Source organism: Terrabacter aeriphilus (genome assembly GCF_039542985.1).
Taxonomy (GTDB): Bacteria; Actinomycetota; Actinomycetes; order Actinomycetales; family Dermatophilaceae; genus Terrabacter; species Terrabacter aeriphilus.
In genome coordinates this window covers 55,027-109,094 of sequence record NZ_BAABIW010000004.1, presented here as the reverse complement: position 1 = coordinate 109,094, position 54,068 = coordinate 55,027, and the positions used below count along the sequence as shown (strand labels likewise).

The window sequence follows — 54,068 nt, the reverse complement described above, 5'->3', positions numbered from 1 at the left end:
ACACACTCGCGACAAGAGCAACCACGACGGTCGAGACGACCCCGACCCGACGCTTCCTGGCGGCGGTACTCATGCGTTCCCCTGTTCGACGACGACCCGCGGGTCGTCGTCCCTCTGCTCTGCGGTGGTGTCGGTCCGTTCACCCGGGGCTGCCGGGGCGTCGAGCAGGACGAGGTCGTCCTCCGAGACGAGCTGCGTCGAGAGTGCGTGCTCGACGAGCCGGGCCTTGCGGTTGGTCGCGAGCTTTCCGACGCCACCGTGCAGGCCACGCGTTCCCGCGTCGGCGAGCTTCTGGCAGACGTTGTCGAGCTTGCGGTTGAAACGGGTCAGGGTCCAGCCGAGTCTCTCGGCGGCCGCGGCGGAGGAGGGTATCTGGCTCGTACCCGCTTCCCGCCTCCGCAGGAACGGCTCGCACAGCGCGACGACGAGCAGCTTCTGGTCCGGCGTGAACGACACTCGCCCCACCGTGGCGGCACCGACCTCGTCGTCACCCGGCTCGGGCGCGTCGGAGGTGACGGACTTGAACGCCGGGCTCGCCACGTGGATCTCGAAGTCGTAGGTCGTCGGGCCGGCCGTGAACCAGACGACGAGCTTTTTCATGGCGAGCGGGATCTTCGCGCCGGGGTTGAGCCAGGCCTGGAAGAGGCCCTGCTCGTCGGCGACCGTCGCCGTGAGCGTCGAGCCGGTGTTGGAGAGCCACCAGAACCCGTTCTCGAAGGAGACGACGAGGAAGGTGCGGTGCAGGTAGGGGTTGTCGTCCACCTCGACGTCGCCGCTGCGGCCGATCGTCAGGCCGGACTCGGGTGACACGGAGTGCTCCTCGCCGCAGAACACGACGGTCACCTTGCTGTGGATCACGATCAGGTCCCCTTATCCCTGTCGACACACCGGCCGGCACCCGGGTCAACGAGTGCCGCTGGTGTTTTGTTACGTAAGTCTGTGGTGGTTTGGTGCGTATGTCACGAGATTGCCTCGATGTGCGGGCATCGTCGACCGCACGCGTACTCAGGCCGGCCACCTGGTCGTGCGCTCGGTCAGGCCGCGCCCCTGCGTGCTGGCCCGCTCATCGGGCCGTCTCGCACTGCGGGTCCGCGCCCGGCGAGCCCTGGCCGGCGCGCACGACGACGACCGACGCGCACACCTGCCGGCCCTTCTGGGCCTTGACCGTGAACGAGCGGGCCGTGACCATCACGGTGCGGGAGCGGTCGCGATTGCCCACGTCGCCCGCCTTCGCCGCGTAGGACACCCGGAAGGTGTCCTTCTTCGAGGCGTTGGGGTAGCTCCAGCTGAAGGACACCCGCCCGGCGGCGGACGTCGCCTCGATGGTCGGCTTGTCGAAGACGCCGTCGCCGATCGCGCTGTCGTCGCCCGGCATCGACACGGTGGCGCTCGGTCGGGGCGGGTCCGCCGTGACCGGCGACACGGGCTCTGGGCGCAGCACGAGGAAGAGGACGAGCGCCGCGAGCACGGCGACGCTGCCGATGAGGCTCCAGAGCACCGCGGGCCGGCCGAGCACCGAGCCCGACGACGCCGGCTGCGCGACCGGGGCCTCCGGGGCGGCGCCGGCCGCCCGGCGCACGGTGGCCTCGTCGACCCCGTCGGAGTGCAGCGGCGCCGTGAGGCTCGTGACGGGGTCCGTGGCTGCCGAGGAGCGCACCGGCGCGGAGGCACCGGCGGCTGCTCCCGCCACGGCCGCCGCGCCGCCGCGGGGCCCGGCGACGGGCATCGGGGCGGGCGACCAGCGTCCGGCCGTCGCGTCCGAGCGGCGCCGCGTCGCCTCGTCGAGCGCAGCGGCGCCGACCGGCCCGGCCGCGGTCGCCGCGGGCGGGGCCGGCTGCGCGACGACGGTCTGCGGTGCCTTGATCCGGGTGCGGTCGTCGTCGTCGGCGCCCGATCCGGTCGGCGAGCCCGACGTCTGGCTGACGAGCGTCGTGTGACCCTGCTCGTCGAGCACGAGGATGGGGGTGCGCGCGAGGCGCTGCTGCTGCTCGACGGCCTGCAGGGCCCGGGCCAGCTCGAGCGCCGACGACGGCCGGTGGGTCGGGTCCTTCGCCATCGCCTGCGCGAGCAGGCGCTCGAGGCCGGTGGGCACGTCGGGCCGCCCCGTCGCCGGCGGCGGGGTGCTGCGGATGCGCGGCATGAGGGCGTATGCCGAGTTGTCGCCTCCCGGGACCTCGAACGGCGAGCGCCCCACGAGCAGCTGCCACAGGGTGGCCGCGAGGGAGTAGACGTCGGCCCGCTCGTCGCCGTTGCTCTGCCCGTAGAGCACCTCCGGGGCCGCCCACGGCACCGAGACACCGACGCCGTCGGTGCTCTCGACCTCGGCGTCGCCGTCGCGCGCGCCGCGGCCGGCGATGCCGAAGTCGGTGAGGCCCGGGGCGCCGTAGGCGCTGACGAGGACGTTGGCCGGCTTGATGTCGCGGTGCGTGATGTGCGCCCGGTGCGCCGTCTCGACCGCACTCGCGAGCTGGATGCCGGTGCGCAGCACGTCCTCGACGGAGAAGCGCTCGGCCCGGGCCCGCATCGCGAGGTTGGGCGGCGGGTAGTACTTCATGACGAGGTAGGGGCGGCCGTCGTCGGACGTGCCGGCGCGGAAGACCTGCACGATGTAGGGGTGGTCGCCGAGGGCGGCCATCGTGTCGGCCTCCTCGACGAACTGCGCGCGCAGCGCGCCGGTGAGGCCCTCGGACTTGAGCACCTTGACGGCCACCGGCATCCGGGGGCTCTGCTGCTCGTAGAGGAAGACGTCGGCGTAGCCGCCCGAGCCGAGCGGCTGGACGAACACGAGGCCCGGGATCGAGGGAGGTGCGCCCTTCTTCACGAGCGGCTCCCGTTCGTCGGTGCGCAGACGGCCATCACGGTGCGGCCTCGAAGGTGAAGGTGATCTCGTCGGCCATCGAGACGAGCGAGCCGGGCTCGAGCACCTGCTGGTCGTTGGCCCGCAGGCGCAGCGGCGCCTCCCCCGGCAGCGCGACCGTCGTGCCGTTCGTCGTGCCGAGGTCGCGCACGAGCACGTGCCAGCCCTCGAGGATGACCTCGAGGTGGTTGCGCGAGACGTCGCGCTCCGGGCTCGGCACCTTGACGACGTGCGGCCGTTCGTGCGCAGCCAGGTTCTCGCCCGGGCGCGGCGAGCGCCCGAGCAGCACGCTGCGGTCGAGCGTGACGACGTCGCCCGTCGAGAGGCGCAGCACGCCGAGCGGCGGGCGCGGCATCGTGAACGGCTCCTGCGGCGGGATGCCCGCACCGCAGACCCGGCACCGGTCGCTGTGCGGCTGCGTGGGGTGGCCGGCCGAGCACAGCACGGCGAGCACGCTCGGCCCCGAGAACGCCAGCTGCTGCGCGGCGTTCTGGGCCTCGAGCAGCGCGCTCCGGTCGACGGTGAGCTCTGCGTCGTCCTCGTCGGGCTCGGTGCCGGTGTCGATCTCGACGCCGCCGGCGGCCGGGCTCGCGGCCGGGCTAGCCGTCGGCGCCGGGGTCGTCGGTGCTGGGACCGGGGCCGCCGTCGGGGTCGTCGTCGGGGTCGTCGTCGGGGTCGCGGCAGGGGCGACGAGCGGGACGTCGAAGCTCGGCTCGCTCACCGGGGGCGGGGTCGTCGCGGGCGGCGTAGTGGCGGGCGGCGGGGGGCCGGTCGAGATGAGCGGCGTGGCCTCGGGCGCGCGCACACCCGGCGGCGGGGTGAGCGTCGGCGGCAGCAGGCTCGGCGCGGGCGGGGGCGTGTGCCGGCCCGAGAAGGTGGGCACCTCCGGCTCGGGGGCCGGGGCCGGCTCGGGCGCTGCAGGGGTGGAGGCCGGGCGCGCCCAGGGCACCGACGAGATGAGGCCGCCCTCGGGCAGCGCCGGCGCGGGGGCCGGGCCGCCGGCGGCCGACTGCCCCGGCCCGGGCACCGTCGGGGCCGCCGCAGCCGGGTCCGCGGGTGCGTTCGTCACCGGCGCCTGCGCGGTGTCGGCGACGGCCGGGATCGAGGCAGGTGCGGCGCCGGCGTGCTCGGTCTCGCCGTCAGCGCCGGCGTCGTCGTCCTGCGGCTGCGTCAGCTGGGCGAGCACGCGTCGGTGCTCGTCGGCCGCCGTGGTGTGCCCGAAGAGGTAGTCGTAGCTCGGGGCGGCCGCAGGCAGGTCGTCCGCTCCCGCCGGCTCGGGTGCAGGCCCACGTGCAGGCCCACGTGCGGGCTCGCGCGCCGGCTCGGGCGCGGGCCCACGGCCGGGCTCGGCCGCCGGGGCCGCCTGCGGGAGCGGCTCCGGGTCGACGACGGGGCGCACCGCCCACGTCGACTCGACGTCCTGGGGCGCCGGGACACGCGCGGGTCCGGGCTCCGGCGTCGGCTCCGGCATCGACTCGGGAGCAGTCACGGGCTGCGGGGCGGGCTCGGCGGCAGGCTCGGGCGTCGGGGCAGGCTCGGGCGTCGGGGCAGGCGCCGGCTCGGGCCGCGAGACCGGGTCGGGCTGCGGAGCCGCACTGGGTGCGGGGTCCGGGGCCGGGGACGGCTCGGGTGGCAGAGGCGCACTCGGCGCCGGGGTCGGCGCGGGGGCGGCCGCGGTGGGGCGCGCGACGTCGGGGACGTGGCGCGCCCAGCTGCCGTCCCAGCTCGAGCTACGGGCGCCCGTCGCCCCGGCGGCCACGTCGCCGGCCTCGCCGACCACGGCGGCGAAGGTGGGCGGGGCCGCGGGCAGCGGGTCGGCATCGCCGGCGGAGTCGGGGCTTCGGGTGCCGCCGGGGCCGCCGGGGCCGACGGCGGTGCTCGCACTCTCGGCACCGCTGACGCTTCCGGCGTCGTTCGTTCCGGCGTCGTTCGTTCCGGCGTCGTTCGTTCCGGCGTCGTTCGTTCCGGCGTCGTTCGTTCCGGCGTCGTTCGTTCCGGCGTCGTTCGTTCCGGCGTCGTTCGTTCCGGCGTCGTTCGTTGCAGTGGCGTCGCTGCTGGTGGCGTCGGTGCTGGGATCGTCCGCACCGGCATCCGACCGCGGGTCCTCCGCGCCGTCCGCGCCGTCCGCGCCGTCCCCGCCGCTCGCGCGGGTCGACCCGACCGCCACCACGGCACCACCGGCGCCGAGCGTCTGGGGCGGCACGGGCGCGTCCCGCTCGGCCTCGTCGAGCACCCGGAGCACGACCCGCTCGGGGTGCTCGGGCAGCTCGAGGTCGGTCCACACGCGGCTGCTCGTCGCGCGCACCTCGTGCTCCGTGCCGTCGGCGAGGGTGACCACCGCCGCCACCGGGCCGAAGGCGACGATGCGGGTGCGCGGCTGCCAGTGCGCGCCGACGAAGTGGTGCGCCTTGCGCATGCCCCCCGTCGTCAGCACCTCGACGACGTCGTCGAGGTCACCGCCGTCGGCGGCATCGCTCGCGCTGAGCGTGCGCTCGTCGTCCTCGTCGAGGGCGATGAGCAGGTGCATGCCGGGGCCCCCGATGTGCGTCCACCCGTCGGGGGCCCGTTCGACAACGACAGACGGGCCACTCACGTCTACGACCTGCTCTCCCCTGATGAGCCGTTCACGTTCTGGCGGGGGGTGGTGTCCTCGTCCACGTCGGAGTCGGAGTCCTGCCCCTGCACCGCGACGACGATAGCAGTGACGTTGTCGTGCCCCCCTGCCTCGACCGCCCGGCGCACCAGCGCCTCCGCGGCGGCCTCGGCGTCGGGGTGCTCGAGGAGCACGGCCTCGATCTGCTCGTGCGTCAGCTCGTTCGAGAGCCCGTCGGAGCAGATGACGAAGACCTCGCCGGGGTAGGGCGGGAAGACCCAGGTGTCGACGACGCCCATCGGGTCGCGGCCGAGCGAGCGGGTGACGACGTTGCGACCGGGGTGCACCCGAGCCTGCTCGGGGGTCAGCAGGCCGCGCTCGACGAGCTCCCACACCTCGGAGTGGTCGGCCGTGACCTGGGTCAGGTCGCCGTCGAGCAGCCGGTAGACGCGTGAGTCGCCGATGTTGAAGACGGCCCAGTGCCGTGACCCGCCCACCGAGACGAGGGCGAGACCCGCCACGGTCGTGCCCATCCCGGTCTGCTCCGGGTGGCGGGCGGCCGAGGCGAGGATGCGCCGGTTGGCCTCGGCGACCTGGGCCACGAGGTCGCGCACCTGGATGGCCGGGCGGTCGGCCAGCTCGACGACCGTCTCGCTCGCGATGCGGCTCGCCACCTCGCCGGCGGCGTGGCCGCCCATCCCGTCGGCCACGACGAAGACGGTGCCGCGGGTGAGGGCGGCGTCCTCGTTGTGGGCCCGGACCCGCCCCACGTCGGTCACGACGCCGACGGAGAGCACGGGGTGCGCGGGGCTCATGCGTCGCCGCCGGTCCACGGCGTGACGCGCGCGGTCGTCAGCACCGCACGGATGAGCTCGTAGTCCTGCTCGGCGGTCGGGCCGCCGACGGCGCCGGTCAGCTGGACGAGGTGCGCGCCGGCCGCGCCGGCCGCGCTCCCCACCTCGGCCGCCCCGGCCTTCGGGGTCACGACGTGGAAGAGGTTGGCCTGCAGCACCGTCTCGACGTCCTCGTCGGGCCAGCTCGCGTCGCACCCGACGAAGCGTGCGTCACCGAGCTCGGCGGCATACGGCTGCGACACGCCACCACCCCGCGAGGCGGCGCGGGCGCGCACGAGCTCGAGGGAGTCCTCGAGCTGGTGGTCCGGGGCGCAGGGCTCGACGGTGACGACGACGTTCGGGGCGAAGGCGTCCGACCGGGGCAGGCGCGCCGCCATGGTGGTGCCCGGGGCGTGCGCCGGCTCCCAACCATCCGGCACCTCGAGCGCCACCGCGGGAGGTCCCGGGAAGTCGGCGCTCGGGTAGGCGAGGGTGGTCATGGGTGCTTCCTTTCGGTCGTTCCCGCGGGGGCCGGGGACGGCGCGGTCAGTCAACCACTCGAGCGAAGCGGTGTCAGATCGCTCGAGCCTAGGGTGCCCGGCGCGGTCCGGCGATGGGGAGCACTCCCCACCGGCAGGGCGTGCGTCCCTCGTACCCGCACCGGCCTCAGCGCTCCGACTCGCGCGCCGCCCACCAGGCGAGCAGCTTCTCGCGGGCGGCGTCCGGCCCGATGGGCCCGTCGTCGAGGCGCACGGAGAGCAGGTAGTCGTACGCCTTCCCGAGCACCGGGCCGGGGCGGATGCCGAGGGCGGCCGCGATCTCGTTGCCGTCGAGCTCGGGGCGGATGCGGGCCAGCTCCTCCTGCTCGGCCAGCCGGCCGATGCGCTGCTCGAGGTCGTCGTAGGCGCGCGCGAGCCGCTGCGCCTTGCGCACGTTGCGGGTCGTGCAGTCCGACCGGGTCAGCCGGTGCAGGCGGGTCAGGAGCGGGCCGGCGTCGGTGACGTAGCGGCGCACGGCCGAGTCGGTCCACTGCCCGTCGCCGTAGCCGTGGAAGCGCAGGTGCAGCTCGACGAGCCGGGCGACGGCCTTGGTGGTCTCCTTGTCGAAGCGCATCGCCTTGAGCCGCTTGCCCACGAGCTTGGCGCCGACGAGCTCGTGGTGGTGGAAGGAGACGCCGCCGCCGTCCTCGAACCGGCGCGTGGCCGGCTTGCCGATGTCGTGCAGGAGCGCCGCGAGTCGCAGCACGAGGTCGGGCCCCGGCACGGACTCCTCCGGGCCGTCCGCCGGGCCCTCGAGGTCGATGGCCTGCTCGAGCACGATGAGCGAGTGCTCGTAGACGTCCTTGTGCCGGTGGTGCTCGTCGAGCTCGAGGCGCAGCGCGGGCAGCTCGGGCAGGAAGACGTCGGCGAGCCCGGTGTCGACGAGCAGGCGCAGCCCGAGCCGGGGCCGCTGCGAGAGCAGCAGCTTGGTGAACTCGTCGCGCACCCGCTCGGCCGAGATCATCGAGAGCGTGCCGGCCCGCTCGGTCATCGCGGCCGCGACCTCCGGTGCCACCTCGAAGCCGAGCTGCGCGGCGAACCGCGCGGCCCGCATCATCCGCAGCGGGTCGTCGGCGAAGGACTCCTCGGGGGCGGCGGGGGTCGTCAGCCGCTGCCGCACGAGGTCGGGCAGGCCGCCGTGGACGTCGACGAACTCGAGGCTCGGCAGCCGGATGGCCATGGCGTTGGCGGTGAAGTCGCGCCGCACGAGGTCGCCCTCGAGGCTCTCACCGAACATCACCTCGGGCTTGCGCGAGGTGCGGTCGTAGGTGTCGGCCCGGTAGGTCGTCACCTCGATGACGTGCGAGCCCTTGCGCAGGCCGATGGTGCCGAAGTCGCGCCCGATGTCCCAGTGCGCGTCGGCCCACCCCGCCGCCACAGCGAGGATCTCGTCGGGCCGGGCGTCGGTCGTGAGGTCGAGGTCGGGCGAGACGCGACCCAGGAAGGCGTCGCGCACCGGTCCGCCCACGAGGGCCAGCTCGTGCCCCGCCGCGGCGAAGCGGTCGCCGAGCTCGCCCAGCATCGGCAGGACGGGGGCGAGGCGGGCGACGGCGGCCCGCAGGAGCGGGAGACCGGCGTCGGTGGGGTCGGCGTCGGGCGTGTCGGGACGGTCTGGCACGCCCCCAGCCTAGTGAGCCACCGGGCCCTGCCTTGACCTGCCGTTATGGTGGCGATGTGAGTGCACAGCCCGCCCCCAGCCACGTGCCGGGGCGGCGCTTGCCCGCCGTCGAGGAGCGCTCCGCGGGGGGCATCGTCGTCGACGTGCAGGAGGGGCTCGCGCTCATCGCGATCATCGCGCGGCGCAACCGCGCCGGACGGGTCGAGTGGTGCCTGCCCAAGGGCCACGTCGAGCCCGGCGAGACGCTCGTCGAGACCGCGGCCCGCGAGGTCGCGGAGGAGACGGGCATCGTCGGGCGCGTGCTCATCGAGCTCGGCACCATCGACTACTGGTTCGCCACGTCGGACCGCCGCGTGCACAAGTTCGTCCACCACTACCTGCTCGAGGCCACGGGCGGGGAGCTCTCGATCGAGAACGACCCCGACCACGAGGCCATCGACGTCGCCTGGATGCGGCTCGACGAGGTGCACCGGAGGCTGACCTTCCCCAACGAGCGCCGCATCGCCCAGGCGGCGTGGAACCGGCTGGCGGGGACGACGTGAGCGCCCGGGGTGTGCGGCGCCCGGGCACGAGGGGGCGCCGCGGCCCCCGCGTCGCACGAGCCCTGTCGGCGGCCGGGGTCGCCGCCCTCGCCGTCCTCGCAGGTATGCCGTCGGGTGCGAGCGTGCCCGTGGAGCTGTCCGCGACCCTGGCCATGACCCACCCCACGAGCCGGGCGGCCGCCGTCCCACCCCCGCAGGCCGCCCGGTCGTCGGCGCGCCCCGCGGTGACCCCGGCCACCGACGTCGCCGTCATCGTGCTCGGCGCGATGACGCCCACGGTCGTGCGGGCGGGCACCGACGTCACCGTCTCCGGCACGGTCACGGCCCCGCTCACCGGCCCGCTCTCGGGGCCGACGCTGCGCGTCGTGCGAGGGGACGTGGCGGTCGACCAGCGCCAGGCCCTCGACGACTGGGCCGCCGGCCGCACCCGGGCCGACGGCCCCACCGTCGCCACGACGGCGCTGCCGACCGTGGGCGCCGGGCAGACGCGGTCGTTCACGACGACCATCCCGTGGGAGGGCCTCTCGAGCGCCAAACCCTTCGCGGCCGTGCCGATCGCCGTCGAGGTCGTGCAGGAGGGCGCCAAGGCCCCGACCGGGGCGGTGCGCACCTTCGTGGCGTGGAACAGCCGCAAGGAGTACGTGCCCCTCCAGGTCGCCACGGTGCTGCCGGTCACCCTCGACCCCGACGTCGACCTCTTCTCGCGCGACGACCCGACGCGTCAGCAGGCCTGGCAGCAGGCCATCGGCGCCGGGTCCCGGGTGAACCGCCTGCTCACCGGCACGTCCGGCGCCGACGTGACCCTCGCCGTCGACCCCTCGGTGCTCGGCCCCACGCCGGCGGCCTCCGCCGACGGCCAGGGCACGCCCACCTCCTCGGGCTCCCCGACGTCGGAGACCGGCGGCGGGAGCACCCCGACCGGTGCTCCCGCAGCCGGCACCAGCGCCCCCGGATCCGGTGCCGGCGCCCCGTCGAGCGGCACCCCGACGCCGGGCGCGACCTCGCCCCCGGGAGCTGCGACGCCGACCGCGCCGACCACCACCGCCACCGCGCCGTCCGAGGCCGCGGTGGCCATCGCGCGGCTCGGAGACGACGTGGTGCGCCAGCTGCAGGGCCGCAGCGTCTGGGCGCTGCCCTACGCGGACGCCGACGTGGCCGCGACGGTCGGCACCGACCCGGCCAACGTGCTGGTGCGCGACCTCGTCACCCGGGCCACCACCCTGACCGGACGGCTCGGCGAGCCGGCCCGGGCCGATGTCGTCTGGCCGGTCGACGGCCTCCTGCCCGCCGGTCGCGAGCTCGGCATCCGCACCCTGCTCTCCGGCACCGCGGTCAAGAAGCCCGCCGGCATCGTCGTCGACGCAGCCGCCGTCACCCGGGCGACCGCATACACCCCCACGGCCCGACGCGTCGGCACCGGTGGCACGCGGCTGCTCGCCTCCGACACCCGCCTGTCGGCCCTGCTGCCGAAGCGTGGTGCGGCGAGCCCGGTGCTCTCGGTGCAGCGCTACCTCGCCGAGTCGCTCGTGCTGCTCGGCGAGCGCGCCGGCACCCCGCGCTCGGTGCTCGTCACGGCGCGGCGCGACTACGACCCCGACGCCGCCGACCTGTCCGCCTTCCTCTCGGCGACCGCCTCCGCCCCGTGGCTCCAGACCGTCGACGCGGCCCAGCTGCTGACCGACTCCGGCGACGACAAGGCCGTCGCCGCCACGAAGCCCGCCGGCGCCGTGCCGTCGGCGGCCCCCCGACCGGTGCTCAACGCCCGCCGCCTCGCCCAGATGGCCGAGCAGCGCGACACGCTGCTCAGCGTCTCGTCGGTGCTGCGCGACGGCGAGGCCTTCGCCGCCACGTACCGCGAGGTCCTCGACGAGCTCGCGAGCGCCCGGTGGCGCTACGAGCGGGGGTCGTGGATGACGCTGTCGAGCTCGGTGGCGTCGGACGTGCGGGCGGCCACGAGCGCGATCAAGGTCGTCTCGCGCAACGTCAACCTGCTCGCCGAGTCCGGCACCCTGCAGGTGACGATCGAGAACGGCCTCGACTACGCCATCGAGGACCTCCGGCTCCGCCTGGCGCCGAACAACCCCCGCATCCAGGTCGTCGAGCAGCCCGGGCCCATCGCCATCGGGCCGGCCTCGCGCACCAACGTCCCCGTGCCGGTCACGGCCGTCGCGGCCGGCAGCGCGCAGCTGCGGGCCTACCTCACCACGGCCGACGGCACGGTCATCGGCTCGCCCGCCGTCATCGAGGTATCGGCCAACCCGCTCGACGGCACGATCTACTGGGTCGGCGGCACCCTCGTGGGCCTCGTCCTGCTCGTCGGCGTCGCCCGCGCCGTGCTCCGCGGCACCTCCCGGGTCGACGAGATCGCCGACATCGAGGCGGTCACCGCAGCCCACCAGGGTGTCGGCGACCGAGGCGGCGGGGATCGCCCGTGACTCCGCCTAGGATGTCTCCCGAGCCACGCATCCACGCACGACCTGACGAGGGAGGGTGACGCACGTGCAGGGAGTCGGACCGGGGTCGGTCCTGGGCGGCCGCTATGCCGTGACGAGCCGCACCTCAGCGGGGGCGCACCACGAGCGGTGGCGCGCCGACGACCACACCCTCGAGCGCGAGGTCGTGCTCGTCTGCTTCCCCGCCGCGTCGTCCGTGGCCGCCGCCGCGCTCGATGCCGCCCGACGCGCCGCCGGTATCGAGGACCCGCGACTCGTGCGCGTGCTCGACGTCGGCACCGACTCCGGCGTCGGCTTCATCGTCGAGGAGCCGCTCACCGGCGCCCAGCCCCTCTCGCACCTGCTGCAGGGCGGTGGCCTGCCCGCCGACGAGGTGCGCCGGCTCACCGGTGAGGCGGCGACGGCGCTCGACAAGGCGAGCCACCGCGGCCTGCACCACCTGGCCCTGACGCCGAGCTCGGTCCTGCGCATGCCCGACGGCGGGGTCAAGGTGCGCGGCCTCGCCACCGAGGCCGCCCTGACCGACGCCGACAGCCTCTCCGACGAGCGCGCCTCGCGCGCCGACGCCGTGGGCCTCGTCAAGATCGCGTATGCCGGCCTCACCGGACGCTGGCCGCTCGTCGCCGTCGACGGCGGGCTCATCCCCGCCGGCGGCCCGGTCGGCCTCGAGACCGCGCCGACCATCGTGGGCGGCGTCGCCGCACCCTCCGAGATCGCCGTCGGCGTGCCCAACGACCTCGACCTCATCTGCCGCATGACGCTGGGCAGCGGCGAGCGCGGGCCCGTGTCGCCGGGCGACCTCGCCCTGCAGATCGCCCCCTGGCCCGCCGAGGCCCCGACCTCCGACGGCGGCGGCGGCATCCGCCAGCGCGGTCGCGACGAGCACGAGCCCACCCGGGTGCTGCCGGCGGTCGGGGAGGTCACGGCCGCCCTCGAGACGGCCCGGCCTGACGACGCGGGCCCGGGCGCGCCCCACGACCGGACCCGCGAGGACGCTGCACCCACCGGAGCCGCAGGCGCCGGGGCCACGGGTGCCGGCGCCGCCGCGAGCGGCCCGAGCCCGATCTCCGCGGCCGGTGCGGCTGCGGCCGGCGTGGCCGCCATCGGCGACCGGGTCGGCTCGTTCGCCCGGGCCGCCGCCGACAAGGCTGCCGCACGCGCGGCCGAGCGGCGGGCGGCTCACGACGACTTCGAGGGTGAGGACATCGACCTCGACGACGCCCTCGACGAGGCGCCCCCGAGCCGCCTCGAGCCCCCCCTGCCGGTCTTCGGTCGCGAGGTGCCGGAGGCGCCCAGCGGGGCCCAGTCGCGCCTCGCGCTCGCCCTCGTCGGCGTGCTCGTCATCGTGGCGCTCGTCATCGGCATCAACAACGTCGCCAAGATCGGCGAGCACGACGGCGCCGCCGCGCCGGTCATCACGGTCACCCGCACACGCACGCCGAGCGCCACCCCGACGCCGAGCAGCACGACGCCGGCACCGACCACGACGACGCAGGCGCCCCCCGCTGCGCCGGTCTCGATCACGGGCGGCACCGGCTTCGACCCGCAGGACGGCACCGAGTCCGACCGCAGCGCCGCGAAGGCCTTCGACGGCGACACCGGCACCGAGTGGCGCTCGCGCTGGTACGGCACGGCCGACTACAACGGCGGCAAGGACGGTCTCGGCCTGCTGCTCGACCTCAGCGCGCCCACCGTCGTCAAGGAGGTCGTGCTCGACCTCCCGGCCGCCCAGGACGTCACCGTCTACGCCACCGACTCCGGCTCGACGACGTCGCTCGACGGCGCGCAGGAGGTCGGCTCGGCCTCTGACGCGTCGGGCACGGTCACGATCAAGGCCACGGGCACGCTGAAGCCGGCGAGCAAGATCATCGTCCTGATCACCAAGGCCGCCCCGGCGGAGGCCCCGAACCACTACCGCGCCCAGGTGAACGAAGTGACGGTGCGCTGACCGTGACCTCGGGGGTTGCCGCCCCGGTCGCCGAGCTGAGCGACCGGGAGCTGCTCGCACGGCACGTCGCCGGGGACGACCGTGCCTTCGGGGAGCTCTTCCGGCGGCACAAGGACCGGATGTGGGCCGTCGCCCTGCGCACCGTGCGCGACCCCGAGCTGGCCGCCGACTGCGTGCAGGACGGCTTCATCGCGGCCTTCCGCCGCGCCGACTCCTACCGCGGCGAGGCCGCCGTGACGACGTGGCTGCACCGGATCGTCGTCAACGCCTGCCTCGACCGGCTGCGCCGCCGCAAGCCGACCGCGCCGCTGCCCGAGTACGAGCTGGCCGACCGGCACGACGACCACGGCTCGACCGAGGTGCGCCTCGACATCCAGGAGGCGCTCGCGTCGCTGCCCGAGGGCCAGCGCGCCGCCCTCGTGCTCGTCGACATGCACGCCGTACCGGTGGCCGAGGCCGCCGTCATCCTCGGGGTCGCCGAGGGCACCATCAAGTCCCGGTGCGCCCGTGGGCGGGCCGCCCTCGCCGCGCACCTCGGCCTGACGCCCGGCCGTCGGCCCGCTGCCGAACCCTGAGCAGACCTCTCTCGGGGACTCTGCTTGAATCCGGTGGGAACCCGACGGCCACAGGGGGCCGTCGAACCCACGGCGTCCGGCATACCCCTGCCTGCCCGCACGACCACCACACGCCTGCCATGAAGGACCGCACCCGTGGACGACTCCGCGCGCACCCCTGACGACCCTGACGAACCCGCCCTGCCGGGTGAGGCCGACGCACCCGACCTCGATGCCGGCACGAGCGAGCGGGTGCGTGCCCTCCTCGCCGATGCGGGCGACCCGGGACCGATGCCGGCCGAGGTCGCCGACCGCATCGAGGCGGCCCTCGCGCACGAGGCGCTCCTGCGGGTCGATCCCGGTCCGCTCGCGACGGGTGGCGGCGGCACGGTCGTTCCCCTGCCGCCCCGCGCCGACCGACCCGGGCGCCCGAAGCCGGTCTACCTCGTCGCCGCCGTCGCGGCCGCGGCGGTCGTCGTGGCGGCGGGTGCCTCGGCCCTGCACCTGACGAAGCGCCCCAACGGCGCGGCCGTCGTCGGCGGCTCCTCCTACAGCGCGTCCCCGACCATCAGGCCGACCACGACGGCCGGCGCCCCGCACATCCAGCTGAGCACGACGGACTACCGCTCCGGCGACCTCGGCACCCGGGCGCGCGACCTGATCGACCGGCCCGGCCTGCCGATCACCACGACGGCGGCGGAGTCGCCGACCGTCGGCCCGATCGCGACCCCGACGGGGCTCGCCGGCTGCCTCGAGGCGCTCGGCGCCGTCGGAGGAGCCGCCTCGGGCACCGGGGCCGACGCGGTGTCGGCCGACGTCGCCACCTTCGAGGGCACCCCCGCGGTCGTCGTCGTCGTCACCCGCGACGGCACCAGCACCGCGTGGGCCGCGCGCCGCAGCTGTGCCCCCGGCGCTCCCGGCATCCTCGCCGGGCCCACCCCGGTCCCGTGAGCGAGCGGCTCCGGCGAGGACGTCGGCGGGAACAACGACCGCCTAGGATCGGTTGAGGCCAGTGCGGCCCGCGGGTCCCGCGGCACCGGCGCCAGGAGGCGACGGCCCGGCCACACCTGCCCGCCCGCCCGCGACACCAGAGCACTCGAGGAGCAACCCATGTCCGACGTCACGTCCGACGTCCGCAACGTCATCATCATCGGCTCGGGCCCGGCCGGCTACACGGCCGCCGTCTACGCCGCGCGCGCGAACCTTGCGCCCCTCGTCTTCGAGGGCGCCGTGACCGCCGGGGGCGCGCTGATGAACACGACCGAGGTCGAGAACTTCCCGGGCTTCAAGGACGGCATCATGGGGCCCGACCTCATGGACGGCATGCGCGCGCAGGCCGAGCGCTTCGGCGCCGAGCTCGTCACCGACGACGTCACCGCCGTCGACCTGACGGGCGAGGTCAAGACCGTCACCGACGGCGAGGGCCGCGTGCACCGCGCCAAGGCCGTCATCCTCTCGATGGGCTCGGCCTACCGCGAGCTGGGCCTGCCCCGCGAGAAGGAGCTCTCGGGCCACGGCGTCTCGTGGTGCGCGACGTGCGACGGCTTCTTCTTCCGCGACCAGGACATCGCGGTCGTCGGTGGTGGCGACTCGGCCATCGAGGAGGCGACCTTCCTCACGAAGTTCGCCCGCACCGTGACGATCATCCACCGGCGCGGGGAGCTGCGCGCCAGCAAGATCATGGCCGACCGCGCGTTCGCCAACGACAAGATCCGTTTCGCGTGGAACTCCGAGGTCGCGCAGATCCACGGCGAGGGCAAGCTCTCGGGCGTCACCCTGCGCGACACGACGACGGGCGAGACGCGCGAGCTGCCCATCACCGGCCTGTTCGTCGCCATCGGCCACGACCCGCGCAACGAGCTCGTCCAGGGCGTCGTCGACACCGACGAGGCGGGCTACGTGCTCGTCGACGGTCGGTCGACGCGCACCAACCTGCCCGGTGTCTTCGCGGCCGGCGACCTCGTCGACCACACCTACCGGCAGGCGATCACCGCGGCCGGCTCCGGCTGTGCCGCGGCCCTCGACGCCGAGCACTTCCTCGCCGCGCTCGAGGACACCGCCACGGCCACCGAGGCCGCAGCCGAGGCCGCCCTCATCGACGAGACCGACGCGGGAGAGATCCCCGACCCCCGCGTCACCGTCGGCGCCGACGCCTAGCCTCGACCCACCCGCCGCAGCCACGCCAACCACGAGAAGGAACCCCTACATGGCACTGAAGAACACGACGGACGCCACCTTCGCCGACGACGTCCTCATGAGCGACAAGCCCGTGCTCGTCGACTTCTGGGCGACGTGGTGCGGCCCGTGCCGCAAGGTCGCCCCGATCCTCGAGGAGATCAGCGAGCAGTACGGCGACAAGATCGAGATCGTCAAGCTCGACACCGACGCGAACGTCGACACGGCCGCCCGCTACGGCGTCGTCTCGATCCCGACGCTGAACGTCTACGTCAAGGGCGAGGTCGTCAAGTCGATCGTCGGCGCGCACCCGAAGCCGAAGCTGCTGCGCGAGCTCGAGGAGTTCATCGCCTGACGGCGAGCAGCACGAGGGGGCGGTCACCAGCCGGTGCCGCCCCTTCCGCGCGTACTACGCTGCTCTCGGCACCGCCCGCTCCGGACCGCCGACCGCCCACCGCGTCACCCCGCCCGGAGCCTCCCCAGGAAGGAGCCGGAATGACCCCCCAGCACTCCGTCGTGCTCCGCCGCGGCGACTCCGGCGCCGCCGTGGCGGCCGTGCGCGAGCGCCTCGTCCTGTCGGGCGACCTGCCGGCCGCCGACCTCGGGCCGGCTCGCGACGACCACGCCGTCTTCGACCACGAGGTCGAGGAGGCCGTCAAGTCCTTCCAGCAGCGCCGCGGCCTCATCGTCGACGGCATCGTCGGCCGATCCACGTATGCCGTCCTCGACGGTTCGCGGTGGGGGCTCGGTGACCGGGTGCTGCGCTACGTGCCCGAGTACTTCATCGAGGGCGACGACGTCGTGGCGCTGCAGGGGCGCCTCGCCGAGCTCGGTTTCACGCCGGGCAAGGTCGACGGCATCCACGGCCCGAACACCGACTCCGCGCTGCGCGCGTTCCAGGCCGCCGTGGGGCTGACGCCCGACGGCACCGCGGGGCCCGAGACGATGCGCGCCTTCGCCGGCCTGCGCCGGTCGGTCAGCGGCGGCTCCGCCAACGCCCTGCGCGAGCGCGAGCACCTGCGCCGCAGCGGCTACAGCCTGAGCGGCCGCACCATCGTGCTCGACCCCGGGCACGGCGGCACCGACGCCGGCGCGGACGGCCACCACGGCCTCGTCGAGTCGTCGCTGGCCCTCGACCTCGCCCGACGCGTCGAGGGTCGCCTGTCGGCGCACGGCGTCAGCGTCGTCTTCACCCGCACCGAGGCGACCGACGGCGGCACCGACGAGGAGCGCGCGGCCTTCGCGAACTCCTGCGACGCCGACCTCGTGCTCTCGCTGCACACCGACCACTCCGACTCCGGCCTCGCGCACGGGGCGGCCACGTACTTCTACGGCCACCCCGACCACGCGCGCCGCGGCGACTGGTCGGTCATCGGCGAGAGCTTCGCCGACCTGCTCCTGCGCGAGGTCGTCGCGCGCACCGGCCTCACCGACTGCCGCTCGCACGCCCGGACGTGGCCGCTGCTGCGGCGCACCCGGATGCCGGCCGTCCGGCTCGACTTCGGCTACCTCAGCCACGACGGCGACGCCGCCGCCCTCGCCGACGCGCACACCCTCGACCGGGTGGCCGAGGCCGTCGTCGTCGCGCTCCAGCGCGTCTACCTCGGTGAGGCCGACACCTCGCGCACGGGCGTGCTGCGCCTCGACGACCTGCGCCGTCACCTCGAGACGATGCGCGCCCAGCAGGTCGCCGGGGGCCACGGCGCGCCCGGCAGCGGCGCAGCGGGCCGCGACCGGACCCAGCGGGCCGACCGCACCGTCGGCTAGGACCTGCCGCTCACGCGGGCGTGGCTCGAGCCGTTGGGGTGCGTCTCCGGAACGGCGCGCCCGCCCGGCACCCAGGCCATGGCCTTGGCGAAGGCGGCGGCGGCCTCGTCGCGCAGGGTGACGACGGTGCGCAGGTCGATCCGCAGGCGCGGGTAGGTCGGGTGGTCACGCTCGACCCGGAAGCCGACCTTCTCGAGGAAGCCGACGTCGAGCACGCAGGTGTGCCGGCCCACGGCGAGGGGCCGGGCGGCCACGGCGTCGAGCGAACGCATCCGGTGGCGCAGCGCGTCCTTCGCTGCGGCCTGGACGAGCGCCTTGCGCAGGCCCCTACCGGCCTGCTCCGGCACGACGACGGCCGCGACGAGCACCAGCGTGGACGGGTCGGCAGGCGCGGTGGGGAAGGCGGCGAGCCGGGGCACGTGGTGGGCGGGTGCGACGACGACGTGCCCGGCGGGCCGACCGTCGACGTAGGCGACCCGCCCCGGTGGCCCCCAGTCGTCGGTGACGCCGGCCACCCACTCGGCGAGCAGCTCGAGCGGCTCCCGGACGTCGTGCTGGCCGTTGCGCGGCACGGTCTGCCAGTAGGTGCACGGCGCGCACGCACCCACGAGGTCGCCCACGCGGTCGGGAGTGAGGGGGGCCAGCTCACGCATCGCGCCACCGCGTCGGGCTCATGGGGCCATTCTGTCCCTCGCCCCGTCCTCCGGCGACACGGCGTCGCGAACTAGGGTGAGCCCATGAGCGAAGCGGGCACCTACGTCGAGTCGAGCTTCAAGCGCGACACCAACTACATCACGACCCGTATCACCGCGGACGGGCGCGACGGCTTCCCCGTCGAGGCGGGTCGCTACCGGCTCGTCGTGGCACGGGCCTGCCCGTGGGCGAACCGCGCGATCATCGTGCGGCGCCTGCTCGGGCTCGAGGACGCCCTCTCCATGGGCATCTGCGGACCGACGCACGACAAGAACAGCTGGACCTTCGACCTCGACCCCGGCGGTGTCGACCCCGTCCTGCAGATCCCCCGCATCCAGGACGCCTACTTCAAGCGCGACCCCGAGTACCCCCGTGGCATCACGGTTCCCGCGATCGTCGACATCCCGACGGGTGCCGTCGTCACGAACGACTTCAAGCAGATCACCGTCGACCTCGAGACGCAGTGGCGCGACCTGCACCGGGACGGCGCCCCCGACCTCTACCCCGAGGCCCTGGCCGACGAGATCGAGGCCGTGAGCGAGCCGATCTACCGCTACGTCAACAACGGTGTCTACCGGTGCGGCTTCGCCGGCACGCAGGAGGCGTACGACAAGGCCTACCGCCGGCTGTGGGAGAACCTCGACCTGCTCGAGGAGCGGCTCTCCACGCGGCGCTACCTCGTCGGCGACCACATCACCGAGGCCGACGTGCGCCTCTTCACGACCCTGGTGCGCTTCGACCCCGTCTACCACGGCCACTTCAAGTGCAACCGCAGCAAGCTCATCGAGATGCCGGCCCTCTGGGGCTACGCCCGCGACCTCTTCCAGACGCCGGGCTTCGGTGACACGGTGGACTTCACGCACATCAAGGCGCACTACTACGTCGTGCACAAGGACGTGAACCCCACGGGGGTCATCCCCCTCGGTCCGGCGCTCGAGAACTGGGCCACGCCGCACGGCCGCGAGCAGCTCGGTGGCTCGCCCTTCGGCGACGGCACGCCGCCCGGGCCGCCCCGCGAGGTCGTGCCGGCCGAGCACAACCCGGTGCTCGCCCTGCTCGACGCCTGACCGACGCCTGACGACGCAGCACCGACGCCGTATGCCGCCGGGTCCGTCTGTCGTGCAGGTGAACCCGGCGGTTCGCGGTCGTCAGGACAGGAAGAACTCGGCGAGGACCGGGGCGAGCACGGAAGCCGCCACCTGGTGGAACTCCCCGGGCAGCTCCAGCGCGCGCCCGTGCGGCAGCGCGTCGGCGAGCACCTGCGCGGCGTCGTGCAGCGGGGGCATGGCCGTGCCGCTGCTGCACACGGACAGGAACGGCGCCGTGATCCCGCGCAGGGTGTCGACGGGGAGGCTCTGGTCGTCACCCCCGAGGCTGAGTCCGTCGTACTTGACGGTGTAGGCCATCGAGAGCATCGGCTCCCACGTCGGCGTCCCCACCAGGGCGTCGACCATCTCGTCGGGCATCCCGACGACGACCCCGTTGAAGTAGCGCAGGATCCCCTCCCGGTCGCCGGCGGCCTCGAAGCGTTCCAGGGTGCCGAGGTAGTCGTCGGGCGCGGGCCACGCCGCGCTCCGGTAGGGCACCTCGATAGCCGCGGCCCTGGTGATCCGCGCTCCGGCCGCGAGCGCCTCGATGACGAGCGCCCCACCCGACGAGACACCGAAGACGTAGGCGGGAGAGTCGGATTCGCCCATCCCGAGGACGGCGACGAGGTCCTCGACCTCGCAGGCGAGGACGGTCCGGCGCCAGTCGTCGGCCTCGTCCTGGTTGTCGCCGCTGTCGCCGCGGCCGCGCCGGTCGTAGGTGATGCCCGTCAGGCCGAGCCCTCCCAGCGCCTGCGCGAGGTCGCGGAAGGCCCCGCGGTCGCAGAAGGCGCCACCCACGACGACGGCGACCGGGCCGGACCCGTAGGCCTCGTAGGCGATCGTCGTCCCGTCCGCCGACGCGGTCTTCCCCAGCTGCTGCTCCATCGTCCGACTCCTCGTCGTCTCGACCTGCGGGTCAGGTCCTCACCCCCACGTCGAACACGGGCACCCGTTCTCGACACGACGGCTCGAATGGTCCGTCACCGTCCCGGCCGGGCTCACACCGGCTTGCGCGAGAAGACCTCGGCCCGGTCCTCCTCGGGCACGGTGTCCATGAACTCCGACACGGCGGGTGAGAGCGCCGGCCAGGTCTCGTGCTGCTCCACGGGCACGACGGTGCTGACGACGCCGTCGCGGTGCACCTCCACGAGGTTCCACGACTGCGGCCCGTCGACCCCCATGAGCAGGTGGCGGGGCGCACCGACGTCGTCGACGTAGCTGACTCCCCCGGCGACGAGGACCGGGATGCCGCCGAGCGTGCCGAAGCTCGTCACGTGCAGGTGGCCGCTCAGCACGGCCCGCACGTCGGTGCCCTCGATGACCCTGCGCAGTCGCCCGGCGTCCCTGAAGTCGAGCAGCTGCATGACGGGTGACCGGTACGTGATGGGGGCGTGGTGCACCACGAGCAGGGTGCCGTGCTCCGCCGGGGTCGCGAGCACGCCGGCGAGCCAGGCGTACTGGGCATCGGACAGGCCCCCGTGGTGGTAGCCGGGGACGGCGGAGTCGACGGCCACGACGCGCAGGCCGTGCACCGTCGTCACCGTGTCCTGCGGGTCGTCCGTGTCGCGTCCGTGCAGCACGCGTGCCATCGGCCGTCGCTCGTCGTGGTTGCCGCCGGTCAGCACGAGGGCGCACCCCAGGCGCTCGACCACCGGTTCGACGATGGTGCGCAGCAGCTCGTACGCCGCCTCGTCGCCGCGATCGGCGAGGTCGCCCGAGATGACGACGGCGTCGATGCGCTCACCCGAGGCCTCGACGCGGGAGAGCGCCTTGCGCAGCTGCGCCCGGGTGTCGATGCGACCGGCCAGCAGGCCGTCGCCGGCGACGAGGTGGGGGTCCGACAGGTGCGCGATGACGTGGGTCGGCGGGGGCCGGGTGCCGCTGGTCTGCATGGCCCCAGCGTAGGACCGCGCTCGGCAGGCCTTCAGTGGCGCAGCTGGCAGGCCGGGCACCAGTAGAGTCGGCGGCCGGCGATCTCCCTCTGCTGCAACGGGTTCGAGCACCGCGGGCACGGCTGGCCGGTGCGCTTGTAGACGAGGAATCGGCGTTCGAAGGTGTTGCCGAGACGTTCGCCGGTGGAGGCGCGGGTGATCGCGCGCGCCTTGGCCGACCCACGCATCCGGGTCGCGTCGGCGACCTGGTCGGGCATGGTGATGATCTGCGCGAAGGTCACCCCGAGGGGCATGAGCAGCACGAGGTCCTGCCAGATCTCGCCCCACACCTCGGCAGAGACGTCGACGCCCCGCGTCAGCGGGTCGACGGCAAGCCGGTGGAGCACCTCGCACCGGTAGACGTTGCCGACCCCGGCCACCACCGCCTGGTCCATGAGGAGCTCGGCGAGCGTGCGGCGACTGCGGTGCAGGCGCTCCCAGCCGGCTTCCGGGTGCTGGGCACGACGCAGGGGGTCGGGCCCGAGCCCGGAGATGATCTCGCGGCGGCGTGACGCGTCGACGAGCGTGCAGATCATCGGTCCGCGCAGGTCGGCCCAGTGGGTCGGTCCGACGAGCCGCAGGCGGACGGCTCCGACCGGCGCCGGGACCGACTCGGCCGCACGGGGTTTCACGTGGAACGAGCCGATCAGGCCGAGGTGGACGTGCAGGGTGGCATCACCCACGTCGACGAAGAGGTGCTTGCCCCAGGCCCCCGCCCGCTCCAGCACCCGGCCGTCGAGCCGCTCGGCGTCCGCGGCGAACCGCCCCTGCGGGCTCGAGGCCGCCACCTCGTGCCCACGGAAGGCCCGCTCGAGGCGGCGAGCCAGCGCGTGGATGGTGTGTCCCTCCGGCATGTCGTCCTCCCGCTCGGGTGACTGCGCGGCGACGACCGCACCCCGAGGTCGTACCCGGCGGGCTCGGATCGGGTTCACCGCCTGTTGCCAGCCACCCGGCAGGATCGGCCGCTACCGTGGATGATCCAGACCGTGGTCCGTCCTCGGGGGCGCGACCTCAGCATGTCCGTGGGGGGTCGCCATGAGCCAGGCCACCCGATCGCCGGTGACCACGCCGTCGTCGGGTCGAGCGCCCACCCGTGCCGGGGCCGGCTGGCTGGTCGCCGTCGCCGCGACCGTCGCCGCGATCGTCGTCGCGATCGTGGTGGGCGGTCTGCTGAGCCAGCTGGTGCACCCGTTCCTGCGCCATGACGACTGGCAGGCCGTGCTGCCGCAGGGGGCCCCGGGATCCACGGCACACGTCGCGCGCAACCGCTACGAGGGGCGTTGGCTCAACACGGTCTACTGGTTCGTCGTCGGGCAGCGGGCGCCCCTGTCGGTGGCCATGGCGGTGTTCGTCGCGGGCTACGCCGCCTTCGTGGCGGGCCTCGTCCGGCTGCTGAGGCTGCGGGTCGCCCCCTCCGTCTTCCTCGCCACCCTCGCCCTGCTCGTCTCGCCCGTCTGGGTGCGGCTCGCCTACTGGCCGGGGACGCTGTCGGCGGCGATGCTCGTCGCAGGGGCGGCCGTGTGGACCCTGCCGTGGGCGCGTCGCCGGCACGTCACCCTCGGTCTCTGGCTCGTGGGCTCCGTCGTGGCGTCCGTGCTCTCCTACCCGCCCGTGGCCTTGCTCCTCCTGCTGGCGCTGGCGCTGTGCGAGCTCGCCGCTCCCGTGCGCCGCCTCGTGCTGCTCGCCGGGGGGTTCGTCGCCGCGTACGGGCTCGGAGTCCTGCTGACCTTCGCGCTCAACGCCCTCGCGTTCGGGCAGTTCGGCGTCACCATCTCGGCGTGGCGGCGGCCCAACCCGCTGCGGAGCCCGGAGGCGCTCGTGACCAACGTCGGTCGCTACCTCGCCCAGCTCGAGGCCCTCGGCTCGTCTCTGGGCTGGGCCTGGGTCGTGGGCGCCGTCGGCCTCGTCGTCGCTGTGGCCGGGCGCTCGACACGGCGCTCCGCACTCGTCGTCCTCGGCGCCGTCGGCGTCGTCGTCGCACTGGAGGGCGGGTTGACGGTGGTCACCGGTGTCGTGGCCGGCGAACGGGCATCCCTGTGGGCGTGGCCGGCTATCTGTCTACCAATTGCGTTGCTGCTCAAGGGGATTCGCCCGATGCGACGCTTCGCTGCTGGCGCCCTCGCGATCGTGGCCGCTCTCGGGCTGGCGGCCTGGCGGGCCGACCTCGGTGACCACCAGACCACTCGGCAGCAGTACGACGCGATCGTCGACGAGACCGCGCAGCTCGCAGCCGACCACCCCGGCCAACGAGTGGTGCTGTGGATGGAGCCGCGGTGGCGGGTCACCGTCCAGGGATCGATGACGGCCGTGACGCTGCGCTCCATGCTCTACGTCGAACGCGGACTCAACCCGAGGTGGTGCCGGCCCGTCGAGTGCGACCTCATCGCGCACGACGTGGCCCGGCACCCGTCGGCCGCCTCGGCGCGGCGCGTGGACGGCATGACCGTCATGCTCGTGCCGTCACCGCCGCCCTGGCTCTGATCGCCGTCAGGGGCGCTCCTCCTTGGCCATGCCCATGAGGTCGAGGATGCGGCGCAGGTCCTCCATCGAGGCGAACTCGACGGTGATCTTGCCCTTGCGCTGGCCGAGGGCGATGGCGACGCGGGTCTCGAGGTGGTCGGCGAGGCCGGCGGTGAAGTCGTCGAGCTGGGGATGGCGGCTGCCGGCCCGCGGTCGGCGGGCCCTGGGGGCCTCGTTGCCCTCACCGAGCGAGACGAGCTCCTCCACCGTCCGCACGGACAGGCCCTCCGCGACGATCCGTTGGGCCATCCGCTCCATGGCGGCCGCATCGGCCATGCCGAGCAGGGCGCGGGCGTGACCAGCGCTCAGCACCCCTGCTGCCACCCGGCGCTGCACGAGCGGCGGGAGCTTCAGCAGGCGCAGCGTGTTCGAGATCTGCGGGCGCGAGCGGCCGATGCGGGTGGCGAGCTGCTCGTGCGAGCAGCCGAAGTCGTCGAGCAGCTGCTGGTAGGCCGCTGCCTCCTCGAGCGGGTTGAGCTGGCTGCGGTGCAGGTTCTCGAGCAGGGCGTCACGCAGCAGGTCGTCGTCGCTCGTCTCCTTGATGATGGCCGGCACCGTGGTGAGGCCGGCGGCCTGCGAGGCACGCCACCGCCGCTCACCCATGATGAGCTCGAAGGTGCGCCCCTCTGCCTCGGCGAGCTGCTCACCGGGGATCCGGCGCACGACGACGGGCTGCAGCACACCGATCTCGCGGATCGAGTGCACGAGCTCGTCCATGTGGTCCTCGTCGAAGACCGTGCGGGGCTGGCGGGGGTTGGGCCGGATCGCATGGACGTCGAGCTCGGCGAACTCCGCCCCCGGCACGACGGCCAGGCCCGCGTCGGACCCGGATGCAGCCGTGCCATCCGTACCCACGGTGGCGTCAGACCGCCGGGCATCAGCATCGGCACCGCCCTGACCTGCGTCGACGTGCTGCTCGGAGGTGTGGCTCGTGTCGGGCTGGTTCGAGTCGGCGGTGACCGGCCCGGATGCGGCACCGTCGGTCTCCGGCGTGCGGGGCGAGCTCGGTGACGTGGGGGCCGAGGGGGGCGGAGTCGCGCCCGGTGCGCGGTGGAAGGCGCTTCCCTCGCGAGCCTCCACCGGATCGGCGGCCGTCTTCTGCTCGGCGAAGAAGACGTCGACAGGACGTCCGGCTCCATTGCTCGGTGCGCTCGGGATGAGTGCTCCCAGCCCTCGCCCCAGTGCTCGCCGCTTCTCCGCCATCCGCCAACTCCTCGTCGTGCCGACGCGCTCGTCGCGTCCGGCGATCAGTGTAGGTGCTTCACGTCCTCGGACCGATCCGGGTCCTCGTCCGATCGGTCTCATCAGGCTGGGTGTTTCACGTGGAACAAGGCTGATGGGTCGCGCTGGGTGTCGTTTCACGTGGAACCGCCAGGTGTTCACGTGGTTCCACGTGAAACAAGGACCCGTCGTGCCGCTCGATGTCCACCTGTGTTCCACGTGAAAGGCGGTGCTCCCAGCGCGACAGCGGCTCGGAGCAGGGTTTCACGTGGAACGACGACGCCTCACGCGTCGCGCGCCGCCCCCCGGTCGGCCAGCTCGCCGGCGGCCTCGAGGTAGGCGAGGGCGCCGCTGCTGCCCGGGTCGTACGTCATCACCGTCTCGCCGAAGCTCGGCGCCTCGGACACCCGCACCGACCGGGGCACGGTCGTGCGGAGCACCTCGTTCGGGAAGTGCTCGCGCACCTCGTCGGCCACCTGGGCTGAGAGCCGGGTGCGTCCGTCGTACATCGTCAGCAGGATCGTCGAGACGTGCAGGTCGGGGTTCAGGTGCAGCTTGATGAGGTCGATGTTCTTGAGCAGCTGCGAGAGACCTTCCAGGGCGTAGTACTCGCACTGGATCGGGATGAAGACCTCGGTCGCCGCGACCATGGCGTTGACCGTGAGCAGGCCGAGGCTCGGAGGGCAGTCGATGAGCACGTAGTCGAAGTCGTGTCCGGCCGTGGCCGCCGCGAGGATCGCCTTCTGCAGGCGCGACTCGCGGGCCACGAGCGAGACGAGCTCGATCTCGGCGCCCGCCAGGTCGATGGTGGCCGGGGCGCAGTGCAGGTTCGGCACCGCCGAGCACGGCTGCACCACGTCGAGCAGTGGCGTCCCGTCCACGAGCACGTCGTAGATCGAGGGCACCTCGGCGTGGTGGTCGATGCCGAGCGCGGTGCTCGCGTTGCCCTGCGGGTCGAGGTCGATGACGAGCACCCGCAGGCCCGACTGCGCCAGGGCGGCCGCGATGTTGACCGTGGTCGTCGTCTTGCCGACGCCACCCTTCTGGTTCGACACCGTGATGACGCGCGGCCGGGCCGGCTTCGGGAACTGCCGTCCGGTGAGGTGGATGCGACGCCTCGCGTTGTCGGCAAGTGCCTTCGCCAGCGGGGTGTCCTCCCCGACCGCCGGGATCGCCGAGGCGAGCTCGTCCCGGTCGTCGGAGTCGCCCGGAGCTGGTGGGGCAGCCGGCGGGACGTTCTCGGAGGCCGGCTCCCCCTCGGTCGCGGCCGCGCTGTCCACAGCGTTGTCCCCAGCGCCGGATGTGCCGGTTTCCCGTTCGTTCGACGCCTTTTCGGGCTCTTCGTCCACCGCGTTGTCCACAGGCTGTGCGCTCATCAACGTCTGGCGACCGGCTGCATCAGGGGCGGGGTCGGCGTGAGGCTCGGTTTCACGTGAAACAGCGTGCGCACGAGCCAACCAACCCAGTCTGCGGTGCTCGGCCGTCGGCTCGGGTTCACTGGGCCAGCCCAGGTTCGTCGACATCGTCACAGGGACAGTACCTCCGGGTGTGCGGTGCGGCGTGGCTGTGCCGATCGCCGAGCCGCTCGAATTGGTCTGGGGTCGATCATGACGGACGGCGGCGCGGTTCGCCGCCCGCCGGGCCGTTGCGGCGCGTGCCGCGTGGACGGTCGGCCCGGCGGCGGGCCGAGCCGGCGCTCGACGGGGCACGTGAACGGAACCGGCGCCGGTCGACGACCTCGTCGACGGTGGCCCGCAGCACGAAGGTGGGCGCGGCCAGGAGCTCGGACCCGTAGGTCTCGACCGCGGCGTCGACGACACCCAGGCGCTGCAGGGCGGCGCCCGACTCGGCCAGCTCCTCGGCCGCCCGCTCACCCTTGAGCGCGAGCAGGCTCCCACCCGCCTCGAGCAGCGGGAGCGTCCACTCGGCCAGCTGCGCGATGCGCGAGACGGCCCGCGCGGTGACCCAGGGGGCCTGCAACCGGTCCCACATCGCCTCCGCCCGTGCCGTGTGCACGGTGACGTTGGACAGGTCGAGCTGCGCCACGACGCCGGAGAGCCACCCGGTGCGTCGGGCCAGGGGCTCGACGAGGTGCACGTCGAGGTCGGGTCGGGCGATGGCGAGCGCCAGGCCGGGCAGGCCGGCGCCGGAACCGACGTCGATGAGCTGCTGGCGCTGCGGGCCTCGCGGGATGGCCTCGTGCACGACGGCGCAGTTGAGCACGTGGCGGTCCCACAGTCGCGGGGCCTCACGGGGTCCGATCAGGCCGTGGCTGATCCCCGTGTCGGCGAGCACGGCGACGAAGCGCTCCGCGAGCTCCAGCCGGTCACCGAAGACGAGCGCCGCCACCGCGGGGGTGGGCGGCACGCGCGGCTCGTCGGGCCCGTCAGGGCCGAGGTCCGACACGGGCTCGTGCTCCTCGTGCTGGTGGTGGATGGGTCCGGTGGGTCCGCCCCGTTTCACGTGGAACGGGGCGGAACACTCACGCCGGGAGGATGACGATGTGGCGGTTCGGGTCGACACCCTCGGACTCGGAGACGAGCCCCGCGGCAGCGACCTCGTCGTGCACGACCTTGCGCTCGAAGGCGCTCATCGGCTCGAGGGACTGCTTGACGCCGGACTGCTTGACCTCGGCGATGGCGGCCTGCGCCAGCTCGACGAGCGCGGAGCGACGCTCGGCGCGGTGGCCGGCGATGTCGAGCATGAGTCGGCTGCGCTCACCCGTCTCGGCCTGCACGGCCAGCCGGGTCAGCTCCTGCAGCGCCTCGAGCACCTTGCCGTCGGTGCCGACCAGGCGTCGGGGCACCCGGCCCTCGTCCGAGTCGACGATGGCGATGGCGGCGCGGTCCCCGTCGACGTCGACGTCGATGTCACCGTCGAGGTCGGCGATGTCGAGCAGGCTCTCGAGGAAGTCGGCCGCGACCTCCCCCTCGCGCTCGAGCTGGCGCACCCGCGAGCCCTTCTCACCCTTGGCGGCGGGCTGTGCCGACGCCCCGTCCTCACCGGAGTCCGCGTCGTCGGTGCCCGGTGCCTCGTCCGCGGACTGCGCCTCGCCGGCGTCCTCTGCATCGCTCGGCTCGGTCGTCGCCGACCCCGCCCCCGTCATAGCGGCGTTCCCGCTCGTGTCGGCGGTGGCCCCGACGGTCGCCGTGGTGTCGGCGTTCTCGACGGTCTCGGTCGCCTCGGCAGCCGAGGCGTCGTCGCGCTGGGTGGCCTGGATGTCGCTCATGGGTGCTCCTTCGTTCACCGTCCCGACCTGTGGACAACTCGTATCCGTGCAGGTCAGGGGCCGGGGTGGTGTGGAAAAGTCTGTGGACGGTGCGTCAGCGGCCGTTCTTCGGCGCCTGCGGCCGCGGGGTCTGGGTCTTCGCGCGCTTCTTGCCCTTGGGCTGCTGGCGCTGGCCGGCCTTGGGGGCGTCGTCGGCGACCGTGTCGGCATCGACGAGGCCGGGCACGGTCAGCTCGTCCATGTCCTTGCCGCGGCGCTTGAGCCGCTCGCGGCGGGCGCGCTCGGCCTCGGAGCCGGGCGCCGGCATGTTGCGGATGACGTAGAACTGCTGGCCCATGGTCCAGAGGTTGGTGGTCAGCCAGTAGAGGAGCACACCGATGGGGAAGTTGATGCCGGAGATCGCGAAGAAGATCGGCATCAGGTAGAGGAGCACCTTCTGCTGCTTGGCGAACGGGTTGTCGAGCGCGGAGGCCGGCATGTTCTTGCGCATCAGCTGGTACTGCGTCGTGAACGTCGTCGCCGACATGAGCACGATGAGCACGGCCGTGAGGATCTTGACGCTGAGGTCACCGCTCGTGAGGAAGGCGTCCGACAGCTTGGCGCCGAAGATCGTCGAGCTCTCGATCTGGGCGGCCACCTCGTTGGTGATCGGGCCGATCGCGGGGTGCCCCGGCACGCCCTCGGCCTGGGCCTTGAGGTTGTTGAGCAGCTGGAAGAGCGCGAAGAAGAACGGGGACTGGATGAGGATCGGCAGGCACGAGCTGAACGGGTTCGTGCCGGTGCGGCGGTAGAGATCCATGATCTCCGCCTGCTGCGCCTTCTGGCTCTCCGGGTCGCGCTTGCCCTTGTACTTCTTCTGGATCTTCTGCATCTCGGGCTGGATCAGCTGCATCCGGCGCGAGGAGTGGATCTGCTTGACGAAGAGCGGGATGAGCAGCACGCGGACGACCACGGTCAGGCCGACGATCGACATGGCCCACGCCCAGCCGGTGGGCAGGCCGATGACGTCGAAGAGCCAGTGCCACGCGTACATGACCCACGCTTCACCGAACTTGATCGGATAGAGCAGGGTGTTGAAGAAGTCGATCAACGTGTGTCCTCTGTCATCGGGCGCTGCGCCCGTCGTGCGGCCGGGCACCGAGTCGGTGCCGGACGATCACTCTGGTCGGCCCATTGTGCCGGGTGGTCAGGTCGTGGGGCGGTAGTCGGACGGATGCCAGTCGTTGCGTTGCGCCCACGTCCTCGGAACGGGGTCGACCCCGCCGGGGTTCCAGGGATTGCACCGCCCGATCCGGCGCGCGGCGAGCCAGCTGCCCCGCACGGGTCCGAACCGGGTGAGCGCGGTGACCGCATACTGCGAGCAGCTGGGGTAGAAGCGGCAGGTCGCGGGGCGCATCGGCGAGATGAGGCGCTGGTAGAGCCGGACGAGCAGCACGAGCGGCGCCGCGAGCACGCGGCCCACCGGGGAGCCCGGCCGTCCCGGCGCCGACGTCATGGCCGTCGCCCCCGGCACACGGTGTCGAGCTGGCGCCCCACGGCGCCGTCGAGCTGCTCCCAGCCGGCCTCGGCCGCCGCGGGGTTGGCGCGCACGACGAGGTCGAGGCCCTCGGGAAGCTGGGCGAGGCGCGCCGACATGCTGGCCCGCAGCCGGCGCTTCGTGCGGTTGCGCACCACCGCGTTGCCGACGGCCTTGGACACAACAAAACCGACGCGCGGCGGAAGATCCGCACGCGCATCGGTCCGGTTGGCATGCACGACGATGAGTCGCCCGCCTGCTCTGCTGGCGCCGGGCCCGCGCACCACCGAGGTGAAGTCAGCCCGCTCGCGCAGGCGATGACGTGCCGGCAGCACGCCGGGCCTCCCGGCGACTCAGGCCGAGAGCTCGGCGCGGCCCTTGCGACGACGGGCGCCGAGGATGGCGCGGCCGGCGCGGGTGCGCATGCGCAGGCGGAAGCCGTGCGTCTTGGCGCGGCGACGGTTGTTCGGCTGGAAGGTGCGCTTGCTCACGAGGTTCTCCGTAGGTTGCGGGGGCCCGTCCGAGGACGGTCCGGTCCCCGGCTTGACTGGTCTGGCTGGGTGTGACCCGATGGGCGGTGTCGACGCGACCGCAATCGGCAAGCCCGTGGAGCTCCGAGGCCCGGCGTGCCGGTCTCGGGGCCATGGGCATGCGAAAGAGGTCGCAGACACGCTCGGTCAACGATACGGGAGCGTCGGAACGAGGGTCAAACCGGGGACGCTGAGCGCGCCACGTGGAGCAAAACATCTGATCCTCGGACGTCTGCGGGCGAATGCAAGCCGACACGCCGAGTCGCCGGGATTTGCCCGGTCCTCGGATTGTCACTGCCCAGCGAAGACCTGTACGTTTTCACCTTCGAGGACCCTCACCACCCCCATGCACAGGCTGTGGACAAAGGTGTGGACAACAGGGCATCGTTCACCAGGACAAGCGGACGCACCCGTCGTCCCACCCGGCCCAGGCACCGGCTCCGCCCACGGAACCTGCCTCCCGCGCCGGTCACGCAACAGGCGCAATGAACTCAGGGGCAGGTGGAAGTAGACGTGGTCGAGACCGGCGTGGACTACGCGCAGATCTGGCAGCAGACCCTCGGCACGCTCGACTCGGTCGGTCTGTCGAACCAGGAACGCGCCTTCGTCCGGCTCTGCCGCCTCATCGGCGTGCTCGACCAGACGGCCCTCGTGCGCGCCCCCAACACCTTCACCAAGGACTTCCTCGAGACCCGGGTGCGCGAGCAGATCCACACCGCGCTCGCCGAGCAGCTCGGGCACCCCGTCCAGCTGGCCGTGTCGGTCGACGAGAGCCTCGAGACCGACCTCGGCATGATCCACGACGAGCCCACCGGTCAGGCCGCGCACGACGGGGGCCGTGACGGCTCGCGGGACGGCTCCCGCGACAGCTCGCGTGACACGGCCCGCGACAGCGGCCGCGACTTCAGCCGCACCGGCTCGGCCAACGGCGACCCGCTGCGCGACCTCGCCGAGAGCGCGCCCGCCCTCAACGGCGCCGACCTCGACGAACCGCGCCAGGCGGCATACCCGGGCGGGCAGACGCGCATGGAGCTCGGCCACGACCCGCTGAGCGGCGGCGAGAGCGGGCCGCTCCGGCTGCAGCAGCGGCCCGAGCCGACGTCGCCCGGAGACACGCGCCTCAACCCGAAGTACACCTTCGACACCTTCGTCATCGGCGCGAGCAACCGTTTCGCGCACGCCGCGGCCGTCGCGGTCGCGGAGGCGCCGGCCAAGGCGTACAACCCGCTCTTCGTCTACGGCGAGTCGGGGCTGGGCAAGACCCACCTGCTGCACGCCATCGGGCACTACGCGCGCACCATGTTCCCCAACGTGCGGGTGCGCTACGTGAACTCCGAGGAGTTCACCAACGACTTCATCAACAGCATCCGCGACGACAAGGCGAGCGCGTTCCAGAACCGCTACCGCAGCGTCGACGTGCTGCTCATCGACGACATCCAGTTCCTCCAGGGCAAGCTGCAGACCCAGGAGGAGTTCTTCCACACCTTCAACACGCTGCACAACGCGAACAAGCAGATCGTCATCACGAGCGACCTGCCGCCGCGTGAGCTCTCGGGCTTCGAGGACCGGATGCGCACCCGCTTCGAGTCGGGCCTGCTCACCGACGTCCAGCCCCCCGACCTCGAGACCCGCATCGCGATCCTGCGCAAGAAGGCCATCCAGGACCGGATGACCGTGCCCGACCCGGTGCTCGAGTACATCGCGACGAACTTCAGCACGAACATCCGTGAGCTCGAGGGCGCGCTCATCCGCGTCACGGCCTTCAGCAACCTCAACCGCCAGGCCGTCGACCTGCCGCTCGCCGAGATCGTGCTCAAGGACGTGCTCCCCAACGAGACGCCCAACCAGGTGACGGCCGCGACGATCATGGCCGTGACCGCCGCCTACTACGCGGTGACGCTCGAGGACCTCTGTGGCTCGAGCCGGTCGCGCCAGCTCGTGACGGCCCGCCAGATCGCGATGTACCTCTGCCGTGAGATGACCGACCTGTCGCTGCCGAAGATCGGCCAGCACTTCGGCGGCCGCGACCACACCACCGTCATGCACGCCGACCGCAAGATCCGCGAGCTGATGGGCGAGCGCCGCGCCATCTACAACCAGGTCACCGAGCTGACGAACCGGATCCGCCAGCAGTCGCACTGACGCTCGCTCCCACGGACGCGGCCCGATGGCGTATGCCGTCGACCGCGTCCCGCGTCACACCGCGGCGCCCGCGCCCGTGACCGTGCCGACCGAGGTGGCCCGGCGGGCGGCGATGGTGCTCGCCAGCGCCTCGTCCCACGGCGTCGGCTCGAGCCCGAAGGTGCGCTGCGTCAGCTCCGAGTCGAGCACGAAGGGCCGCTCGAACTGGTGCCGGGTCTCGCGGACCTCGCGCATGAAGGGGACGACGAGCCCGGCCGCGGTGCCGAGCGGTCGGGGCAGCACGCGGACCCGACGACTCCGCACGCCGGCGAGCCGCGCGACGTCGGCGGCCGCCTGCTCGAAGGTGCGGGGCGGCGCCGTCGGCACGTGCCAGGCACGGCCCCAGCCGTCGTCGCCGGTCGCGACGCGTGCTGCGAGCCGGCCGACGTCGGGGACGTAGGTCCACGAGTGCGGGGCGTCGGGTCGGCCCACCGGCACGAAGGGCGTGCGACCGCCGAGGACCGCGTCGACGACGATGTCGCCCAGGTAGCTCGTGCGCGGCGTCGTGCCCGGCCCGAAGTAGTCGCTCGAGCGCAGCTCGGTGACGCGCAGGCGGCCGGCCTCGTGGCGGGCAAGGGCCTCGTGCCACATGTCGGCGCGGAGCGCGCCCTTGTGGCCCGCGGGCCGCAGCGCGTCGTCCTCGTGCATCGGCGCGTCCACCTCGCCGTAGCCGTAGCGGTTGCCGATGATGACGAGACCGGCGCCCGTGGCCTCCGCCGCGGCGAGCGTGGCGGCGGCGATCGGCGGCCAGTCGGTGTCCCACGTCGTGTAGCTGGGCGGGTTGACGGCGTTGACGATGCTGGCGGCGCCCCGGGCCCGCGCCGTGACCGCTGCGGTGTCGCCCGCGTCGAGGGCCACCACCTCGACGCGGCTCGCGCCGTCCGGGTGGCTCTGGAGCCAGGGCTGCTCGGTGACCCGCCCCGAGCGCGAGGCGAGGGTGACGGTGTGGCCGAGCGCGACGAGGGCGGCGGTCGTGGTGCGTCCGACGCCGCCGGCGCCGAGGACGAGGTGGTGCGACATGGGTGACTCCTGGTGATGAGGCGGGTTGACGAGGCGGGTGACGAGGTGGGTGACGAGGTGGGTGACGAGGTGGGTGTGCAGGGGCCGAGGTGTGGGCCCCCTGCTTTCGTGAGCGGTGCTCACACTTCAAGCATGGGCCGCGGCCCGGAGAAAAGCAAGAGCAGTGCTCACTTTTTTCGTCCCGGTGTGGCAGGCTCGGGTCATGCAGACCCCCGCGCCCCTGGGCAAGCGCGCCCGCAACCGGCTCGCCGTCGAGGCCGACATCCTCCGGGTGGCCCGTGAGCACCTCGCGACCGACGGGGCGGCGGCGCTCAGCCTGCGCGCCGTCGCGCGCGACCTCGGCATGGTGTCGTCGGGGGTCTACCGCTACGTCGAGAGCCGCGACGAGCTCCTCACACGGCTCATCGTCGACTCCTACCGCTCCCTCACCGCGGCCGTCCGGCTCGCCCACGACGCCGTGCCGGCCGGCGACCTCACGGGCCGGTGGGACGCGATCGGCCGGTCGCTGCGGGGATGGGCGCTCGAGCACCCACACGACTTCGCGCTGCTCTACGGCTCCCCCGTCCCCGACTACGAGGCGCCCGCCGAACGCACCCAGGAGCCGGGCACGGCCGTCCTCGCCCTCCTCGTCCGCCTGCTCCACGACACGCGCGCCGCCTCCCGTCTCGCCCGCCCGGATGCCTTGGGCATCGACCCACGCGCCGCCGACGCCGGTCTCGGCGCGCTGCTCGGGGACGAGATGTTCGCCGGCCTCGCCCTCGACGCGTCGACGCTGGCGCAGGGAGTGGCGGCCTGGACGCTGCTGCTCGGTGCCGTCACGAGCGAGGTCTTCGACCAGCTCGGGCCGCTGCCCGACGGCGAGGCCCTCTTCGAGTGCCTGCTGTCGGCGTCGCGCCACCTCGTCATCGCGACAGCCTGAGACCCGTGGGTGCGCCGCCACGAGCGCACCGCGCTTGCGCCAGTCCGCCGGGAAGGCCACCGGTCGTCCACATCCGTCCACAGGTCTGTCCACAGCTGTGTGCACAACGGCGTGCCGGAGGGGGTGGCAGGCCATCAGCGGTTCGCCGACGTTGTCCACCGGTTGTGGACAACTCTGTGGATGCCGGGGTCGAGACGGTCCACAGCCGGATCACCTGCAAGCGCCCCAAAACGGGCGCTCGACGCCGCGTTCTCCACACCGGCCTGTGGACAACTGTGGACATCGCCCCCAAACCTGCGGACAACCGAGCCGCTGCCTGTGAGGACGATGTGCACGACCGGATCGCGTCCACAGGCAGCCCTGACGGACGGCGTCGGTCCCCCACACGTCCTGCACACGGCCGCGCCGGTGCTGACCTGCGCGGACGCCGGTTGTCCACAGCATCCACACCACCTATGACTATGACGAGATCCCTCTTACATGGATGAAGCCCCGACAACGAGGGTCGAGCGGACACCCCGGACGAGGGCCGGGACGTCACCTCGGAGAACACCCGGACGGCACCCGGACGGAGGACGGGGAGGGCGTGTGGTGCCCAGCACCGGCAGGCACTAGTGTCTGAGCCCCAATGTCCTTCCCCGTCGAAGTGAGTGCACCGTGAAGTTTCGGGTTGAGCGAGACGTCCTGGCCGAGGCCGTGACCTGGGTGGCGCGCGGCCTGCCGGCCCGCCCGCCGGTCCCCGTGCTCGCCGGCGTGCTCGTCGACGCGAACGAGGACGGCACCCTGACCCTCTCCGCCTTCGACTACGAGGTGTCGGCACGGATCACCGTGCCGGCCGACGTCGCCGAGGCCGGCCAGGTGCTCGTGCTCGGCCGACTGCTCGCGGACATCTCGCGCAACCTGCCGAACAAGCCCATCGACGTCAGCACCGACGGCACGAAGGTCAACGTCGCGTGCGGGTCCTCGCGTTTCGCGCTCCGTGAGATGCCGGTCTCGGACTACCCGACGCTGCCGGCGTCGCCCGAGACGAGTGGCACCATCGCCGGAGACGTCTTCACCCAGGCGGTGGCGCAGGTCTCGGTCGCGGCCGACAAGGGCGACACCCTGCCGATCCTCACCGGCGTGCGGATGGAGATCGACGGCGACAAGGTGACGCTGCTCGCCACCGACCGCTACCGCCTCGCCATGCGTGAGCTGACGTGGAGCCCGTCGGCCACCGACGCCAGCCACGTCGCGCTCATCCCGGCCCGTCAGCTCTCCGACACGGCTCGCGCCCTCGGGGCGTCCGGCTCCGTCGAGCTCGCCCTGGGCCAGGGCGGCGACGGCCTCATCGGCTTCGAGGCCGGGCAGCGTCGCGCCACGACCCGACTGCTCGACGGCGAGTACCCCAAGGTCACCTCGATCTTCCCGACCTCGGTCGACACCGAGGCCGTCATCGAGACCGCCGCGCTCGAGGAGGCCGTCAAGCGTGTCGCGCTCGTGGCCGAGCGCAACACCCCGGTGCTGCTGAAGTTCACCGACGGCCAGGTCGCCATCGAGGCCGGCACGGGCGACGACGCCCAGGCCTCCGAGGCGGTCGAGGCGACGCTCGACGGTCCCGAGATCCAGATCGCCTTCAACCCGCAGTTCCTGCTCGACGGCCTGCACGCGGTCGGCACCGCCTACAGCCGCCTGTCGTTCACGCAGCCGAGCCGCCCCGCCGTGCTCACCGGTCAGCCCGAGGCCGACGGTGACGCCGACAGCAGCTACCGCTACGTGCTCATGCCGGTGCGCTTCGCCAACTGAGCCCCGGTCCGCCCGACCACCGACGCACGCGCGTCGGGGCCAGGCGTAGCCTCGAACCGCCCGCTCCTCCCGCAGAAAGGCTCGCGTCATGCAGCTCGGTCTCATCGGTCTCGGCAAGATGGGCGGCAACATGCGCGAGCGGTTGCGTCGCGCGGGGCACGAGGTGGTCGGCTACGACCGCAACCCCGACGTCGCCGACGTGCGCACCCTGCCGGCCCTCGTCAAGGCGCTCGACGCCCCGCGCGTCGTCTGGGTCATGGTCCCCGCCGGCGACCCGACCCGCGAGACCGTGGCCAAGCTGGCCGATCTGCTCGAGCCGGGCGACCTCGTCATCGACGGCGGCAACTCGCGCTTCACCGACGACTTCGAGAACGCCAAGCTGCTCGCCGAGAAGAAGATCGGCTACGTCGACTGCGGCGTGAGCGGCGGCATCTGGGGCCTCGAGAACGGCTACGGCCTGATGTGCGGCGGCGACAAGAAGTGGGTCAAGGCGGCCATGCCGATCTTCGACGCGCTCCGTCCCGAGGGCCCCCGCGAGGAGGGCTTCGTCCACGCCGGCAAGGTCGGCGCCGGGCACTACACGAAGATGGTGCACAACGGCATCGAGTACGGCCTGATGGCCGCGTATGCCGAGGGCTACGAGCTGCTCGAGAAGAAGGACATCGTCACCGACGTGCCGGGCGCCTTCAAGGCGTGGAGCCGCGGCACCGTCGTGCGCTCCTGGCTGCTCGACCTCATGGTCGACGCGCTCGAGGAGAACCCGCACCTCGACGACGTGTCGGACTACACGAACGACTCCGGCGAGGGCCGCTGGACCGTCGAGGAGGCCATCGCCCTCTCGGTGCCGATGCCGGTTATCTCGGCCTCGCTCTTCGCCCGCTTCGCCTCCCGCCAGTCGAGCTCGCCCACGATGCAGGCCGTCGCAGCCCTGCGTGGCCAGTTCGGCGGGCACCAGGTCATGACGATCGCCGAGGGCGAGACGCTGCGAAAGGGCGACGTGCCGGCGACCGCCAAGCGGTCGGCGAAGAAGGAGTCCCCCACCAAGCAGGCGGCCAGGCGGGGTTCGGCGAAGAAGGCGAGCAGCAAGGCCGCGGCCTCCGCCTCCAAGGCCAACGTCGGTGCCGCGAAGGCGACCGCCGCCTCCGGCCGCGCCTCCTCGACCCGTGCGACCGACAGCGCCGACACGGTGCGCGGCCAGAAGCGCGCGGCGAAGAAGACCACCGCCACGAAGGCCTGAGCGGAGCCTCGCGCCCTCCGTGCACGTTCGTCACCTGACCCTCAAGGACTTCCGGAGCTACCCGAGCGCCGAGCTCGCGCTGTCGCCGGGCGTCACGACGCTCGTCGGCCTCAACGGTCAGGGCAAGACGAACCTGGTCGAGGCGGTCGGCTACCTCGCGACGCTCGGGTCGCACCGCGTGGCGACGGACCAGCCGCTCGTGCGGTTCGGCGCCGCGCAGGCGGTCGTGCGGGGGGCGGTCGTGCGCGACGAGCGCGAGACGATGGTCGAGCTCGAGATCACGCCGGGCCGGGCCAACCGGGCGCGGCTCGGGCGCTCGCCCGTGTCGCGGCCGCGCGACGTGCTCGGCACGGTGCGCACCGTGCTCTTCGCCCCCGAGGACCTCGCCCTCGTCAAGGGCGACCCGTCGGAGCGCCGCCGGTTCCTCGACGACCTGCTCGTGCAGCGCCAGCCGCGCTGGTCGGGGGTGCGCTCGGACTACGACAAGATCCTCAAGCAGCGCAACGCCCTGCTCAAGTCGGCCGCGCCGGTGCTGCGCCGCGGCGCGCGCCGCCCGCCGCGCCCGCGCGACGGGGAGCCCCCGCTCGACGAGGCGCGCGAGGCGGCGCTGCACACGCTCGACGTGTGGAACGAGCACCTGGCGGGCGTCGGGTCACAGCTGCTCTACGCGCGGCTGCGGTTGCTGCGCGACCTGACCCCCCACCTCTCCGACTGCTACGACGCGGTGAGCAACGCGTCCTCCCAGGCGCGCGCCACGTACAAGAGCTCGCTGCACGAGGAGCTCGCCGCCCGCCTGGCCGCGGGTGACGTGCCCGAGATCGACGAGCTGCGCACCGGGCTGCTCGAGACCATGGCGCAGGTGCGCCAGAACGAGATCGAGCGCGGCATCTCCCTCGTCGGCCCCCACCGCGACGACCTCGTGCTCTCGCTCGGCGAGCTGCCCGCCAAGGGCTACGCCAGCCACGGCGAGTCGTGGAGCTTCGCCCTGGGACTCAAGCTGGCGGCATACCGCCTGCTGCGGCGTGACCTCGGCGACGACCCCGTGCTCGTGCTTGACGACGTCTTCGCGGAGCTCGACTCGGGTCGCCGGGAGCGGCTCGCGGCGCTCGTCGCCGACTGCGAGCAGGTGCTCATCACGGCAGCCGTCGGTGCCGACGTGCCCGACGTGCTGCGTCGGCAGGGGCGCACGTATGCCGTCGAGCTCGGTCAGGTGCAGCCCGTGGCCGTCGCGGTCGCCGAGGAGATCGCCGAGGACAGCGCCGAGGAGATCGCGGAGGAGATCGCCGAGGAGATCATGGACGAGGACACCACCGATGCGTGACGAGCCGGAGGGGGACGCCCCGGTCGAGGGTGTGGTCGACGGTGTGGTCGACGGTCCGGCGGGCGTCGACGCGGACGGCGCGAGCGGGGGCCCGAGCGACGAGGACACCCGCATCGCCGACGCGGCGGCCTCGGCGCTGGCCCGGGCCCGCGCCGGCGCGGCCGAGAAGGGCCTGCGCCCGGGGATGCGGCCCAAGAAGCGGCGTCGCCCGATCGGCCAGGCGGCCGTGCTGTCGGGCTCGGCCCGCGACGGCCGGGACCCGTCGCTGCTCGGCGACCAGCTCGACCGGCTGCTGCTCGACCGGGGCTGGAAGGTCGACGTGGCCGTCGGCTCGGTCATGGGCCGCTGGCCGCAGATCGTCGGTCCCGACATCGCGGGCCACGTCGTGCCGGTGAGCTTCGTCGACGGCGTGCTGACGGTGCGGGCCGACTCCACGGCGTGGGCCACGCAGATGCGGCTGCTCGCGTCGTCGATGCTCGCCCGCATCGACGAGGAGATCGGGGCGGGTGCCGTCACCGAGCTCAAGGTCCTCGGGCCGAGCGCGCCGTCGTGGAACCGCGGTTCCCGCCGCTCGCCCGACTCGCGCGGCCCGCGCGACACGTACGGCTGAGCTGCTCCGGGGCGGACGCCGCTACGGGGCGGCGAGCGATCGCCAGGCCAGCGTGGCCGCCGACGTCTTCGACGCGGTGCCGATCGGGGTCGACCACCGCAGGCGCCAGTCGGCCCGGGGGCCGGTCGCGTCGAAGTAGAGGATGTGGTCCGCGCCGTTGGTGCGGGCGTAGGCCACGGCGTCGCGCAGCGCCTGCGCCTTGTGGGTCGGGTCGGTGACGTCCTCGAGGTAGCCGAGCTCCGTGACGGCCCAGGGGGTGGCGTTGGCGACGGCGAAGGTGCGCAGGAAGCTCAGCATGTAGGCCGGCTTCTGCCACTTGAGGCCGGTCGTGTAGCCGCGGGGACAGCACGGGGTGTTCGTCCCGTTCGGCAGGGCGTAGATGTCGCCGGCGACGAGGTCGACGTGCCCGCCGTCACGCGCGTCGGTCGGCCACCACTCGCTCGCGGGCCAGGTCCAGTAGCCGTTGAAGGTGACGTCCATGAGCACGACCGAGACCCGCCGGGTGCCGCCGTCCGCGAGGTTCTGCGCCCGTACGGCGTCGGCGAAGCGCAGGATGCCGGTGCGGAACTGGGCCGGGGTGAACCGACCGTTGTTGTAGTAGTCGGGCTCGTGGAAGTTGGTCAGCACGATGTTTTTCGGCGTCGTGGCGAGGAAGGCCGCGAGCCGGGCGTTGATCGGGTCGGTCGGGTCGCTGAGGCGCTGCGGCAGGATCTTCACCGAGTAGTGGAAGGCGGGTGCGTCCGGGTGCGCGCGGTAGGCGGCCGTGTCCTGCCACGTCGGGTAGCTGAAGCCCGTGTCGAAGTCGCGGTACATCTGCATCGGGCCCACGGCGGAGTCGAACCACGCGTAGTCGGTCGAGTGCGCGCCGACCCGCATGGGGGTCGCCCCGATCGCGGGGCTCGCCCCGAGCGGGGCCAGCATCACGGCGAGGGCCACGACGGTCGCCGCGAGAACGGCGTGCAGTCGCCGGGAACGGAGTCGTCGGGAGCGCGTCATCGGTCCACCTGCTCACCTGAGCTGCCGGGCACCCACCTGCGCCGGCGGTGATCACAGGGTAGGGCGCGGCACCGACGGCCGTTCGGGGGTTGCCGAAAACGGCGGCCCTCCGGGCCCCGGTTGTCGGCGCGCCGTCGCACACTGGGGCCATGAGCCCAGCGCAGTGGTGCAGCATCGTCCCGCCCTACATCCTCGAGGCGCTCGCCGCGAGCGACGAGCCGGCCGTCGCGGCGCACGCCCGAGCCGTGCTCGACCACGACGAGCACGTCCGCCAGGCGCGCCGCAGCCCGACCGCGCGCCCGACCGGCCGGCGCGCGCCGCGAGCGGCCGACCTCGGGGTGGCTCGGGCGGGCGCGGGGCCGCACCGCACCATCGCCGACGCGGCCGGCAGCCAGACGAAGCCCGGCACCACGGTGCGCACCGAGGGCCAGCCGCCGACGTCCGACGACGCGGTCAACGAGGCCTACGACGGGCTCGGCGCGACGTGGCAGCTGTGGTCGCGGGCCTACGCCCGCGACTCCCTCGACGGCAAGGGGATGCCGCTGCTCGCGACGGTGCACTACGGCGAGAACTACGACAACGCCTTCTGGGACGGCTCGCAGATGGTGTTCGGCGACGGTGACGGCGTCGTCTTCGGGCGGTTTACGGCGAGCCTCGACGTCATCGGGCACGAGCTCGCGCACGGGGTCACCGAGCACACGGCCGGTCTGCTCTACCAAGGGCAGTCGGGCGCGCTCAACGAGTCGATCTCGGACGTCTTCGGCGTGCTCGTCAAGCAGAAGAGCCTCGGGCAGAGCGCGGCGGAGGCCGACTGGCTCGTCGGCGCAGACCTGCTCCTGCCCTCGGTGCAGGGCCGGGCCCTGCGCGACATGCGCAACCCGGGCACGGCCTACGACGACCCGCGGCTCGGCACCGACCCGCAGCCGGCCGACATGGCCCACTACGTCGACACCCAGGACGACAACGGCGGTGTCCACATCAACTCCGGCATCCCCAACCGCGCCTTCGTGCTCGCGGCCGACGCGATCGGCGGCAACGCCTGGGAGGCGGCCGGTTCGATCTGGTACGCCGTCGTCTCGGGCGACGGCATCAGGGCCGACTGCGACTTCGCCACCTTCGCCGACCTCACCGTCGCGGCCGCGGGGGCGGCCCACGGCGACGGGTCGCCCGAGCAGCAGGCGGTGCGTGCCGGCTGGGAGCAGGTCGGGGTGCTCGCCCCCACGGGCAGCGACGATTCGACCGACGGTTCGGCCGCTGAATCGACGGGTGGTTCGACGGGTGGTTCGGGCTCGGGCGAGGTGCCGGGGGGCGGCGAGGCACCGGGCGCCGACGCCCAGGTCACGCTGCGGCGCACGGGCGGGTTCGCCGGTCAGGTGCACGAGCGTCGCGTCGCGCTCGGGGAGCTGCCGGAGCGCGACGCCCGCGACTGGTCGCACCTGCTGGCGGCCCCGACGCTCCAGCGCATCGCGGCCACCACGGAGAGCAGCCACCCCGACGCGTTCGTCTACTCCGTCGTCTGCGACGAGGCCGGCTGCGACGTCACGCTCCAGGAGCCGCACCTGCCCGAGGCGATCCACTCCCTCTTCGAGCGGACCCTGGCCGACACCCGCGGTGCACCCGACGAGAGCCCCGCATCCCCCACGACCCGTCCCGGCGGCGACGCGCAGGGCGCCGCCGACGACGCGAACGGGGGCTGACCCGGCCTGTGGACGATCCCTGTGGACGAGCGCTGCGGCTGAGGTCGGCCCGCGGGATGATGGGGTTCGCACCGGCAGCGGCGACGGGCCGGGGCCCGCGTCGAGAGAAGGCGCCGCAGGGGCGCTGAGGCCCCCCGGCGTGATCCTCCCCTCGGAACAGCGGGTTCTCGGCCCGGAAAGTGCCCGTGCCGCGCGTCTGAGGGCACGCGGGAGGGCGCCGGACCGTTAGACTGGACAGGTTGCGGCTCGACGTCCACGTCGAGCCGCCCGCATGAGTCTGACCACCGAGGAGAGACGTGTCCGACGCCGACGAGCCGACCACCCCCAGCAGCACCCCCAGCAGCATCCCGGGTCCCACCGGACCCGACCCCGTGGCGGCCCCCGGCATGGCGAGCGACGCGACCCCCATGGGTGAGAGCCCGGCCGTGGCCGAGGCCCTGGCGGGCGTAGCGGCCGAGGTCGTCGACGCGCGGCCCAACGGCGTCGACTACGACGCGAGCCAGATCACCGTGCTCGAGGGCCTCGAGGCCGTGCGCAAGCGCCCCGGCATGTACATCGGCTCGACGGGCCCGCGCGGCCTGCACCACCTCGTCTACGAGATCGTCGACAACGCGGTCGACGAGGCCCTCGCCGGCTACGCGGACACGATCGACGTGACCCTCCTCGCCGACGGCGGGGTGCGGGTCAAGGACAACGGCCGCGGCATCCCCACCGACATCCACCCGGTCGAGAAGATCAGCGCCGTCGAGCTCGTGCTGACCCAGCTGCACGCGGGCGGCAAGTTCGGTGGCGGCGGCTACAAGGTGTCCGGCGGCCTGCACGGCGTCGGCAGCTCGGTCGTCAACGCCCTCTCGACGCGCCTCAAGGCGGCCGTGCGCCAGAAGGGCCACGTCTTCCGGATGAGCTTCACCGACGGCGTGCCCGACGGGCCGCTCGAGCAGCAGGAGGCCACCGACGAGACCGGCACGACGATCACGTTCTGGGCCAACGCCGAGATCTTCGAGACCGTCGACTACGACTTCGAGACGCTCCGCGCCCGCTTCCAGCAGATGGCCTTCCTCAACAAGGGCCTGACGATCAACCTCGTCGACGAGCGGGTCAGCACGCCTGCCGGCGACGACGCCGACCTCGACGACCTCGATGCCGACCTCACCGAGGTCGAGCAGGACGACGAGCAGGACGACGCGGTCGAGGGTGAGGCCGGCGAGAAGAAGACGGTCACGGCCAAGAAGGTCAGCTACCGCTACGACAACGGCCTCATCGACTACGTCAACCACCTCAACGGCTCCAAGCGCAGCGAGCCGGTGCACCCCGAGGTCATCAGCATCGAGGTCGAGGACGAGGCGAAGTCGCTGAGCCTCGAGCTGGCCATGCAGTGGACGAGCGCGTACAGCGAGTCGGTGCACACCTACGCCAACGCGATCAACACCCACGAGGGCGGCACCCACGAGGAGGGCTTCCGCGCGGCGATGACCAAGCTCGTCAACGAGTTCGCGCGCAAGCAGAACCTGCTCAAGGAGAAGGACGAGAACCTCACCGGAGACGACATCCGCGAGGGGCTGACCGCCGTCATCTCCGTCAAGCTCGCCGAGCCGCAGTTCGAGGGCCAGACGAAGACGAAGCTCGGCAACAGCGAGGTCAAGGGCTTCGTCCAGCGCGCCATGACCGACGAGTTCGGGCACTGGCTCGAGGCGCACCCGAGCGAGGGCAAGGACATCGTGCGCAAGTCGGTGCAGGCCGCGGCCGCGCGCATGGCGGCCCGCAAGGCCCGCGAGGCCACGCGCCGCAAGGGCCTGCTCGAGTCGGGGGGCCTGCCCGGCAAGCTCAAGGACTGCCAGAGCAAGGACCCGAGCCTCTCCGAGGTCTTCATCGTCGAGGGCGACAGCGCCGGCGGGTCGGCCACCCAGGCGCGCAACCCGCACACCCAGGCGATCCTGCCCATCCGCGGCAAGATCCTCAACGTCGAGAAGGCCCGGATCGACAAGATCCTCGCCAACAACGAGGTGCAGGCCCTCATCTCCGCCTTCGGCACCGGCATCGGCGAGGACTTCGACATCGACAAGGCGCGCTACCACAAGATCGTGCTGATGGCCGATGCCGACGTCGACGGCATGCACATCCGCACCCTGCTGCTGACGCTGCTCTTCCGCTTCATGCGCCCGCTCATCGAGGCCGGCTACGTCTACCTCGCGCAGCCGCCGCTCTTCCGCCTGCGCTGGAGCAACGCCGACCACCAGTTCGCCTACAGCGACCGCGAGCGTGACGGTCTTCGGGTGCTCGGTGAGAGCAAGGGCTGGCGCCTGCCGAAGGACAACCCGATCCAGCGCTACAAGGGCCTCGGCGAGATGAACTACGAGGAGCTCGGCGAGACGACGATGGACCAGAGCACCCGCACCCTGCTCCAGGTCACGCTCGACGACGCCGCCAAGGCCGACGAGGTGTTCGCGGTCCTCATGGGCGAGGACGTCGAGTCGCGCCGCAGCTTCATCCAGAAGAACGCGCGCGACGTGAAGTTCCTCGACATCTGACCCGCCGACGGATGCCGTCCGGTGCTGTTCCACGTGGAACACCCGCGCCGGCACCTGCCGACCACTGCCTGAATCGCACTGAGAGACAAAGGGACCTGACGTGAGCGACGACCTGCCTCCCAACGACGGAGACGACGTCAACGAGACCCCCGGCCAGGGTGGCGACACCCCGGACCAGAGCATCGAGGACATCCTCGGCCCCGATCCCGACGACGCCGGGACGGGCGACGAGGCGACCGAGCCCGACGAGCCGACCGTGGTCGGCACCGTGGTGGACGTGCCGGCCGACATCGGCCAGCACGACCGCGTGGAGCCGATCGACCTCAACACCGAGATGCAGCGCAGCTACATCGAGTACGCGATGTCGGTCATCGTCAGCCGCGCCCTGCCCGACGTGCGCGACGGCCTCAAGCCCGTGCACCGTCGCATCGTCTACGCGATGTACGACGGCGGCTACCGCCCCGACCGCGGCTACAACAAGTGCGCCCGCGTCGTCGGCGACGTCATGGGCCACTACCACCCGCACGGCGACTCGGCGATCTACGACGCCCTCGTGCGCCTCGTGCAGGACTGGTCGCTGCGCTACCCGCTCGTCGACGGCCAGGGCAACTTCGGGTCCCGCGGCAACGACGGCGCCGCCGCTCCGCGATACACCGAGTGCCGGATGGCCTCGATCGCGATGGAGATGGTGCGCGACATCGAGCAGGACACCGTCGACTTCGTGCCGAACTACGACGGCAAGACGATGCAGCCGGCCGTGCTGCCGAGCCGGTTCCCGAACCTGCTCGTCAACGGCTCCGCCGGCATCGCCGTCGGCATGGCCACGCAGATCCCCGCGCACAACCTGCGCGAGGTGGCGGCGGGCGCGCAGTACTACCTCGACCACCCGGAGATCTCCCGCGAGGAGCTCCTCGAGGCGCTGCTCGGCATCATCAAGGGCCCGGACTTCCCGACCGGCGCGCTCATCATGGGCCACAAGGGGATCGAGGAGGCCTACCGCACGGGCCGCGGCTCGATCATCATGCGCGCGGTCGTCGAGGTCGAGGAGATCAACAACCGCCAGTGCCTCGTCGTGACGGAGCTGCCCTACCAGGTCAACCCCGACATGCTCGCGCTCAAGATCGCCGACCTCGTCAAGGACGCCAAGATCTCGGGCATCGCCGACATCCGCGACGAGACCTCGGGCCGCACGGGCCAGCGCCTCGTCATCGTGCTCAAGCGCGACGCGGTCGCCAAGGTCGTGCTCAACAACCTCTACAAGCACACGCAGCTGCAGACGACCTTCGGTGCGAACATGCTCGCGCTCGTCGACGACGTGCCCCGCACGCTGCCGCTCGACGGCTTCATCCGGCACTGGGTCGACCACCAGGTCGAGGTCATCGTGCGGCGCACGACGTTCCGCCTGCGCAAGGCCGAGGCCGACATCCACATCCTGCGCGGCCTGCTCAAGGCGCTCGACCGGCTCGACGAGGTCATCGCCCTCATCCGTGCCTCCCGCACGGTCGAGGTCGCCCGCGAGGGCCTCATCGAGCTGCTCGAGATCGACGAGATCCAGGCCAACGCGATCCTCAACATGCAGCTGCGCCGCCTCGCGGCCCTCGAGCGCGAGAAGCTCATCGAGGCCCACGACGAGCTGCAGGCCCTCATCGACGAGTACACCGCGATCCTCGCCTCGCCTGCGCGGCAGCGCGAGATCATCAGCGAGGAGCTCGCCGACATCGTCGAGCGCTACGGCGACGAGCGCCGCACGACGATCGTGCCCTTCGACGGCGACATGTCGATGGAGGACCTCATCCCCGAGGAGGACGTCGTCGTCACGATCACCCGTGGCGGCTACGCCAAGCGCACGCGCGTCGACCAGTACCGCTCGCAGAAGCGGGGCGGCAAGGGGGTGCGCGGGGCCTCGCTGCGCGGCGAGGACGTCGTCGAGCACTTCTTCACGACGACGACCCACCGCTGGCTGCTCTTCTTCACCAACCTCGGCCGCGTCTACCGCGCCAAGGCCTACGAGCTGCCCGAGGGCTCGCGCGACAGCAAGGGCCAGCACGTGGCCAACCTGCTCGCGTTCCAGCCCGGTGAGCAGATCGCCCAGGTGCTCGCGCTGCGCGACTACGCCTCGGGCGACTACCTCGTGCTCGCGACGAAGGCGGGGCTCGTCAAGAAGACCCGCCTCGCCGACTACGACTCGAACCGCTCGGGCGGGCTCATCGCGATCAACCTGCGCGACGGCGACGAGCTCGTCGGCGCGGGCCTCGCGAGCAACCGCGACGACCTGCTGCTCGTCTCGCGCAAGGGCCAGTCGGTACGCTTCCACGCGACCGACGAGGCGCTGCGCCCGATGGGCCGCTCGACTTCGGGCGTCACCGGCATGAAGTTCCGCGCCGGCGACGACCTGCTCTCGATGTCGGTCGTCGAGGAGGGCGAGAGCCCCGACGTCTTCGTCGTCTTCGAGAACGGCCTGGCCAAGCGCACCCCGGTCTCCGACTACCGCGTGCAGGGTCGTGGTGGCTTCGGCATCCAGGTGGCCAAGCTCTCCGACAAGGGCGGCGACCTCGTCGGTGCCCTCACGGTGAGCGAGACCGACGAGGTCATGGTCGTCATGGAGAAGGGCAAGATCGTGCGCTCGCGCGTCGACGAGGTGCGCCACACCGGCCGCTCGACCCAGGGCGTCAAGTTCGCGACGCCCGACAAGGGTGACTCGATCGTGGCCGTCGCGCGCAACGCCGAGTCCGACATCGTCGTCGACGAGGTCGCCGGCGAGGGTGACACCGACGAGGCGTCCACCCCGAGCACGCCGGCTACGGTTCCCGGCCCCGATGGCGTACCGTCGGACGAGACCTCGAACGACGAGGACGGCTCGCCGGAGGGCGACAACGGAGGTGACGAATGAGCGCGACCAGCTCTGAGGGGTCGCTCGGCGACCAGGGCACCGCGCTCTCCCGCGGTGCGGTGACGAGCCGCACGGCGCCGACGCAGCGCGTCAACGCCACCTCCGGTGGCAGCGCCACCAAGACCGCCGCCCGCCCGGCCACGGCCGCCCGCAAGAGCAAGGGCCCCCGCCGGGTCCGCCTCGCGGTGGCGCGCGTCGACCCGTGGTCGGTCATGAAGATGAGCTTCCTGCTCTCGGTGGCCCTCGGCATCGCCGGAGTCATCCTCACGGCCGTGCTGTGGATGATCCTGTCGACGATGAACGTCTTCTCCGACATCGAGGGCGTGCTGCAGTCGCTGCAGACGACGACGTCCGACCCGTTCTCGATCAAGGACTACGTCGGCTTCGGCCGCGTCGTGTCGCTCTCGATCGTCATCGGGGTCATCGACGTCATCCTCATGACCGCCATCGCGACCGTCATGGCCTTCCTCTACAACATCTGCTCGGCCCTCGTCGGCGGCGTGCAGCTGACGCTGACCGACGACTGATCCGGCACCGCGATACCGCGGCACCCGGCATCCGAAAACGGCCCCCACCGCCTCGGTGGGGGCCGTTTTGTGTGAGGCCCGGGGCATCGGGTAACGTGTGCCCTCGCGTCCGGTTCTCGTCCACGACGGGGCTGACCGAGCGCGTGAAGGTGACGATGGGCCTATAGCTCAGACGGTTAGAGCGCTTCCCTGATAAGGAAGAGGTCGGAGGTTCAAGTCCTCCTAGGCCCACCATCACCGCCACCACGGAGAGGATCCACGAATGCTCAAGCGTCTCGCCCTCGTCGGTGGAGCCGTCGCGGGTCTCGTGTTCCTCCGCAAGAAGGCCAGCCAGCAGAAGGCCGAGCAGGACCTCTGGTCCCAGGCCACCGACGACGTGCACGCACCGGTTGCCCCGGCCGCGAGTGCTCCGGCGGCCGACGAGGCCTCCACCTCGTCCTGAGGCCGCACCCCAGCCGGGGGCCATGGCGCAATTGGTAGCGCACCTGCTTTGCAAGCAGGGGGTTAGGGGTTCGAGTCCCCTTGGCTCCACCATCTCGTCCGCAACACACCGAGCAGGCCACAACCCACCGCGATCCGATCCCGGTGGGTTGCGTCTTTCTCGGTGTGCTGCGTTCGAGGCGTTTTGCGGTGAAATGGTCCGTGATGCGGACCACGGTGTGATGCAAACTTCATCGAACCCCTCGCGCTCCCGGTGTTTCTCCGTCTAGACTGTGATGCAGCGAAGGGTTGGGCCCGCACGAACCGCGCCCAGCCCTTCTGCTTGTGCTGGCTCGCGCTGTCCCCCTGTCGGTGCGAGCCAGCTCAAGCAGAGAAGGACCCGGATGCCTCTGGCACCCGGGTCCTTCTCTGTGTGCTGCTCGATCGCGCCCGAGGGCGGTACGTCAGCTGCCGGCGTCGTCGCCGCGCTCGGCGCGGGTCTTCGCCGAGCCGCGCGACGAGTCGGTCGTCGAGGCGCCGTTGATGGTGCCTCCCTCGACGGCGTCGGAGGTGATGGCGTCGGAGTCGGGGCTCGGGTCGACCGCGGTGACCTGGCCCTCCGCCTCGGCGGCGAGCTCGTCGGCCGTGTCGCCGGCCTTCGAGGCCAGCTCGTCGGCCTTGTCGCCCGCCTTGTCGGCGGCGTCCTCGAGCGCGTCGGAGGCCTCGTCGATCGCCTCGCCCGAGCGGTCCTTGGCGTCGGCCAGGGCCGACTGGCCCTTGGCGGCCAGGTCGCCGGCCTTGTCCTTGGCGGCGTCGGCGAGCTCGGCGCCCTTCTCCTTGGCCTTGCTCGCGGCGTCGCTGACGGCCTCCTTGGCGTGGCCCACCTGCTCGGCCGCCTTGTCCTTCAGGCCCCCGTCGGTGCCCGCCCGCGAGTCGAGCGGCGTGGCCCACGGGTCGTCGGCCTGCTGCTGCTTGCGGAACGCGGCGACGGCAGCCACCGCGGCGGCGGTGAGGCCGATCGCGATGAGCCAGCGGCCACGGGTCCGCTTGCGCTTGGCCACGGCGTCGCCCTTGAGCACGGCGTAGGCGTCCTGCGCGCGGTGCCCGCCGACGGCGGCCGTCTCCCTGGCCTGCGAGGCGGCCTGCTCGAGGTGCGGCGTCGCCGCGTCCCGAGCCTGCTCGGCGCCCGCAGCGATGGCGGCGGCGGCCGAGGCGAGCGCGGCACCGACCTTCGGCAGCACGCTGTCGACGAGCGTCGACTGAGCGTGCTCCACGTGCGGCTTGGCGCGGCCGGCCGCCTCGTGGAAAGCGTCTCCGGCAGCGTCCTTGGCCGTGGCCGCCGCGTCGGTCAGGCGCTCGCGCGCGGTGTCGGCGGCGTCGTGCAGCACGGGCGAGGCCGCGGCACGGGCGGCGTGGAGCCGGTCACGCGTCACGTCGGCCGCGTCGTGCAGCGCGCTGTCCGCCGCGTCGCGAGCGGCGTCGCGCGCGGCTGCGGCGCGGTCCTTGGCCGCGGCTGCGGCCGAACCGGCCGTGTCCTTGGCGCTGTCGCGCAGCGACTCGAGATGGTCGCCCGCAGTGGCGCCGAGATCGGCCGCCGCGTCACGGGCCTGGTCCACGGCAGCCTCCGCGCGGGACTGCTTGGTTCCGAACATTCGTCCTCCTAGGTCCTGAAGTTCTTACCCATCCTGCCAACTTCCGCGACGCGCGGCACCGGCTGCTACCGAGCACGTGTGCCGTGCGGTGGTGTGGCCGGGCCCGCCCGTCACGGTCGTGCTCAGCTCGGGGGGTCCTGACGAGGCGCGGGAGCGTGCCCGGTGCCCTCGGCGTCCTCGGGGGTCGGCAGGTCGGCGGCCGCGCCGGGGTGGGCGGTGGTGGCCGTCGGCGGGTGGTCGAGACCGAGCACCGTGTCCTCCAGCGCGGTGTCGCGCAGGGCCTCCTGCGTGGGCACGGGGAGGTCGGCGGCCGCGGCGTCGAAGCCGGGCTCGTGCAGGGGCGCCGGCGGGTCGATCGGCTCGGGGGGGTCGAGGTGGCTCGCGGTCACCGGCTCGGGAGCGTCGGGGTCGACGGGGAAGGTGCCGGACGTCGCCGCGCCGGCCGCCGTGGTTCCCGGCCCGTGGCCCTCGGCGACCTTGTCGACGCCGCGGTCGACCTGCTCGCGCACCTTGGCGACCTTGTCGGCGTACTTGCCCTCGGTCTTCTCGTCGATCTTGGCCGAGGCCGTCTCGACGTAGCCGTCGATCTTCTCGCGGTTCTCGGCCGCGAAGTCGCCGGCCTTCTCGCGGGCCTGGGCGGCGGCCTGCGTGGCCGCCTCCTGCAGCTGCTTGGCCTTGGTCTCGAGGTCGAGCTCCTCGGCCTTCTTCTTCAGCTTGTCGAGAAACGACATCGGCACTCCGTCCTGCGCCGGGCGGGCCGGCGGCTCCTGGGTCGAGTCCTGCACCTGTGGTGGGGACGATCCTTCTCCTTGGCCAACGGTGGGTCCACCCCGAGCGTTCCGCCGCCGTCCGTCGCATACCCGGGCGCACGGCATACGTGCTCGGTCGTGCGAGGATTGGGCTCATGAAGGCAACCCTGCACACGAACCACGGTGACATCGTCATCGACCTCTTCGAGCACCAGGCGCCCAAGACCGTCGAGAACTTCGTCGGCCTCGCCAAGGGTGAGAAGGAGTACAAGGACGACGCCGGTCGCACGAACCCGACCCCGTTCTACGACGGCCTGATCTTCCACCGCATCATCCCGAACTTCATGATCCAGGGCGGCTGCCCCATCGGTCAGGGCTTCGGTGGCCCGGGCTACGCGTTCGACGACGAGATCAGCCCCGACAAGGACTTCACCAAGCCCTACATCCTCGCCATGGCCAACGCCGGCAAGCGCATGGGCAAGGGCACCAACGGCTCGCAGTTCTTCATCACCACGGCCGCGACGACGTGGCTGCAGGGCAAGCACACGATCTTCGGCGAGGTCGCCGACCAGGCCTCGCGCGACGTCGTCGACAAGATCGGCGCCGTCCCGACCGGCCAGAACGACAAGCCGGTCGAGGACGTCGTCATCAACTCGGTGAGCATCGAGGACTGAGCAGCTCCGCCGAGTTCGAACCTCTGAGCTCGACACCAGGAGCTCGAGCAATCGAGCCCGACCACACGGACGCGACCGGCAGGGGGAACCCGATGTCAGAGAACCCGACCAGCGAATCGCAGGGCCAGCCGTGGCAGCCCGGCCGCTCCGGCGAGCCGCCTGCCGCGGCGGGGGTCCCGCAGCCCGCTGCCGGTCCGTCCGTGTGCCCGCGCCACCCCGACCGCGAGGCCTACGTCCGGTGCCAGCGGTGCGGCCGGCCGGCCTGCCCCGAGTGCCAGCGGCCGGCGGCCGTCGGCATCCAGTGCGTCGACTGCGTGCGTGAGGCCGCCCTCACGACGCCCGGCGCGCGCACCGTCTTCGGCGGCCGCGCGACCGACGGCACCCCGGTCGTCACCTACGCGATCATCGGCATCTGCGCCCTCGTCTACCTCGCGCAGCGTGCGAGCAGCCAGGTGACGGCCGACTTCAGCTTCCTCCCGGCGCTCGGTTGGACCGAGCCGTGGCGCTTCGTCTCGGCGGCCTTCCTGCACTCGCCGTCGACGTTCTTCCACATCTTCCTCAACATGTTCGCGCTGTGGTCGCTCGGGCAGTACCTCGAGCCGATGCTCGGCCGGGCCCGCTTCGCCGCGCTCTACCTGATCAGCGGCATCGGTGGCCAGGTCGCCGTCACGCTGCTCGCCGGCACCCCGACGCTCCTCGGTCTGCAGACGGGTCGGGACGACGCCTGGCTCGCCCCGGTCGTCGGTGCGTCCGGCGCGATCTTCGGCCTCTTCGGCGCCCTGCTCGTGCTCAACCGGCACCTCGGGCGCTCGTCGACGGCGATGTACGCGACGATCGCGATCAACGCGGCCTTCGGCTTCCTCTACCCGAACATCTCGTGGCAGGCCCACCTCGGCGGCCTCGTCACCGGCGTCGTCTGCGCGGGCGCCGTCGTGGCCTTCCGCCGCCAGAACGTGCGCCACCTCGTCTGGGCCGCGCTCGGCGGCGTGCTCGCCCTGCTGGTGGCCGTCACGGTGGTCAAGTACCTCAGCCTTCCCGACGCCATCCGGATGATCGACTCGAGCAACTTCGGCTGATCCGCTCATCGAGCCCGCCATGCACCTGGTCTGCATCACCGGCCCGCCCGCCGTCGGCAAGATGACGGTGGGGCGGGCCGTCTGCGACCTCACCGGCTACCGCCTGTTCCACAACCACCTCTCGATCGAGCCGTTGCTGGGGATCTTCGAGTTCGGCACGCCCTCGTTCCAGCGGCTCAACGGCCTCATCCGGCGCGAGGTCATCGCCGAGGCGCTCACCGCCGACCTGCCCGGGCTCGTCTTCACCGTCGCCGTCGACCTCGACCACCCGGGCGACCGCACCGGCCTGCGCGAGCTCGTCGCCCCGGTCGAGCGGGCCGGCGCACCGGTCGACGTCGTCGAGCTCTACGCGCCGCAGCCGGTCCGGCTCGCCCGGGAGGGCCGCCCCGACCGGATGGACCACAAGCGCAGCAAGCGTGACGTCGACTGGGCCCGCGCGCACGTCGTGGACCTCGAGTCCCGAGCACGCTTCAGCACCGACCCGGCCCGGGACGGAGGGGCGCTGCTGCCCGGGCATCGCCACCTGCGGATGGACAACGCCCACGACGACGCCCGCGCGACGGCCGAGCGCGTCGTCGCCGAGCTGGGCCTGCCGCGCCGCTGACGCGCGCGCACGGGGGTTGTCCACCGCCTGTGGACAACCCTGTGGATGTAGTTACACACGTGTCATTCATCCCCAGCTGGGGACAACCCTGTGGACAACGCCACGTCCGGCGCCGTGAGAGTTGTGCACGGGCGTTGTCCACAGCTGTGGAATCGCGCAGCGTGCTCCGGACCGTCCACAGCTGTGGACGACCCGGGCCGTCCGCGGTGTGCACGGAGCGCGGGCGGTGTGGACACAGAAGGGGCCGCCCCCGTCGACGACGGAGGCGGCCCCTGAGCTGGTGCCGGCGGAGGCGCAGCGGGTGCTGACCCGAACGGTCAGCGCCACCGCATCGTCATGATGAAGCCACCCATGAGCAGGACGAACCCGATCCCGAGGTTCCAGACCCCGATCGAGCCGATGGGGTACTTGTACTCGGTCACGTAGTAGACGACGATCCACAGCAGCCCGAGGATGAGCAGCGTGATGAAGACGGGCGCCCACCAGGTGGGGTTGGGCTCGGCGGCCTTGCTCGTGCGGGGCGGGGTGTAGGCCGCCGCCTTGTGGTCGCGGCCTTTGGACTCGGGCACTGCAAT

The 54,068-nt window shown here is 72.8% G+C and carries 47 protein-coding genes and 2 tRNA genes; 26 read left to right on the top strand and 23 right to left on the bottom strand.

The window, feature by feature from the left end:
- Positions 1 to 69: 69 nt before the first annotated feature.
- The 6 genes from ABD979_RS02100 to ABD979_RS02075 all read right to left on the bottom strand — a co-directional run bounded on the left by ABD979_RS02100 (position 70) and on the right by ABD979_RS02075 (position 8,440).
- Complete coding sequence (locus tag ABD979_RS02100; protein WP_425583891.1) at positions 70 to 858, bottom strand: FHA domain-containing protein; 789 nt, start codon at positions 856 to 858, stop codon at positions 70 to 72.
- A 205-nt stretch (positions 859 to 1,063) separates the two neighbouring features.
- Positions 1,064 to 2,821: a serine/threonine-protein kinase gene (locus ABD979_RS02095; protein WP_345505770.1), complete on the bottom strand. Its 1,758-nt coding sequence runs from the start codon at positions 2,819 to 2,821 to the stop codon at positions 1,064 to 1,066.
- A 34-nt stretch (positions 2,822 to 2,855) separates the two neighbouring features.
- Positions 2,856 to 5,450 (bottom strand): FHA domain-containing protein, encoded by a 2,595-nt coding sequence (locus ABD979_RS02090; RefSeq protein ID WP_345505769.1) that lies wholly within the window; start codon positions 5,448 to 5,450, stop codon positions 2,856 to 2,858.
- 2 nt (positions 5,451 to 5,452) lie between these two features.
- Positions 5,453 to 6,265, bottom strand: a complete 813-nt coding sequence (locus tag ABD979_RS02085; RefSeq protein WP_345505768.1) for a PP2C family protein-serine/threonine phosphatase — start codon at positions 6,263 to 6,265, stop codon at positions 5,453 to 5,455.
- Complete coding sequence (locus ABD979_RS02080) at positions 6,262 to 6,783, bottom strand: hypothetical protein (RefSeq protein ID WP_345505767.1); 522 nt, start codon at positions 6,781 to 6,783, stop codon at positions 6,262 to 6,264. The genes ABD979_RS02085 and ABD979_RS02080 overlap by 4 nt, the downstream gene beginning before the upstream one ends.
- 166 nt (positions 6,784 to 6,949) lie before the next feature.
- Entirely contained in the window at positions 6,950 to 8,440 is a 1,491-nt protein-coding gene (locus tag ABD979_RS02075; RefSeq protein ID WP_345505766.1) for a CCA tRNA nucleotidyltransferase, read from the bottom strand.
- A 56-nt stretch (positions 8,441 to 8,496) separates the two neighbouring features.
- Here ABD979_RS02075 and ABD979_RS02070 point away from each other — a divergent pair, with 56 nt between their 5' ends.
- The 8 genes from ABD979_RS02070 to ABD979_RS02035 all read left to right on the top strand — a co-directional run bounded on the left by ABD979_RS02070 (position 8,497) and on the right by ABD979_RS02035 (position 17,879).
- Positions 8,497 to 8,982, top strand: a complete 486-nt coding sequence (locus ABD979_RS02070; RefSeq protein WP_345505765.1) for an NUDIX hydrolase — start codon at positions 8,497 to 8,499, stop codon at positions 8,980 to 8,982.
- Positions 8,979 to 11,417, top strand: coding sequence for a DUF6049 family protein (locus tag ABD979_RS02065; RefSeq protein WP_345505764.1), 2,439 nt, complete (start codon positions 8,979 to 8,981; stop codon positions 11,415 to 11,417). The genes ABD979_RS02070 and ABD979_RS02065 overlap by 4 nt, the downstream gene beginning before the upstream one ends.
- Before the next feature lie 64 nt (positions 11,418 to 11,481).
- Complete coding sequence (locus tag ABD979_RS02060; protein WP_345505763.1) at positions 11,482 to 13,383, top strand: protein kinase family protein; 1,902 nt, start codon at positions 11,482 to 11,484, stop codon at positions 13,381 to 13,383.
- Between the two features lie 2 nt (positions 13,384 to 13,385).
- Positions 13,386 to 13,958, top strand: coding sequence for an RNA polymerase sigma factor SigM (gene sigM / locus ABD979_RS02055; RefSeq protein ID WP_345505762.1), 573 nt, complete (start codon positions 13,386 to 13,388; stop codon positions 13,956 to 13,958).
- Between the two features lie 135 nt (positions 13,959 to 14,093).
- Positions 14,094 to 14,888: a hypothetical protein gene (locus ABD979_RS02050; protein ID WP_345505761.1), complete on the top strand. Its 795-nt coding sequence runs from the start codon at positions 14,094 to 14,096 to the stop codon at positions 14,886 to 14,888.
- Positions 14,889 to 15,047: 159 nt separating this feature from the next.
- The gene (gene trxB, locus ABD979_RS02045; protein ID WP_345505760.1) at positions 15,048 to 16,094 is read left to right on the top strand and encodes a thioredoxin-disulfide reductase; all 1,047 of its coding nucleotides are present in this window, start codon (positions 15,048 to 15,050) and stop codon (positions 16,092 to 16,094) included.
- Positions 16,095 to 16,143: 49 nt separating this feature from the next.
- Complete coding sequence (gene trxA / locus ABD979_RS02040; RefSeq protein ID WP_345505759.1) at positions 16,144 to 16,467, top strand: thioredoxin; 324 nt, start codon at positions 16,144 to 16,146, stop codon at positions 16,465 to 16,467.
- Positions 16,468 to 16,607: 140 nt separating this feature from the next.
- Complete coding sequence (locus ABD979_RS02035; RefSeq protein ID WP_345505758.1) at positions 16,608 to 17,879, top strand: N-acetylmuramoyl-L-alanine amidase; 1,272 nt, start codon at positions 16,608 to 16,610, stop codon at positions 17,877 to 17,879.
- Here ABD979_RS02035 and ABD979_RS02030 read toward each other — a convergent pair.
- On the bottom strand, positions 17,876 to 18,532 hold the full coding sequence (locus ABD979_RS02030; RefSeq protein ID WP_345505757.1) for a GNAT family N-acetyltransferase: 657 nt from the start codon (positions 18,530 to 18,532) through the stop codon (positions 17,876 to 17,878). The genes ABD979_RS02035 and ABD979_RS02030 overlap by 4 nt on opposite strands.
- A gap of 84 nt (positions 18,533 to 18,616) precedes the next feature.
- Between ABD979_RS02030 and ABD979_RS02025 the strand changes: the two genes are divergently transcribed.
- Positions 18,617 to 19,639, top strand: coding sequence for a glutathione S-transferase family protein (locus ABD979_RS02025; protein ID WP_345505756.1), 1,023 nt, complete (start codon positions 18,617 to 18,619; stop codon positions 19,637 to 19,639).
- 81 nt (positions 19,640 to 19,720) lie between these two features.
- Here the strand turns inward: ABD979_RS02025 and ABD979_RS02020 are convergent, their stop codons facing one another.
- The 3 genes from ABD979_RS02020 to ABD979_RS02010 form a co-directional block, all read right to left on the bottom strand.
- Complete coding sequence (locus ABD979_RS02020; RefSeq protein WP_345505755.1) at positions 19,721 to 20,545, bottom strand: alpha/beta fold hydrolase; 825 nt, start codon at positions 20,543 to 20,545, stop codon at positions 19,721 to 19,723.
- 113 nt (positions 20,546 to 20,658) lie between these two features.
- Complete coding sequence (locus ABD979_RS02015; RefSeq protein ID WP_345505754.1) at positions 20,659 to 21,552, bottom strand: metallophosphoesterase; 894 nt, start codon at positions 21,550 to 21,552, stop codon at positions 20,659 to 20,661.
- Between the two features lie 32 nt (positions 21,553 to 21,584).
- Entirely contained in the window at positions 21,585 to 22,445 is an 861-nt protein-coding gene (locus ABD979_RS02010; protein WP_345505753.1) for an Fpg/Nei family DNA glycosylase, read from the bottom strand.
- A gap of 181 nt (positions 22,446 to 22,626) precedes the next feature.
- On the opposite strand from ABD979_RS02010, the gene ABD979_RS02005 reads away from it, so the two are divergent.
- A complete protein-coding gene (locus ABD979_RS02005; protein WP_345505752.1) occupies positions 22,627 to 24,072 on the top strand; it encodes a hypothetical protein in 1,446 nt (481 codons plus the stop codon).
- Between the two features lie 6 nt (positions 24,073 to 24,078).
- Here the strand turns inward: ABD979_RS02005 and ABD979_RS02000 are convergent, their stop codons facing one another.
- The 8 genes from ABD979_RS02000 to rpmH all read right to left on the bottom strand — a co-directional run bounded on the left by ABD979_RS02000 (position 24,079) and on the right by rpmH (position 30,568).
- Positions 24,079 to 25,314, bottom strand: coding sequence for a ParB/RepB/Spo0J family partition protein (locus ABD979_RS02000; protein ID WP_345505751.1), 1,236 nt, complete (start codon positions 25,312 to 25,314; stop codon positions 24,079 to 24,081).
- A gap of 302 nt (positions 25,315 to 25,616) precedes the next feature.
- Positions 25,617 to 26,612 carry an AAA family ATPase gene (locus ABD979_RS01995; protein WP_345505750.1) on the bottom strand — a complete coding sequence of 332 codons (996 nt, stop codon included), beginning with the start codon at positions 26,610 to 26,612 and terminating at the stop codon, positions 25,617 to 25,619.
- A 325-nt stretch (positions 26,613 to 26,937) separates the two neighbouring features.
- Positions 26,938 to 27,699: a 16S rRNA (guanine(527)-N(7))-methyltransferase RsmG gene (rsmG, locus tag ABD979_RS01990; protein ID WP_345505749.1), complete on the bottom strand. Its 762-nt coding sequence runs from the start codon at positions 27,697 to 27,699 to the stop codon at positions 26,938 to 26,940.
- Between the two features lie 115 nt (positions 27,700 to 27,814).
- On the bottom strand, positions 27,815 to 28,561 hold the full coding sequence (locus ABD979_RS01985; RefSeq protein WP_345505748.1) for a R3H domain-containing nucleic acid-binding protein: 747 nt from the start codon (positions 28,559 to 28,561) through the stop codon (positions 27,815 to 27,817).
- Positions 28,562 to 28,655: 94 nt separating this feature from the next.
- A complete protein-coding gene (yidC, locus tag ABD979_RS01980; protein ID WP_345505747.1) occupies positions 28,656 to 29,651 on the bottom strand; it encodes a membrane protein insertase YidC in 996 nt (331 codons plus the stop codon).
- 96 nt (positions 29,652 to 29,747) lie between these two features.
- Positions 29,748 to 30,056 (bottom strand): membrane protein insertion efficiency factor YidD, encoded by a 309-nt coding sequence (gene yidD / locus ABD979_RS01975; RefSeq protein ID WP_345505746.1) that lies wholly within the window; start codon positions 30,054 to 30,056, stop codon positions 29,748 to 29,750.
- The gene (gene rnpA / locus ABD979_RS01970) at positions 30,053 to 30,412 is read right to left on the bottom strand and encodes a ribonuclease P protein component (RefSeq protein WP_345505745.1); all 360 of its coding nucleotides are present in this window, start codon (positions 30,410 to 30,412) and stop codon (positions 30,053 to 30,055) included. Before rnpA ends, yidD begins: the two co-directional genes overlap by 4 nt.
- 18 nt (positions 30,413 to 30,430) lie before the next feature.
- The gene (gene rpmH, locus ABD979_RS01965; RefSeq protein ID WP_121035443.1) at positions 30,431 to 30,568 is read right to left on the bottom strand and encodes a 50S ribosomal protein L34; all 138 of its coding nucleotides are present in this window, start codon (positions 30,566 to 30,568) and stop codon (positions 30,431 to 30,433) included.
- 552 nt (positions 30,569 to 31,120) lie between these two features.
- Between rpmH and dnaA the strand changes: the two genes are divergently transcribed.
- Positions 31,121 to 32,749, top strand: a complete 1,629-nt coding sequence (gene dnaA / locus ABD979_RS01960; protein WP_345505744.1) for a chromosomal replication initiator protein DnaA — start codon at positions 31,121 to 31,123, stop codon at positions 32,747 to 32,749.
- A gap of 54 nt (positions 32,750 to 32,803) precedes the next feature.
- On the opposite strand, the gene ABD979_RS01955 is transcribed toward dnaA, so the two are convergent.
- Positions 32,804 to 33,808: an NAD-dependent epimerase/dehydratase family protein gene (locus ABD979_RS01955; RefSeq protein ID WP_345505743.1), complete on the bottom strand. Its 1,005-nt coding sequence runs from the start codon at positions 33,806 to 33,808 to the stop codon at positions 32,804 to 32,806.
- A 202-nt stretch (positions 33,809 to 34,010) separates the two neighbouring features.
- Here ABD979_RS01955 and ABD979_RS01950 point away from each other — a divergent pair, with 202 nt between their 5' ends.
- The 5 genes from ABD979_RS01950 (at position 34,011) to ABD979_RS01930 (ending at position 39,680) form a co-directional block, all read left to right on the top strand.
- The gene (locus ABD979_RS01950) at positions 34,011 to 34,727 is read left to right on the top strand and encodes a TetR/AcrR family transcriptional regulator (protein ID WP_345505742.1); all 717 of its coding nucleotides are present in this window, start codon (positions 34,011 to 34,013) and stop codon (positions 34,725 to 34,727) included.
- Between the two features lie 657 nt (positions 34,728 to 35,384).
- Complete coding sequence (gene dnaN, locus ABD979_RS01945) at positions 35,385 to 36,512, top strand: DNA polymerase III subunit beta (protein WP_345505741.1); 1,128 nt, start codon at positions 35,385 to 35,387, stop codon at positions 36,510 to 36,512.
- 88 nt (positions 36,513 to 36,600) lie between these two features.
- A complete protein-coding gene (gene gnd, locus ABD979_RS01940) occupies positions 36,601 to 37,749 on the top strand; it encodes a phosphogluconate dehydrogenase (NAD(+)-dependent, decarboxylating) (RefSeq protein ID WP_425583890.1) in 1,149 nt (382 codons plus the stop codon).
- A 19-nt stretch (positions 37,750 to 37,768) separates the two neighbouring features.
- On the top strand, positions 37,769 to 39,070 hold the full coding sequence (gene recF, locus ABD979_RS01935; protein ID WP_345505740.1) for a DNA replication/repair protein RecF: 1,302 nt from the start codon (positions 37,769 to 37,771) through the stop codon (positions 39,068 to 39,070).
- Positions 39,063 to 39,680, top strand: coding sequence for a DciA family protein (locus ABD979_RS01930; protein ID WP_345505739.1), 618 nt, complete (start codon positions 39,063 to 39,065; stop codon positions 39,678 to 39,680). Before recF ends, ABD979_RS01930 begins: the two co-directional genes overlap by 8 nt.
- Before the next feature lie 21 nt (positions 39,681 to 39,701).
- Here the strand turns inward: ABD979_RS01930 and ABD979_RS01925 are convergent, their stop codons facing one another.
- Positions 39,702 to 40,676 (bottom strand): hypothetical protein, encoded by a 975-nt coding sequence (locus tag ABD979_RS01925; protein ID WP_345505738.1) that lies wholly within the window; start codon positions 40,674 to 40,676, stop codon positions 39,702 to 39,704.
- 149 nt (positions 40,677 to 40,825) lie between these two features.
- On the opposite strand from ABD979_RS01925, the gene ABD979_RS01920 reads away from it, so the two are divergent.
- The 7 genes from ABD979_RS01920 to ABD979_RS01890 all read left to right on the top strand — a co-directional run bounded on the left by ABD979_RS01920 (position 40,826) and on the right by ABD979_RS01890 (position 48,852).
- Positions 40,826 to 42,373 carry a protealysin inhibitor emfourin gene (locus ABD979_RS01920; RefSeq protein ID WP_345505737.1) on the top strand — a complete coding sequence of 516 codons (1,548 nt, stop codon included), beginning with the start codon at positions 40,826 to 40,828 and terminating at the stop codon, positions 42,371 to 42,373.
- A gap of 386 nt (positions 42,374 to 42,759) precedes the next feature.
- The gene (gyrB, locus tag ABD979_RS01915; protein WP_425583892.1) at positions 42,760 to 44,901 is read left to right on the top strand and encodes a DNA topoisomerase (ATP-hydrolyzing) subunit B; all 2,142 of its coding nucleotides are present in this window, start codon (positions 42,760 to 42,762) and stop codon (positions 44,899 to 44,901) included.
- 100 nt (positions 44,902 to 45,001) lie between these two features.
- The gene (gene gyrA, locus ABD979_RS01910) at positions 45,002 to 47,791 is read left to right on the top strand and encodes a DNA gyrase subunit A (protein WP_425583889.1); all 2,790 of its coding nucleotides are present in this window, start codon (positions 45,002 to 45,004) and stop codon (positions 47,789 to 47,791) included.
- Complete coding sequence (locus ABD979_RS01905; RefSeq protein WP_345505735.1) at positions 47,788 to 48,318, top strand: DUF3566 domain-containing protein; 531 nt, start codon at positions 47,788 to 47,790, stop codon at positions 48,316 to 48,318. Before gyrA ends, ABD979_RS01905 begins: the two co-directional genes overlap by 4 nt.
- 157 nt (positions 48,319 to 48,475) lie before the next feature.
- Positions 48,476 to 48,552: transfer RNA gene (locus tag ABD979_RS01900), tRNA-Ile, on the top strand.
- A gap of 28 nt (positions 48,553 to 48,580) precedes the next feature.
- Entirely contained in the window at positions 48,581 to 48,760 is a 180-nt protein-coding gene (locus ABD979_RS01895) for a DLW-39 family protein (RefSeq protein WP_345505734.1), read from the top strand.
- A gap of 16 nt (positions 48,761 to 48,776) precedes the next feature.
- Positions 48,777 to 48,852, top strand: a tRNA-Ala gene (locus ABD979_RS01890).
- Positions 48,853 to 49,202: 350 nt separating this feature from the next.
- Here the strand turns inward: ABD979_RS01890 and ABD979_RS01885 are convergent.
- The gene (locus ABD979_RS01885) at positions 49,203 to 50,390 is read right to left on the bottom strand and encodes a hypothetical protein (RefSeq protein ID WP_345505733.1); all 1,188 of its coding nucleotides are present in this window, start codon (positions 50,388 to 50,390) and stop codon (positions 49,203 to 49,205) included.
- A 122-nt stretch (positions 50,391 to 50,512) separates the two neighbouring features.
- The gene (locus ABD979_RS01880; protein ID WP_345505732.1) at positions 50,513 to 51,175 is read right to left on the bottom strand and encodes an antitoxin; all 663 of its coding nucleotides are present in this window, start codon (positions 51,173 to 51,175) and stop codon (positions 50,513 to 50,515) included.
- Between the two features lie 119 nt (positions 51,176 to 51,294).
- Here ABD979_RS01880 and ABD979_RS01875 point away from each other — a divergent pair, with 119 nt between their 5' ends.
- The 3 genes from ABD979_RS01875 (at position 51,295) to ABD979_RS01865 (ending at position 53,493) form a co-directional block, all read left to right on the top strand.
- Positions 51,295 to 51,813: a peptidylprolyl isomerase gene (locus tag ABD979_RS01875; protein WP_345505731.1), complete on the top strand. Its 519-nt coding sequence runs from the start codon at positions 51,295 to 51,297 to the stop codon at positions 51,811 to 51,813.
- A gap of 92 nt (positions 51,814 to 51,905) precedes the next feature.
- Positions 51,906 to 52,889: a rhomboid family intramembrane serine protease gene (locus tag ABD979_RS01870; protein WP_345505730.1), complete on the top strand. Its 984-nt coding sequence runs from the start codon at positions 51,906 to 51,908 to the stop codon at positions 52,887 to 52,889.
- Between the two features lie 19 nt (positions 52,890 to 52,908).
- Positions 52,909 to 53,493 (top strand): P-loop nucleotide/nucleoside kinase family protein, encoded by a 585-nt coding sequence (locus tag ABD979_RS01865; RefSeq protein ID WP_345505729.1) that lies wholly within the window; start codon positions 52,909 to 52,911, stop codon positions 53,491 to 53,493.
- 317 nt (positions 53,494 to 53,810) lie between these two features.
- Here ABD979_RS01865 and ABD979_RS01860 read toward each other — a convergent pair whose 3' ends face one another.
- Entirely contained in the window at positions 53,811 to 54,062 is a 252-nt protein-coding gene (locus tag ABD979_RS01860) for a cell division protein CrgA (RefSeq protein WP_345505728.1), read from the bottom strand.
- Positions 54,063 to 54,068 lie beyond the last annotated feature (6 nt).

Coding starts and splice junctions, on each gene's coding strand:
- ABD979_RS02085 (WP_345505768.1), bottom strand. CDS start 6,265: ATGAGCCCCGCGCACCCCGTGCTCTCCGTCGGCGTCGTGACCGACGTG.
- ABD979_RS02035 (WP_345505758.1), top strand. CDS start 16,608: ATGACCCCCCAGCACTCCGTCGTGCTCCGCCGCGGCGACTCCGGCGCC.
- trxB (WP_345505760.1), top strand. CDS start 15,048: ATGTCCGACGTCACGTCCGACGTCCGCAACGTCATCATCATCGGCTCG.
- ABD979_RS01870 (WP_345505730.1), top strand. CDS start 51,906: ATGTCAGAGAACCCGACCAGCGAATCGCAGGGCCAGCCGTGGCAGCCC.
- gnd (WP_425583890.1), top strand. CDS start 36,601: ATGCAGCTCGGTCTCATCGGTCTCGGCAAGATGGGCGGCAACATGCGC.
- ABD979_RS01950 (WP_345505742.1), top strand. CDS start 34,011: ATGCAGACCCCCGCGCCCCTGGGCAAGCGCGCCCGCAACCGGCTCGCC.
- ABD979_RS02030 (WP_345505757.1), bottom strand. CDS start 18,532: ATGCGTGAGCTGGCCCCCCTCACTCCCGACCGCGTGGGCGACCTCGTG.
- gyrB (WP_425583892.1), top strand. CDS start 42,760: ATGGCGAGCGACGCGACCCCCATGGGTGAGAGCCCGGCCGTGGCCGAG.
- ABD979_RS01955 (WP_345505743.1), bottom strand. CDS start 33,808: ATGTCGCACCACCTCGTCCTCGGCGCCGGCGGCGTCGGACGCACCACG.
- ABD979_RS02005 (WP_345505752.1), top strand. CDS start 22,627: ATGAGCCAGGCCACCCGATCGCCGGTGACCACGCCGTCGTCGGGTCGA.
- ABD979_RS02080 (WP_345505767.1), bottom strand. CDS start 6,783: ATGACCACCCTCGCCTACCCGAGCGCCGACTTCCCGGGACCTCCCGCG.
- ABD979_RS02015 (WP_345505754.1), bottom strand. CDS start 21,552: ATGCAGACCAGCGGCACCCGGCCCCCGCCGACCCACGTCATCGCGCAC.
- ABD979_RS02010 (WP_345505753.1), bottom strand. CDS start 22,445: ATGCCGGAGGGACACACCATCCACGCGCTGGCTCGCCGCCTCGAGCGG.
- ABD979_RS01875 (WP_345505731.1), top strand. CDS start 51,295: ATGAAGGCAACCCTGCACACGAACCACGGTGACATCGTCATCGACCTC.
- ABD979_RS01895 (WP_345505734.1), top strand. CDS start 48,581: ATGCTCAAGCGTCTCGCCCTCGTCGGTGGAGCCGTCGCGGGTCTCGTG.
- ABD979_RS01885 (WP_345505733.1), bottom strand. CDS start 50,390: ATGTTCGGAACCAAGCAGTCCCGCGCGGAGGCTGCCGTGGACCAGGCC.
- yidD (WP_345505746.1), bottom strand. CDS start 30,056: ATGACGTCGGCGCCGGGACGGCCGGGCTCCCCGGTGGGCCGCGTGCTC.
- ABD979_RS01985 (WP_345505748.1), bottom strand. CDS start 28,561: ATGAGCGACATCCAGGCCACCCAGCGCGACGACGCCTCGGCTGCCGAG.
- ABD979_RS01920 (WP_345505737.1), top strand. CDS start 40,826: ATGAGCCCAGCGCAGTGGTGCAGCATCGTCCCGCCCTACATCCTCGAG.
- ABD979_RS02025 (WP_345505756.1), top strand. CDS start 18,617: ATGAGCGAAGCGGGCACCTACGTCGAGTCGAGCTTCAAGCGCGACACC.
- ABD979_RS01930 (WP_345505739.1), top strand. CDS start 39,063: ATGCGTGACGAGCCGGAGGGGGACGCCCCGGTCGAGGGTGTGGTCGAC.
- ABD979_RS01865 (WP_345505729.1), top strand. CDS start 52,909: ATGCACCTGGTCTGCATCACCGGCCCGCCCGCCGTCGGCAAGATGACG.
- ABD979_RS02000 (WP_345505751.1), bottom strand. CDS start 25,314: ATGGCGGAGAAGCGGCGAGCACTGGGGCGAGGGCTGGGAGCACTCATC.
- ABD979_RS02020 (WP_345505755.1), bottom strand. CDS start 20,545: ATGGAGCAGCAGCTGGGGAAGACCGCGTCGGCGGACGGGACGACGATC.
- ABD979_RS01925 (WP_345505738.1), bottom strand. CDS start 40,676: ATGACGCGCTCCCGACGACTCCGTTCCCGGCGACTGCACGCCGTTCTC.
- ABD979_RS01905 (WP_345505735.1), top strand. CDS start 47,788: ATGAGCGCGACCAGCTCTGAGGGGTCGCTCGGCGACCAGGGCACCGCG.
- trxA (WP_345505759.1), top strand. CDS start 16,144: ATGGCACTGAAGAACACGACGGACGCCACCTTCGCCGACGACGTCCTC.